Source organism: Streptomyces smaragdinus (genome assembly GCF_009604385.1).
GTDB lineage: Bacteria > Actinomycetota > Actinomycetes > Streptomycetales > Streptomycetaceae > Streptomyces > Streptomyces smaragdinus.
On sequence record NZ_WEGJ01000047.1, the window covers coordinates 1 to 42201 of the forward strand.

A 42201-nucleotide genomic window follows, 5' to 3' on the forward strand; every position below is an offset into this window, starting at 1 on the left:
CCAGGGTGTCCAGGGCGTCGAAGACCGCGTCGGAGGAGAACACCGGCGTGGGCGGGCAGTGCAGCTGCACGAGGTCCAGCCGGTCCACGCCGAGGTTGCGGCGGGAGCGGTCGGTCCACGCGCGGAAGTCCCACGGGGCGCCGGCGGCGGGCTGGAACTGCGGGGGCAGCGGCGGGACCTCGCCCTGCGGGGCCGGCGGCGCCGGGAGGGACGGCGGTGACCAGGGGGCCGCCGACTGGTCGCTGCTGTACGGCGAGCGCTGCGCGGGGGGCGGCGCGTCCTGCGGCTCGGCGAGGGCGGGGGGCGGCGCGTCCTGCGGCTCCGGCTGCGGGGCGGCGGGAGCGGGCGGTACGGCGTCCTGGGGCTCGTCGACCCTGATGCGGGGGATGAGGGTGGTCTGCTCCTCCGCCCGCTCGTCGCGTTCGGCGATCTCACGGCGCAGGGCGCGGGCGGAGAACCGTACGGTGGACGGGCTGTCGAGCACCCCGTCGTCCGCGGGCTCCGGCTCCGCGCGGGCGGCGAGCGGCTGCGGCTCGGGCTCGGGCGCCGGGGCAGGCGCCGGCTCCGGCGCGGCAGGCGCAGCGGGTGCAGCGGGTGCGACAGGCTCCGCCGGTACGACGGGCTCCGGCGCGTTGTACGAGGGCGCCGCCACGGCGAAGTCCCCCTGCGACGCGGGCCCGTCGCTCCGCGGCGCGGACACGTCGACACCCCCGGCCGGCGTCCCCGCACCGGCCGGCTCCTCACCCGTACCGGAGGAACCGCCGGTCACATCCGTACCACCGGCAGGCGTTCCGGTGTCCCGGGGCACCTCACCGGTGCCGCCGGAGGCCTCCCCGGCCGGCCCGTTCGACCCGGGCCCCGTGGCCGCCAGCGGAGTAGGCGGCGCGGCGGTGAAACCGGACGGCAGCGGCGGTACGGCGGGATCCTGCGGCTGACTGCCGGCGGGGCCCTGCGTGTACCAGGCGGAGGGGGCGTAATCGATCGTGAATTCCCCGGTCCGCTCGACGTCCGATTCCTCGTCGGGGCTGGTCCGGCCCACGCCGTTCTGGTCCCGATCGGTGCTCACTTGTGCCTCCCGTAATGCCCGCCGGCGCGTTGTGACGGTGCGCTTGCCGGTCCCAGTTGGTCCCCCGGAGACTGGCTCGGCAGCCGCCGCGCGCTTACCCACCCACCCTAAGGGGAGTGACGGCCCCCGCGGCAGGGCGGGCGGTGTGGCACTGCACTCTCCCGGGCGATCACCGGCGGCCGGGGTGTCCCCGACCGCCCGCGCCCCCCGTGATCACCGGCCCCGTCCGCCGCACGGACGCCGGGAGTTCACCGGGGGCGTACGGGCGCAGGGCCTGGCGCCAAGAGGCCGGGAACGACCTCAGTCCAGCCGCCGCGGGGTCCCCAGCAGCTGCGACTCGGCGTCAGTCGGCTGGGTGAACGTGTACTGCCGGTCCGATCTCGTACACCACAGGGTGACGCCCTCGCCCAGCGTGGACAGCGAGTCGACGTCGGCCTGCGGCAGCTGCATCAGCCGCCCCAGTTGCACCGCTTCCTCCGGGGACACCCGCTGTATCCCGACCAGCGCCGCACCCTCCACCAGCCGCGGCACGGCAGGCCCGAGATACGGGACCAGCGTGAGCACCGACTGCCAGGGCAGCGCCGTCGTCCGCCCGCGCGGCGGCCGCACCCCGCAGTCCCGGATGATCATCACCGGGCTGCCGACCGACGGACCCAGCGGCGGCACCCGCCCCGGCTCGTGCAGCGTGATGACCTCGAGCCCGGCGGTCGCGGACCGGACCAGATTGGTCCACATCTCCGCCCGACCGGTCTCCACCGCGACCCGCGACCCCGTACCGGCCGCGCGCAGCGCGATCGCCTGCGCGGTCCACAGGCCGCCGATCAGCAGCACCTCGTACGGCTGGGGGTGGTGGAAGCACGCGATCTGCGGCCGGTTCTCCGCGTCCTGGCCGATGACGACGCCGTCGTCGCCCATCGGCAGGGCGAGCCCGCCGAGTTGGGCCGAGGACACCAGATGCCCCGCCCGGCGCGGGCCGCGCAGCCCGCGCATCTTCATCCCGATCCCTTGCTGGGCCATCAGATGGCACCCCCCATCGGCAGCGACGCCACGACACCGGGCAGCTGCTCACGGTCCAGCCGCACCAGCGACACCTTCGCCGACCGGGCGAGCCGCTCCGCCTGCCGCCGCACCTGGTTCAGCTCGGACTCCGAGCGCCCCGTCACCCGCAGATGACCGTGCACCCGCGTCGCGTCGCGGCGCGGTCCGCGCTGCACCGTCAGACTGAACGTCGTCGCCAGCGCGGGCCCCGACGTCAGCGCCGACACCAGCCGCGGCAGCGGCGCCGCCCCGCGGCCCATCGCGGGCCACGACGCGATCGAGAACGTGGTGTGCCAGCGGTCGTCGCACTGCCAGCTGCGCAGGTTCTCCTTCGTACGCTTCGTCAGCGGCGCGTCCGGCTGCCCGGCCCGCGCCGTGGCCAGCGGGTTGGCGCACGCGGACGTCGCGAGCGCCCCGATCAGCCCCGCCTCGTCGAGCACCGTGGCACGGAAGCCCGCGCCCGTGATCCGGCTCGCGACATGGTCGGCGGCGCGCACGAGACACTTCTGCGCGCCCTCCAGCCCGCCGCCGCGCGCCTCCACCGCCTCCCGGCACAGCTCCGGGTCCAGCTTCACCGCCACCCACGTCAGCCGCAGCGCCGGCGCCTTCGTCGCCTCCTGCAGCGGCGCGTAACTCCGCCGTGCGATGGCCTGCTCGGGCAGATGCGGCGCGGGCGCGGGCTGTACGTGCTGCACGATCTGCACGGACTCCACCGTGATCCCGTCCACGTCCAGCGCGCCCTCGAGCACCCGCAGCGGCAGCGCCCGGGCACCGAACGCGGGCCGCAGCGCGCTCGCGCCGGCCTCCACCAGCACCAGCGCCGTCAGGAACGTCCCGTCCCCGAGCATCCCCACCGTCCGCCGGTCGCGGTCGAGGAACGCGTACGACTTCAGACCCGGCACGCACTCGACGGCCGGCGTCAGCGCCGGATCGGCACCGGGCTCGGGCAGCGGCGGCACGAAACCCTTGCGCCGCCGGTATGCGGAACCGGTGGCCCACCGGTCCGGGATCGACCGCTGCCGTCTGCGCAGCAGCGCGATCAGCGCCAGCGCGATCGCGACGCCGGCGGCCGGTACGACGAGCGCGTCGTCGATCGCCGCCCCGCCCACCACGATGGCCAGCCCCAGCTCGATGAGCACCAGCTGCGCCAGCGGTATCGGCCCCAGCCGCGAGGCCCTCGGCTCGGTGCGCAGCGCCACCGGCGCCGCCCCGGAACCGCCCCTCCGACCGCCTGACCTGCTTCGCTGGGCGCCCGCTCCCCGACTGTTGCGGGCGGGTCCTCGCGCTCTCGTCGCGGTCCCCATGAACCCCTGCCCTTCCGCTTGAGTCGCCCCCGTGCACGTACGAGGTACGTACGGGCCCATCACCCTACCCAGGGCCCCGGCGAGATCGATACGCGGCATCGTAGGCCCCAGCGACGACACTTCGCCCGCCACAGCTGTCGGTCCGTACTGTTACCGTCATCCGCGAAGAGCGGGCAACAGCGCTCAACGGGGCCGCGTAAGCGGACGAATGCCCACCCGCGTACCCGGGGGAGATCGGTTCGCGGCATAGTAGGGCCCGCCCGGACACCACACGGGCGACACGGCAGGGACGGGGCGGCCTCGGGGGCAGCCAGAGGATTGCGGGGAGAGCTGCATGGCATCGCGGCGGGACGAACTCAACGCGTACACCTTCGCGAAGCGACGTCTGGTCGGGCAGTTTCTGCAGCCCAACCCGACGGGCACGGAGGAGGGCGCGCCGAAACCGCTGCGCGGCGTGCTGCCGGGGATGATCATCGCGGTGGTGATCCTGGCGGTCTTCGGCGCGATCGGGATGTTCAAGCCCAAGGCGCCCAAGGACTGGGACGCCGCGGAAAAGAACATCATCCGCGTCAGCGACTCCAGCACCTTCTACGTGGTGCTGCGCACGAACAAGAAGCCCCAGCTGCACGAGGTGCTCAACCTCGCCTCCGCCCGGCTGCTGCTGCGCCCCGGCGCGGACATCATCGACGTCGACGAGGACATCCTCGACGCCTCCAAGCTCCCGCGCGGCGCGACGCTCGGCATCCAGAACGCCCCGGACCGGCTGCCCAGCGCCGAGGAGGTCGGCAAGAAGAAGCGCTGGGCGGTCTGCCAGCGCTCCACCGACGGCGCCCGCGCCGTCCAGAAGGCGGCGTACGTCCTGTCCGCCGCGGACTCCGGCCGGGTCGGCGGGAAGGACAAGCTGACGGGCGGCGAGGTCCTGTTCGTACAAGGGCCGGACGACAAGCTGTACATCGTCGACCGGCAGGGCACGAAGTACGCCTTCCCCGACGGACCGGACCAGCAGGGTCTGGTCCAGCTGATCATCGGCAACGACACGCGACCCCAGCGGGTCACCACCGAGTGGCTGGCCACCCTCCACACCGGGGACCCGATCGAGTTCCCCCAGGTCGAGGGGCTCGGCGGGCCGACACAGGCGGCCGGTGTCGACAATCTGGAGAACAACGAGCGGCGTGTCGGCATGGTGCTGAGCGCGTCCTCCGGCGCGACGACACGACAGTTCGTCGTACTGACCGACCGGGTCGCCCCCGTCTCGGACTTCACCGCGTACCTCCTGCTCAACAGCCCGCAGGCGGTGGCGCTGGACACCAAGGGCAAGGCGGCCGAGGTCAGCAGCGGCAGCTTCACGGCCGGTGAGCCCTACGGCACCGAGTACAACTGGCCGGAGGACAAGGCGAGCGCCGTCAACGAGGCGGCACTCGAAGAGGGCAACCGCAACGTCATCTGCAACGTCCTCGACGAGGTGACCGGCAGCAACGCGACGAAGCTCTTCACCTGGGCGGGCACGGACCTCCCGGCCCCGCTGGCGATCGGCTCCCCCTCCTACGTCTCGCCCGGATCCGGCCAGCTGTACCGCCAGTCCAGCGGCGCCTCCGCGAGCACCGGAAGCACCTTCCTGGTCACGGACAAGGGGCTGCGCTACGCCGTGCAGTCCAACCAGGACTCGCAGGAGGGCTTCTGCGGCGTCGGCACCGACGACGCGGCGCGGCAGAAGAACAAGGCGGAGGCCGAGGAGAACACCTCCCAGAAGCGCCTGAACTACGACACCGTCCAGCCGAAGCCCATCCCCGGCGAGTGGTCGGACTTCCTGCCCACAGGCCCCCGGCTGTCGACGGCCGACGCCTGCCAGCCGCAGAACCTCTGAGGAAGGCACAGCGCTGATGTCCCGCTACATCCGTGTACCGGCCGCCTTCGCCGTGGCTGCCCTCGCCGTGCTCCCGCAGGCCGGCCCCGCCGCGACACCCGCGGCGGCCCAGGAGCAGTGCCAGTTCCCGTCGGACGACTACAAGGGCACGCCCTGGTCGCTGCAGCGGGTGAACCTGGAAGACATGTGGAAGGCGGCCGGCGGCAAGGGCAAGGGCGTGCGCGTCGCGGTCATCGACAGCGGCGTCGACATAAAGAACCGCCAGCTGACGGCCGCCGTCGACGCCGCGGCCGGCGCCAACTTCCTGCCCAAGAAGCCCAAGCCCGACCAGTACGGCCAGGTCCCCGAGCGCGGGGCGGCCAACGGCACGTCGGACGAGGTCGGCCACGGGACCAGGGTCGCCGGCATCATCGCCGCGAGCGAGGACCCGACGAAGAAGACGGGCTTCGTCGGTATCGCGCCCGAGGCGACGATCATCCCGATCAAGCAGAACGACGCGAACGGTACGGGCACGTCCGACACCATGGCGCAGGCGATCGACCACGCGGTGAAGCAGGGCGCGGACGTCATCAACATCTCGCAGGACACGGCCAAGGCCCTGCCCGCCGCCTCCAACCTGGAGGTGGCGGTGGAGAACGCCCTCGCCAACAACGTCGTGGTCATCGCCTCCGCCGGCAACGACGGCCTGGACCGCAAGACGAAGAAGACCTACCCTGCCTCGTACCCCGGCGTCCTGGCCGTCGCCGCGTCGGACCGCAACAACGAGCGGGCCCCCTTCTCCCAGTCCGGCGACTTCGTCGGTATCGCGGCCCCCGGCGTCGACATGGTCTCGACCGTGCCGGGCGGCGGCCACTGCACCGACAACGGCACGTCCTTCTCCGCCCCGTACGTGGCGGGCGTCGCCGCGCTGCTCGTCGCCAAGCACCCGGACTGGAAGCCGAACGAGATCGTGGCCCAGCTGGAGCAGACGGCGGAACGCTCGATCCGGGGCCACGACGTCCTGGTCGGCTGGGGCGTCGTCGACCCGGTCCGCGCCCTGACGGAGGACGCCGAGCCGATCGAGGCACCGCAGGTCGACAAGGCGGGCAAGCTCGACCCCGCCAACTATCCGACGGCGGCCAGGATCCCGGTGGGCGAGTCGGAACAGCAGCGCAACGAGCGCATCGGCAGCTACGCGGTGGTGGCCGGCGTGGTCCTCGTGGCCCTCACGGCAGGCATCGCACGGGTGTTCCAGGACCGGGCGAAGCGACGGCGGCGAACGGTCTGAGCGACGCTGCGTGTGGCCTCCGTCACGATCGGGGAGTGAGTACGAATACCTATGCCGCGTGTCACTCGGGCCCCGTAGGATCGCACGCGTAACGACCGTGCAGTGCAACAGAGTTGGCCCCGCGTCGTGACAGAACGCTGACAACGGCTCCGTACCTTTACAGTTGGAACTGTCGTGGCCGGTGACTAGAGTTTTGAGTGCGGTAGCGTCCGTGCAGGCTCCAAGATGGAACGGGGAGGAGCAGCCTTGATACCTCTTGAGGCGATGTCGGCAAGTAACCTCAAGGTCAGCTACGAGTCGATGGGTGACTTCCGGAAGCAGGTTCAATCTGCTCTGGACACACTCAGGAACTCGAAGGGGGCTCCGCAGGTAGTCGCCGACCAGACGGTAGAGCAGCACGCGCTGCACTCAGGGTCGAGCTTTGCCGAGGCAGAGGGACTCACAGCGCACTACACGGCCGTGCAACAGACCTTGACTCAGATGGCTGATCTCGTCGACCGGTTGCTGGACGCACTGGAGATCGCGATGCGAGGCGCCGAGAGCGGCTACCAGAACCTGGACGAAGACGAGCGCCGACGCTTTCACACGGTCAACACCGAGGTGTACGACCGCAGGGAGCAGGCTCGTTCGGAGGATCCGGCACAGCCCGCTGCGCGGCCTGCCGACAACAGTGACAAGGGCGCCTTCTGAGGCGGGGGGACTGACAGATGGCAGGGAACAACGACACCACGCAGCCGGGCGACGAGCACGTCCCGCTGCAGGAGAACGCGCCCAGCGACGTCCAGGTCGCGCTCGTCCAGATCATGCAGCGAATCGACGGCATGTTCATGGGCGACGGTTCGCTCGGCAGCACCAACTTCGAGAACTACTCGCTCGAGGAGCTGACCGCGTTCACCCAGGGCGGTGACCCGGCGCGACTCACGACTGCCGGCGAGGACCTCTACAAGGCCGGCAAGGCGTTCGAAACAGCGGCGGACACGCTGAAGGGCAAGCTCGCCAATGTGGAGTGGGAAGGTGCTGCCGGCGCGTCCTTCCAGGCGTGGAGCACGAACTTCGTAGGACGGACCTTCGAGCTCTCCGAGTACGCGGCCACGGCCGGGACGCAGATCCAGGCCGCAGGTATCGGCCTCTCCGAGGTCAAGCGGTCCATGCCGGAGAATTACACCGACAAGGCAGACAGTTGGTCGCGAGCCGACCAGAAGTCCGACCCAGAGCTGTACCAGGACACCATCCGGGCGGACTCGGCGGAGAGGAACCGTCGGCGCCAGGAAGCGATCACCCAGATGAACAAGCTGGCGTCGCACTACTCGGTGGCCTCGTCGACGCTGGGGGGACTGAAGCCGCCGGTGTACGAGCCGATTAATGCGGCTGTGCCGGCGCCGAACTGGGATGGTGTTGACAGTGGTGGCGGTGGAGCGCGATCCAGTGTTACATCGGTAGACCGATCCTCGAGCACGGGCCATCCGCGAGCGGTCGGCCCGACAGTGCCGGATGCGCCTACCGCCGGCACCGTGGACACCAAGCCCGGTCTCATCCCGGGCCACCTGCCGTCACCTGGCACTCCTGACGCGCCCGTCGGTACAGACCTCGACAGCGTTGTGGTCCCGACCGCGCCTACTCCGACGGCTCCCGGTCCGGGTCAGCTCGGCCCGATCACGCCGACCCCGGGTCCTGGTCCGTCGCTGAGCGGGCCGACTCCCGGCTACATGCCACCGCCGAAGATGCCAGTCGGGCCGGGTCCAGGGCTGCCCCCGGGGCCGGGCCGCATGCCCACCACGCAACTGGGTGGTCCCAAGCCGCCCCAGACAGGCACCGGTCCGATCCGGCCCGGTGGGAAGCCCGTTACCCCCACACTGGGTCGGGGACCCGGTCCTATGGGGCCGAACGCAACTGGGCCCAAGGGCACTGGCCCCGCCGGTGGTCGCACACCTACGATCGGTCGCGGTCCAACCGGTACGGGACCGACAGGACAGGGTGCCAATCGTGGCCAGGGCTTGACGCCCCGAACGGGTGGCGGACCGCGTGGACTCCAGGGCGGCCCGCGTTCCAACGTCGTCGGCGGCAAGCCGACCGGCACGGGTCCCAGCAGAGGTATGCCGGGTGGCGGCCGTCCGGGCACCATCGGTCGTCCGTCCCCGGCAGGTGCGGGAAGTTCCCGCCTGCCGCGTGGAACCGTGGTCGGTGGCGAAGGCGTCTCCAGTGAGCGTGGAGTGACGCGCGGTGCGGCTCGAGGCGGAGCTTCCGAGGGGCGTGGCGTGGTCGGCAACGGCCGCGGTGGCGGCCAGCGCGGCTTCACCCGGGGCGGCGCCGGCCTGGGAGGCCGTCGCAATGAGAACGGGAACGACCCGGAGCAGATGGATTCGGAGCGCGCGGACTATCTGGTCGAGGACGAAGAGACATGGGCCGCCGGTGAGAGCGGTCCCCGAGTAGTCGAATAGGCGGAAGAACCGAGCGATGACGGCAGGACTCATGATGACGAGGCACACCGGAGCACACGCCGGAATTCGGCGCGCTGTCACCGCTGCTGTGGCAGCGGCCGTCGCGGGTGCCTCGTTCATAGGGCTGGCTCCCGCCGCCAACGCTCAGGATGCCACCCGGCCGTGGTACCTCGATGTGATGCAGGCCGAGAAGATGTGGGCGGTCAGCAAGGGCGAGGGCGTCACGGTCGCAGTGATCGACTCCGGTGTCGGCGATACGCCGGCGTTGCGTGGGCAGGTCCTTGCGGGCTTGGACTCCACCGATCTTTCTGGAGACGAGCGCTCGGATCTCACCGGCCACGGCACAACCATGGCCGAACTGATTGCCGGTACGGGTGAGGGTGGAGGTCTTCAGGGGCTGGCGCCCAGCGCGAAGATCCTTCCCATCCGTATCCAGATCGGCAACAAAGAAGGCGAGACCTGGGTCGACCCCCGCGTGGGGGCCAAGGCGATTCGTGCGGCGGCTGACTCCAAGGCCCGCATCATCAATATGTCGGTTGCCGGTTCTACGTTTGATGGCTATACAGAGGAAGCCATCAAGTACGCCGCCAGCAAAGGCAAACTGGTTTTTGCGGGTACTGGAAATGACGGATCCACTGACCGGAAGTTCCCGGTGAGTTACCCGGAGGTTGTTGGCGTCGGAGCCGTCGACAAGTCCGGCGTCTACGCCAAGTTTTCCAACTACGGTAAGTCGGTGGACCTGGCGGCTCCCGGTACGGAGGTTCCGACCTACTGTGACGAATCCCTGACTCGCTACTGCACGAGCGAGGGCACCAGTCAGGCGACCGCCCTTGCTTCCGCTTCCGCCGCGCTCATCTGGTCGGAGCACCCCGAGTGGACCGCGAACCAGGTCCTCAAGGTAATGATTGACACGGCCGGCCGCGAGGACGGCAAGCAGACGCTCAGCAAGTACATCGGCTGGGGCGTCGTCCGACCCCGTGTGAACCTCCTCGAAGGCAAGGGCGACCCCGGCGCCCCCGACGTGAACCCCCTGCTCCCGGCCGGCAGCCAGGACAAGGACCCCAGCGCGAAGCCGTCCGCCGAGGACAAGGGCGCCGACGCGAAGCCGGAGGCGACCGAGGCGGCTGGTGCCGAGGCCGCGAAGGACGACGAGGGGAACGGTCAGCTCTGGACCGTCCTCGGGATCGCGGCAGCCGTCGTCGTCGTAGGCGGCGGGGCGTTCGTCCTGATTCGCAGACGTTCGACGAACTGACCGCCGTAACCACACAGACCATCACCAACGGGGGCGGGCTCAACCGGCCGCGTGTGACACGACTGGACCCCCGCGCCAGACAACCGATCGCGTTGAGCCGTAACCCGCGAGCTCGACCACCCAACCAAGAGGGGAACTCATGGCCGACCAGCGGCTAAGCGAAGATCAGATCATCCGCCTCGAGCAGGACCTGAACGAGAAGTCCCAGCGGCTCAACAAGCGGGTTCAGACGCTCCAGTCGACCATCGACTCGCTCGAGGGCGCGTGGAAGGGTATCGGCGCCGGCGCGTTCAACGCCAAGCAGGCTGAGATCAACCTGGCGATGAACACCCTGAACCGCATCCTCATCGGTTACCAGGAAGCGATCACGGAGACCCGGCGTCTCGGCGCGAACAACGAGGACGAGGTCCACTCGACCCTCACGGGCGTGGACGTGGGCATGAGCGGTGGCGCCAGCAACGCCGGCGCCTCGTCCGGTCTGAACGGCCTCTGATCCGCACCCCGACCTCATCCAGCAGGAGGAAAGATGTCCAACGCTCCCGGTGAGCTGCTCGTCACATACGCGAGCCTGTCCCAGGCCGCGAACGAGATCCGTCGTCAGTCGCAGGAGCTGATGAACGACCTCGAGGAGATCAAGTCGGCGGTCCGCACCGTCGCCGCGGGCTGGGAAGGCGAGGCGAAGCAGTCCTACGACACGGTCCAGGCCGTGTGGGACCAGAACGCCGCGAAGGTCCAGGCCGCGCTCGGCCAGATCTCGGCCGCGGTCGAGACCGCCGGCTCGAACTACCAGTCGACGGACAAGAAGGCCGCGGGCCTGTTCGGCGGCTGACCGTCGCGCGCCTCACGGCGCGCGGCACACAACTGCACAGCATCACGGGGGCGGGCACATGCGGGAGGTGCCCGCCCCGCGCTGTTCCCGACCGGCCGTTCCGTGTCAACGTCGCATGTCACCGCGCTGTCACAGCCCCGTGACGACTCCCGCCCGGGGTCGGTCATCCCTCCGGCCCCGGCCTAGTCTTGTATCCCGCACGTACCAGTGGTCACTCTGGGGGACTCATGTCATTCGAAGCGGAATGGGCGCAGCACAAGGCCAACGCCACCGCGCAGATGCAGCTCAACCAGGTCGCGCCGGAGCCGGGCGGCGGCGGCGGAAACCTCCAGACGGACTACGAGGGCAAGAAGCGCGCCGCCGAGTACGTCGACACCACGCTGCTGCCCAACACCCAGGCCGCCGGCCGGATTGCGTCCGGCGGCGGAGGCGCCCAGCCGCCGATCTACGGCCCCCCGTCGTCCTCGAGCCCGGGCAGTCAGGCCACCAAGCTCAGAGCCTGGGCGGTCCACGCCGGTCTCGACGAGGCGCTGGTGAACTGGGGCAAGTCGGTGCAGACCCTCGGCCAGCGGCTCGCCAACGAGAGCGCCGCGCTGAAGGGCACCCGCACCATCTTCCAGAACGGCGACGGACTGACGGGGAACCAGTTCAACGGCCTGACCACGCCGGGACTGCCGGGCCTGCAGCAGCCGAACGGCTTCACCACGCCGGGCCTGCAGGGCGCCGGGAACTGAACGGGGATTAGGACATGGGCCTCACGTACCACGAGATAATGACCGCTGACCTGGGCGAGCTGGAGGACTCGGCGCGTCTGTGGCGGCAGATGGGCAACCGGTTCGGCGAGCTGAAGGCCGACTACAACGGCCATGTCTCCGGCCCGCTCACCAGCGGCCTGTGGACCGGCCTCGCGATGAACTCGTACGCGGGCAGTGCCCCGGTGACCGCCGGCCAGTTCGACGCCGCCAAGACCGAGGCCCTGGCCATCGCGTCGATCCTGACCGAGTCCCACAGCCAGCTCACCGAACTCCAGACCGCCCTCAAGAACCAGGTCAACGGGGCCCACGACGCCGGCTACAAGGTGGACGACCAGGGCCAGGTGACGTACGACTACGCGCGTCTCGACCCGGCCACCCGCAACGCGATCCACCACGACCCGGACTTCCAGCAGCAGGTCTCGCAGCGCCGCGGCGAATGGCAGACGGCCATCGACAAGGCCGTACGGGCCATCGACGACGCCGACCAGGGCTGCAAGCTTGCGCTCAGCAGCGCCTCGCACGGCGATTCCGTCAACGGCGCGTACGGCTTCAACAAGGACGCGAACGGAGACATCGAGGTCGCCGAGGGCCAGCGCGCCGCCGAGCTCGGCAAGAAGCTCGAGGACGGCAAGCAGCTCTCCTCCGCCGAGATGGCCGAACTCCAGCGCCTCTTCCGGGACAACTCCGACGACAAGGCGTTCTCCCGGCAGCTGCTGACGGACATCGGCGGCGCCGACGACCTGATCAAGCTGACCAACAAGCTCAACCACGAGATGGTCTACGGCTACGGCAAGGACCACCCCGAGGACCTGGCCGCGGTCGAGAAGGGCCTCGCCCAATCGCTGGCCACCGCGACCTCCGGTCCGCACGACAAGTTCTACGACGACTGGGTCGACGCGATGAAGGAGAACGGCCGCCACAACTTCGGCAGCAACACCGACCCGATCTACGGCTATCAGACCCTGACCGGTCTGATGCTCGAGGGCGGGAAGTACGACTCCGACCTGCTGCAGACGCTCGGCAACGACATCATCGCGTACGAGAAGGACAAGAACCCGGCCCTGTGGACCGGCTGGAACGCCCTCCCGGGCACGCCCCACGACCCGCTGAACAGCATTCTCGGCGTGATGGGCAACAACCCCGAGGCGGCCACCGAGTTCCTGGACCCGCAGAACAACGACCACCTCAAGTACCTGATCAAGGACCGTGAGTGGCCCGGTCTGGTGATGAACGGCGGCTACGGCCCGCCCATAGAGATGGACGACCCGTCGATGTACGTGGGCCTGGGCGACGCCCTCGAGGCCGCGACCATGGACGTCCCGGGCTCCGACATGGCCGCCCACGACCGCGTGCTGAACGGCGCCCTGGAACGCCTCTCCGACAAGGGCGACGACTTCCCGCCCGCCCTGCGCCAGCCGATGGCCACCGCCCTGACCAACCAGGCGGGCGACGTGTACGACACCATGGGCACGATCGGGCGCGGCGACGACGTCTACAAGGAGGATCAGCTCTTCGAGGTCACGAAGCAGATCATGCGTGACCCGAACGCGATGACGTCGCTCAACACCGGCCTCATCCCGGAGATGGTGGACGACATCCAGCACGACACCTCCGGCCAGGACGCCGAGTCGCTGCTGCGCTCCGGCCGCACCCTGGGCGTACTGGAGCAGGCCCAGAACCAGGCCATCAAGCTCGAGAATCCCGACGCGGAGCTGCCCGCCTGGAAGACGGCGATCGACATGGGAATCGGGCACATCCCGCACGTGGGCGGCGACATCCAGGCCGGTGTGGACCTGGTCGCCGACGAGTGGCTGAAGGGCGAGCAGGAGCGGATCGACAAGATCGAGGCCGGTGACTACCAGGAGGGCTACCAGAACCGGCTGACCCAGAGCGAGGCCCTGGCCGACCTCTGGGCGCAGAACCACACGGATCACCCGACGCACTCGGAGGCCGACCTGAGCCGGCTGAACGAGGCGGCGTCCGCCGGGTACAGCGACTCCCGGATCTACAGCGGTGCGGACGCGGGCTGATACAAACAGATCATGCGCACTACTGAGTACGGAGCGGTGGCCGCCGTCTGCCTGGCGGCCCTGACCCTCACGGCCTGCGGGGCCGACGACAGCTACACCGTGCCGGAGACGATCTGCGGCCTGCCCGTCGACCCCGCACTGGTCGAACCGCTGCTCCCGGAGGGCGGCGACCTGAAGGTGAGCGCGTACGGGGATCCGGCCGCGGACCGCAACGTGCAGTGCGTCCTGAGCGTCGACGACGAGGAGGCCGTGCGCATCGTGTCGTCACGGCACCCGGAGCGGATCGCGGATCCGGTCGGGGCTTCGGCCTCCATGTTCGACCTGCGGATCTGGAAGCCTGTACCGGCCGACCTGGGGGAGCGCGGCGCAGTCGCCTCCAACGGGGCGATCGCCGACGTGCCGTGCGCGACGGACGGCGCCAAGTATCTGACGGTACGGATGGAACTGCGCTGGCTGCACGTTCCGCAGAAGACGCCGGACAAGGACTACAAGCCGGCCGTCACCGAGTTCACCCGCGCGTTCACGGCCGCCGCGGCCGAGAAGGCCGGCTGTCCCACGTAGGCGGTCGGCCTGCGTGTACGGAAAGAGACCTCCCTGATGCGATTCGGTTCCCGCGCCCTGCTGTCGGCCACCGTCGTCACCGCGCTCGCCCTGACCGGCGCGGCCTGCGGCTCCGACAAGGGTGGAGGCGGCGGCGGTGACGCGCTCAGCGTCGACCGGATCCGTGACCTCGCCGCGAAGACCAAGGACGGCGCGGACACGTGCCCCGTCGACTGGGACCTCGTTGCCGCGGCCAAGGCCGCCGGGGTGGAGGGCCGCGTGGGGCCGCAGGCGGGCAAGGACGCCGTGAAGGGTGAGCTGCCGCAGCCCGATGTGCCGAGCCCGGACGACATGCTGGAGAGCGTCGACGGCGCTCTCCTCGAGTGCGCCTACGAGATCAACGGCGAGAAGGCCAGCGTCTTCGCGTCCGGCGCGGGCAAGGGCCGGGCGACCAACATGCTGCTGCCGCTGATCGCGGCCACGGACGAGCTCGGCATGAGCAAGCTCTCGGCGTACGCGGAGGAAGCCGGAAAGGCCGGCGAGGGCAGCGTCCTCCTGACCCCGAACAACACCGCCGCCACCGTCCGGTTGCCGGAGAACGGCGGGGACGTCGTCCTCACCTTCGTGACCGGCAGCACGCGGGCCGACGCCAAGAGCAGCCTGACCCCCGACCAGGTCAGCCGGATCGCCGAGGAGCTCGCGGGCCAGGTCGGCGGCTGACCCGCCGCGGCAGGGCGCGTATTGATGTTCGAGAAACGGCCACGGCGCGGGTCCCCCGACTGACGCCGCCGTTGGTTCTAGGGTGTCCCCACGTCCGCGGCACAAGCCGGACACGTGCGTACGAAAGAGACCCCCTCATGCGAACCGCCCCCCGCGCCCTGCTGTCCGCCGCCACCGCCGCCGTCGTAGCCCTGACCGCCGCGGCGTGCGGCCAACTCGGATCCCGGAGCGGTGGTGACGACGACCGCGCGCCGGCGGCGGTCACCGTCGACAACGTCCGCGCGTTCGCCGCGAAGGCGCAGAAGCACCCCAAGAAGTGCCCCGTCGCGTACGACATCGAGGCCGCCGCGAAGACCGCCGGCCTCGACAAGCCCGTCAAGGCGCGCACCGGCAAGGACGTCGCCGACGGTGAACTCCCCGGCGACGAGGGCATCTCGCCCGACGGTCCGCTGTCGAAGGCGAAGGGGGCCTGGGTCGTGTGCTCGTACAGCGTCGCCGGCAAGGGCGCCTCGCTGCACACGGTGGCGGCGGCCAAGGGCGACGCCGTCAGCCTGATGCTGCCCGCCGTGCAGAGCGCCGGACGGCTGGACACGCAGGAGCTCAAGGCCTTCTACGACACCGCCGGCGCCGCGAAGCCCGGCACCGCGGCCGGCGTGCCCGACGGCAATGTCGCCACCGTCCGGCTGGCCGACGACGGCAAGGTCGCCGTCATGCTCGCCGTCGAGCGCAAGACCCTGACCGCCGGGCAGACCAAGGCCCTCGCCACCGCCCTGGCCGGCCAGCTCTGAGGCAAAGAGAACGGCCGCCCGGGACAGTCCCGGGCGGCCGTACGTACCGGAGGACCTACCGCTCGTCCGGCAGCCACCCCAGCTGCACCAGCGGCGCCCCGCGCTTGCGCGAGACGAAGTAGCCGCGGCCCGGAGGCATCGGACGGGCCCGGACGTTGCCCAGGATCTCGCCCTCCATCGGGTCGCCGGAGAGCACGACGCCCTGCGCGCCCAGCTCCTTCATCCGCGTCATCACCTGCTCGAACATCTGCCGCGACACACCGCTCGCGCTGCGCGCGATGATGAACCGCACACCGACGTCACGGGCGAACGGCAGATGCTCCAGCAGCACGGACAGCGGGTTCCCGGAGGACGTCGCCACCAGCTCGTAGTCGTCGATGATGACGAACACCTTCGGCCCCGACCACCAGCTGCGGTCCCGCAGCTGCTGCGGCGTGATGTCGTTGCCCGGGGTGCGGCGCACCATCATGTCGCGCAGGGCCGTCATATGGCCCTCCATCGCGGTCGACATCGGCGCGTACTCCAGCAGATGCGACTCGGGGATCGCGGAGAGCAGCGAACGCCGGTAGTCACCGACGACGATCTTCGCCTCGTCCGGGTGGTAGCGCTCGGCGATCCGCCTGGCGAGCAGCCGCAGCACGCCCGTCTTGCCGGACTCGCTCTCACCGAAGACGAGGAAGAACGGGTCCGTCTCGAAGTCGACGTACACCGGCTCGAGGTTGTTCTCGTCGATGGCGAACGCCACACCGCGCTCCGGCTGCGCGTTGCCCTTGGGCAGCTCCGCCGCCTCCAGCATGCGCGGCAGCAGCCGCACCGCCGGGGCCCGGCGGCCGGTCCACGCCTCCGAGGAGGCCTGGCACAGGGCAGCCGTGGCGTCCGACAGCGCGTCGTCGGAGCCGACGCCGTCAATGCGCGGGACGGCGGCCATGAAGTGCTGCTTGTCCGGGGTCTGGCCGCGGCCGGGGACCCCCGCCGGGACGTTCGCCGCGACCTTGCGGTCGAACTCCGAGTCCATCGCGTCACCGAGCCGCAGCTCGAGACGGTTCATCAGCTGGTCCTTCAGCGCCGCCCGGACCTCCATGGAGCGGGACGCCGTCAGGACGACGTGGATGCCGTAGCCCAGACCGCGCGAGGCGATGTCCGTGACGATCTGGTCCAGGCCCTCGTACTCGGTACGGAAGCCCTGCCAGCCGTCGACGACGAGGAACACGTCGCCCCACGGCTGGTCGTCGAGGTCGATCTCGCCGCGCGCCCGGCGCCGCCGGAACGTCGCCACCGAGTCGATGCCCGCCGAGCGGAAGTACTCCTCGCGCCGGTTGAGGATCCCGTACACCTCCGCCACCGTGCGCCGCACCCGCTCGGGGTCCAGACGCGAGGCGACGCCGCCGACGTGCGGCAGGCCGGCGACCGACGACATACCGCCACCGCCGAAGTCCAGCCCGTAGAACTGCACCTCCTGCGGCGTGTGCGTGAGCGCGAACGCCGCGATCAGCGTGCGCAGCAGCGTCGACTTGCCGGACTGCGGACCGCCGAGGATCTGCATGTGACCGGCAGCGCCGGAGAAGTCCCGCCACAGCACGTCACGCCGCTGCTCGTACGGCTTGTCGACCAGGCCCAGCGGTACGACGAGGCGCCCGGGGTGCGGGGAGTCGGGGTGCGCCAGCCCGCGGCCCTGGATCGCCGCGAGGCCCGGGAGCAGCTCGTCCAGCGACGGCGGGGCGTCCAGCGGCGGCAGCCACACCTGGTGCGCCGCCGGGCCCTTGCCCTCGAGCCGGCCCACGATCACGTCGAGCACGGTGTCCGCGAGGGCGTCGTCGTCGCCCGAGCTGGGCCGCGGCGGCGGTACGGGGGCGTTGGCGCGCGGGTCCGAGGACCGGGAGACGGCGACCGGGGCGGCCGTGAACCACACCGGGGGACGCAGCACCGCCGGCGGCGCGGACGCGGCGGTCCGCTCGGACTCCTCGTCGGCGGTGCGGTACACGCCGGAGACGTACGCCGCCTTGAACCGGACCATCTCGTCCGTACCGAACTTCAGATAGCCGGAGCCGGGGACGGACGGCAGATGGTACGCGTCCGGCACACCCAGCGCCGCCCGCGACTCCGCGACCGAGAACGTCCGCAGACCGATCCGGTACGACAGATACGTCTCGAGACCGCGCAGCCGCCCCTCCTCCAGGCGCTGCGAGGCCAGCAGCAGATGCACGCCCAGCGACCGGCCGATACGGCCGATCTGGACGAACATCTCCACGAACTCCGGCTTGGCGGTCAGCAGCTCGCTGAACTCGTCGATGACCAGGACGAGCGACGGGATCGGCGTCAGCGGGGCGCCGGCCACCCGGGCCCGCTCGTACGCGTGGATGTTGGCGTAGTTGCCCGCGTCGCGCAGCAGCTCCTGACGCCGGTTGAGCTCACCGCGGATCGAGTCCGCCATGCGGTCGACGAGCGTCAGGTCGTCCGCCAGGTTCGTGATGACCGCCGCCACGTGCGGCATCTCCGACATACCGGCGAACGTCGCACCACCCTTGAAGTCCGCGAGGACGAAGTTCAGCGTCTCCGACGTGTGCGTGACCGCCAGGCCGAGCACCAGCGTGCGCAGCAGCTCCGACTTGCCGGAACCGGTGGCGCCGACGCACAGGCCGTGCGGGCCCATACCGTCCTGCGCCGCCTCCTTCAGGTCCAGCATGACCGGCGAGCCGTCCTCGCCCACACCGATCGGCACCCGCAGCCGCTCCGCCTGCGAACGGGGCCGCCAGGTGCGCGTCGTGTCGATCGTCGACGCGTCGCCCAGGCCCAGCAGATCCGTGAAGTCCAGGTTGGCCAGCAGCGGCTGCTCGCTGTCGTCGCCGCCCGCCGACGCCATCCGCAGCGGCGCCAGCTGGCGCGCCAGGGCCTCCGCCGACGTCGGCGCGAGCAGGTCCGGCTCCGCCTCGTACACCACGCCAGAACCGGAGTCGAGCTCGAGGCGCCCCGGCCGTACGACCATCGCGAGGCCGCCGCGGGCCGCGTCCATCTCGCCGGGCACCACCTCGATGATCGTGACGCCCTGCAGCCCCTCCGGGGACGCCAGCACCGAACCCGGCGGCACCATCGTGCTGTCCAGGATGAGGATCAGATGCGGCTCGTCCAGGAGCGGCTGCCCGCCGGAGTTGAACCGCGGCCGGCCCTCCAGCCGCTCGTTCAGCATCTCCTCGAGCTCGGCCGCGTTCTGCGTGATCAGCCGCCGGCTGCCCGCGCCGTCCCCCTCGCCGGGCAGCTGCACGTGCGGCAGCCACTTGGCCCACTCCCACTCCTCCGCCGAGCCCCGGCCGGCGGCGACGCCGATCACCAGGTCGTCGGGGGAGTGCATGGACGCCAGCTGGCCCACCATCGAGCGGATCATCCCGTACACCGACTGGCGTTCGCCGCTGACCGTCAGGTGGTAGAAGGCGCGCAGCGACACGGCGAGCGGCAGGGCCTCCACCGTCGAGTGCGTGTTGATGAACTGGTGCAGCGCACCGGCCGTCAGCGGCTCCAGCTCGTCCACCGGCCGGGTCTCCGGCGCGATCACCGTCGTCGCCAGCTGCTGCGGGCCGAGCCCCACCCGTACCTCGGCGAAGTCCATGTCACCGGCCCGCCGCTCCCACACGCGGCTGCCCTCGGCGACCAGCGCCCACAGCTGCTCGGGCGACGGATGCAGATAGAACTGCGCGTCCCGCTGCTTGCGTACGGTCTTGCGCACCTGACGGCGGGTCTGCGCGAGGTACTTCAGATAGTCCCGGCGCATGTTCGCCATCTCGCCCTGCGTGCCCCGGCGGAACCGCACGATCATCGAGACCATCATCGCGACCATCGCGGCGATCATCACCATGCCCATGATGCGCATGAACGGCGGCGCACCCGGGTTGAAGAAGAACACCACCATGGTGCCCATCCCCATCATGGGAAGGATCTGCATCAGGACGCCCTCCTGATAGCCGCGAGGCAGCTCAGGGGGCGATTCCAGCCGCAGGTCCTCGCTCGGCACGTCAGGGGGCAGGGCCCGCGGCTGACGTTTGACGACGATGTGGGTCACTGTGCTGCCAATCCCCTCGTGTACGAGGGCGGTATCGGCCCCCGCGAGCCGTGATCCTACTGGGGCGCACCGACAGGGCGCATACCCCCTGTGCACGCCGCTACCGGATCCGCCGTACCGGCGGCCGGGGTTGGGGGAAACCGTATCCGGTGAAGCGCCTTCCGATACCGGGGAGGAGGGGCGGTATGGTGGGCGCCCGGCGAACAGGCGGGCACGGGGAAGGGGAGCGACAGGTGAGTACTGCGATCTCGGGGGTCACGGCGAGGGCCGGTGGGCCGGCCTCGCCGGGAAGAAGCGCGTACAGCAGGGGCGGGAGTCATACGACCGCGTCCGCGACGGGCTTCGTCCGGGTCACGATCGTGGCGCCGGACAGCCGGATCGACGTCGCACTGCCCGAGGACATCCCCGTCGCCGACATCTACCCGGAGATCCTCCGGCTGTCCGGCCAGACCCCGGAGGCCGGCGGCCCCGTCGGCTACCACCTGGTGCGCCGCGACGGCAGCGTGCTGGACAGCTCGCGCACCTTCGGCTCGCAGCGCATCCTCGACGGGGACGTGCTGGCGCTGCGCCCGTTCTCGGAGTCGCTGCCGCCGGCCGTGTTCGACGACGTGTCGGACGCCGTCGCCTCCGCGGTCGCCAAGGACCGCACCATGTGGAGCGACGGCCTGATGCGCACCGCCGGGCTGATCGGCGGCGGTGTGGTGCTGGTGCTGATGGGGTTCGTGCTGTGGTTCGCCGAGCCGACGCACGACATGCACTCCCTGCCGGGCATCCTGGCGGCCGTCGCCGGTGTGCTGCTGGTGGCGATCGCGGGTGTACGGGCCAGGGTGTACGGCGACCGCGCCTCCGCGGTGGCGCTGGGCCTGGGCGCGATGCCGCTCATGATGATCGCGGGCTCGGGGCTCATCGCGCCGACCGCGGGACACGGCATCGGACGGCTGCAGTTCCTCCTCGGCTGTGTGGCGGTGCTCCTCGCCGCGGCGGTGCTCATCGCGCTGTCGCCGACGGGTGACGGGCCGTTCGTGGCGGTGGCGTTCGCGGCCACCACGGGCACGCTGGTCACGTTCATCGGCACCCGCGCCGACCTGGCGCCGACCGAGGCGGCGGCGCTGTGCGCGCCGTTCGCGCTGGGGGCGATCGCCTTCCTCCCCGGGCTCTCGACGCGTTTCGCCCGGTTGCCCATCGGGTACGCGACGCCCCGCTCCGCGGCGAGTTACGACGCCGACCCGGACGCCGTGCCGGAGACCGAGGGCGCGATGGACGCCGAGCGGATCGCCGTCCAGGCACGCCGGGGACACGAGCTGCTCGTCGGGCTGGTCGGGGGCTGCGCCACCGTCAGCGTGGGCGCCGCCGCGGTGCTGGGCTTCTCCAGCGACGGGTGGGCGCAGCTGCTCGCGCTGGCGACGGGGCTGTCGCTGCTGCTGCGGGCACACCTCTTCCGTTACACCTCGCAGGTCACGTGCATGCTGGTGGCCGGTCTGGGGTCGCTGGTCCTGCTCGGTGTGGGCATGGCGCTGCGGGCGCCGATGGACCTGATGATCAAGTACGTGCAGGGGGACACGACGGGACTCGACATCCGTACGGTCTGGCTGACGGCGGTGTTCGCCCTGGCGGCGGCCGTGATCGTGGCGATCGGCCTGATCGTGCCGCGGTCCGGGGTCACCCCGTTCTGGGGCCGCTTCATGGAGATCTTCGAGTCGCTGGCCCTGCTCTCGCTCCTGCCGCTCACCCTGGCGGTGCTCGACGCGTACTCGGCGGTTCGCAGCCTGACCAGCTGACGCTCTCACCCGGGAGTTGACCGATGGGCATCGGGGACTTCATCAGTGACATCACGCCGGACTCGGTCGAGAACGCGGTCGAGTCCGGCACGGAGTGGCTCGGCGACCGCGTCGAGGACGCCGGGAACTGGACGGCGGACCGGCTCGACGACGTCGGCTGGCAGTCGGGGGCGGACTGGGTGCGGGAGAACTCCCGCTCGCTGGCCAACCAGATGGGCGCCCAGGTCGACGAGCTGCAGCTCGGCGAGACCGAGGACAAGACCAAACTGGTCTACGGCAGCCCCGACAAGCTGCGGTCCTTGGCCACGAACCTCCGGTCGCTGGGGGAGTCCTTCACCGGCGTCGGCAACGGGCTGAAGGGGCTGGACTCCGCGCATCTGAAGGGCGCGGCGGCGGACGCGTTCCGCGACACGGTGTCGATCGAGCCGCCGAAGTGGTTCAAGGCCGCCGACGCGTTCGGCCGGGCGGCGGGCGCGCTGGACCAGTTCGCGGGGACCGTCGCCTGGGCGCAGGGACAGGCGCAGGCGGCGATCGACAAGTTCAAGGAGGGCATGCGGGCGTCCGATGCCTTCGAGCAGAAGGTGAACGCGTACAACGACGCGGTGGACCGCTACAACGCGCAGCCCGCCGAGTCCCGCGACCCGTCCTCGCTGCCGCCGAAGCCGGGGTCCACGAACCCCGGCATCGCGCTGCTGAACGAGGCGCAGGAGATCCTGGGCGAGGCCCGCCGCCAGCGCGACTCCGCCGCCGACACCGCCGCCGCCACCGTCCGCGCCGCGCGGGACGCCGCCCCGCCCAAGCCCTCGTACGGGGAGCAGGCCATGGACGGCCTCGCGGAACTCCCCGTCATGAACGCCCACGTCGGCGCCGGAATCATCAAGGGCACCGCGGGCATCGTGTCCTTCGCCCGCGCGCTGAACCCGGCCGACCCGTACAACCTCACCCACCCCGCCGAGTACGTCACCAGCCTCAACAGCACCGTCGCCGGCCTCGTCCAGGTCGCCAACGACCCGTGGGGCGCCGGGCGGCAGATGGTCACGGACTTCATGAAGGACCCCGCCGAGGGCTTCGGCCGCCTCCTCCCCGACCTCGCCCTCACCGCCGCCACCGGCGGGGCGGGCGCCGGGGTCAAGGGCATCCGCCTCGCCGACGACCTCGCGGACGCCGCCACCGCCCGCCGCCTCCTGGACGACGTCCCCGGCGGCCACCACCGCCCCGACAGCCACCGCTGCACCAACGGCACCGACCCGGTCGACCTGGCGACGGGCCGGATGTTCCTCCCGCAGACGGACCTCACCCTGCCGGGCGTGCTGCCCCTGGAATTCACCCGCCGCGTCGAGTCGGGCTGGACCCTGGGCCGCTTCTTCGGCCCCTCCTGGTCGTCCACCGTCGACGAACGCCTCCTCGTCGACGCCCTCGGCGTCGTCCACGTCACCGCCGACGGCCGGCTCCTCACGTATCCGCACCCCGTCCCCGGCATACCCACGGCCGCCGAGGAAGGTGCCTCGGCGGCCGTACTCGAACGCTCCGGCACCGGCGACTACCGGCTGACGGACCCCGACAGCGGGCTGACGAAGTACTTCCTCGCCCCCTCCGACAGCTCTGACAACGATGCCGGGACCGACGGCACCGCCTGGCTGACGGAGACCGCCGACCGCAACGGCAACCGCATCACCGTCGACCGCACCGACGACGGCACCCCCCTCGCCCTCGTCCACTCCGGCGGCCACCACCTGCGCCTGGTCACCGACGGCGGCCGCGTCACCGCCCTCCACCTCGCGGACCACCTCGTCGTCCGCTACGGCTACGACCCCGTCGGCGACCTCGCCACCGTCACCAAGCCCTCCGGCGGCACCACCGTCTTCACGTACGACGACAAACGCCGCGTCACCCGCTGGACGGACTCCAACGGCACCGGCTACTCGTACACCTACGACACCCGCCACCGCGTGACCGCCGAGGGCGGCGACGCCGGCCACTTCCAGCTCACCCTCGACCACGGCGACCCCGACCCGGCCACCGGCCACCGCGTCACCGCGCTGACCACCGCCGCCGGACACACCACCCGCCACCTGATCGACGACCGCTGCAACGTCCTGGCCACCACCGACCCCCTCGGCCACACCACCGCCTACACCCACGACCCCCGCGGCCGCCTCCTCACCTCCACCGACCCCCTGGGCCGCACCACCGCCCTCGAACGCGACCCCGTCGGCCGCATCACCGCCGTCACCCGCCCCGACGGCAGCCGCCAGGTCACCGAGTACGACGCCACGGGCCTCCCCGTCCGCCTCACCGGCGCCGACGGCACGACCTGGCGTCAGGAGTACGACGCCCGCGGCAACCGCACCGCCGTCACCGACCCCGCCGGCCACACCACCGCGTACACCTACGACGACCGCGGCCGCCTCACCGCCGTCACCGACGCCCGCGGCGCCGTCACCGCCGTCCGCTGCGACCCCGCCGGCCTCCCCCTGGAGATCAGCGCTCCCGGCGCCGTCACCCGCTACGCCCGCGACCCCTTCGGCCGCCCCCTGACGATCACCGACCCGCTCGGCGGCGTGACGACGCTGGAGTGGACGCCGGAGGGCCGCCCCGCCCGCCGCAGCGGGCCCGACGGGGCGAGCGAGACCTGGACGTACGACGGCGAGGGCAACTGCACCGCCCACACCGACGCCGCGGGGCACACCACCCGCTTCGAGTACACGCACTTCGACCTCCTCGCCGCCCGCACCGGCCCCGACGGCGCCCGTTACGAGTTCCGCCACGACGCGGAGCTGCGCCTCACCCAGGTCACCGACCCGCAGGGCCTGACCTGGACGTACACCTACGACGCCGCCGGCCGGCTGACGTCCGAGACCGACTTCGACGGCCGCACCCTCGGCTACGAGGTGGACGCCGCCGGACAGCTCACCGCCCGCACCACCGCGCTCGGCGACGTCATCCGCCTCGAGCACGACGCCCTCGGCCGCGTCACCCGCAAGGACGCGGCCGGCGCGATCACCACGTACGACTACGACGCCGCCGGCCGGCTGCTGCACGCCGCCGCCCCCGACAGCGAGCTGCTGTACCAGTACGACCGCCTCGGCCGGGTGAAGACGGAACTCGTCGACGGCCGCGCCCTCACCTACCGCTACGACGAGACCGGCCGCCCCACCCGCCGCACCACCCCCTCCGGCCACACCACGACGTACACCTACGACGCCGCGGGCCACCGCACCGGCCTGACCACCGGCGGCCGCCGCATCGACATCACCCGCGACGCCGCCGGCCGCGAAACCCGCCGCGACATCGGCGACACCCTCACCCTCACCTCCACCCGGGACCCCGCCGGCCGCCTGACCGGCAGCCGGCTCACCGCCGGCGACCGCACGGTGACCTCCCGCACGTACACCTACCGCCCCGACGGCCATCTGACGGCGGTCGACGACGCCCTGCGCGGCCCCCGCCGCTTCGGCCTGGACCCCGTCGGACGGGTCACCGCCGTCACCGCCCGCAACTGGACCGAGACCTACGCCTACGACGCCGCCGGCAACGTCTCGAGCGCCCAGGGCCCGCCCCGCCACGCGGCCTCCGACGGCGACGGCGACCGCTCGTACACGGGCACCCGCGTCGAGCACGCCGGGGCGAACCGCTACACGTACGACGCGGGCGGCCGGCTGATCCGCCGCACCCGCACCCGGCTGTCCCGCAAACCCGATGTCTGGCAGTACACGTACGACGCCGAGAACCAGCTCACCGGCGTCACCACCCCCGACGGCACCCGCTGGCGCTACCGTTACGACCCGCTCGGCCGGCGCACCCTCAAACAGCGCCTGACCGGCGACGACGTCACCGAGGAGACCCGCTTCACCTGGGCGGGCGCGACGCTGTGCGAACAGACCACCGGCGGCCCCGACCCCGTCGCCACGACCTGGGACCACGAGGGCACGATCCCCCTCGCGCAGACCGAGCGCCGCCTCGACGGGGCCACCCAGCGCGAGATCGACGCCCGCTTCTTCGCGATCGTCACCGACCTCATCGGCACCCCCACCGAGCTGATCACCGAGACGGGCGACCCCGCCTGGCGCACCCGCACCACCCTGTGGGGCACCACCACGTGGAACCGCGACGCCACGGCGTACACCCCGCTGCGCTTCCCCGGCCAGTACTACGACCCCGAGACGGGCCTGCACTACAACCACCACCGCTACTACGACCCGGTCACCGCCCGCTTCACCACCCCCGACCCGCTGGGCCTGGCCCCCGCCCCGAACCCCACGGCGTACGTCCACAACCCGCACACCTGGGCCGACCTCCAGGGCCTGGCCCCCACCACCGGCCACTGCGGCACCGGCTCCCCGGCCGCCCTGGAACCGGCGCGGCGCGAACCCCCGAACCTGCCGGGCACCCCGATCACCTCGCGGATCGCGGCGCCGGGGGAGGAGTTCAACATGGTGATCTCACGCGGTCAGCCGCCCAGCCGGCCGGGGGGCTTCGGGACCTTCGATACGATCCCCGACCAGCGGTTCGTACGCGAACAGCTGGCGATCCGTTCGGACTGGAAACCGGACGTGTCGCTCGTGCAGCGGTACCGCGTCCCGGACGACGGGACGGAATTCCGGATCCAGGAGAGCGTCATCGGCCCGCAGACCGACCCGAACCTCGGTCACCTGCCCGGCGGCGGCACCCAGCTGGAGATCCTGAACCCGGCGGACCGCTCACGCCTCATTCCGGTCGGCGACCCCGTGGAGATCCCGAAGTGAACGAGAACGGCATCGTCCTGCACTGGACCGAGGGCGAGCGGACGGTCCGCTGGGACCACGGCCCGGACCAGGTCGTCAAGGAGCACCCGGCGGCCCCGCAGTCCGTCGTGGCCTGGGACGGGAAGGTACTGGTCGTCGAGGCCCTGCCGGAGCCGGCGGCGCCGAAGTCGAACGCCGTCGTGTACGCGGCGGACGGCACCGAGCTCGTACGGCTCGGCGCCCCGGAGCCCGCCGCGGGCCCCTTCCTCCTCGGGTTCTACAGCGCGTACCTCGACGAGGGCGGCCCCGTGGTGGTCGTGACCACCCGGGCGGGGGACTGGTGGGGCCGGGTCGATCTGGCGAACGGGACGCTGCGGGACGTCCGCGAATGGCGCTGAGAGTGGCATGCGCCACGCCCTGAGAACAGCCTCCTAGGCGGGATAGTCGGGACGGCCGTCCGATTCGGGACCTTGGGCCCTTGGAAGCCGGGACCTTCGGAAAGGGCCGGGAGGAATTTCGACCCGGCGCACCCACGTCCCACCTGCGGGATCCATGGGCCTGCGGGCCCGACGACCGGCCCGGAACGGGACTTTGGTCCCGCCCTGCAAGGGGTCGAATTCCCTTTGTGCGGCTACGGCCGGCATTAGTATCGGGGCCGCTTGAAACCTCTCCGGAATGTCCGTTATCAAGGAATTCGCCCGGCACCGTCCGCCGGTCGTTTTCCGTCCCGGAGGTTTTTACGCATGTACGCCGACATCACCGCCCGCATCCGCAAGACCCCCGCCCGCGCCGCCGTCGCGGCCGCAGGCGCCGGCCTGGCGCTCGCCGTCGCCGGTGGTGCGACCGCACACGCCGCCCCCGCGAGCGGCTGGGTCTCCCCGGTCACCGCCCCGTTCCACTTCACCGGCACCTACAACGCCGACGGCGCCCACTGGGCCCACAAGCACTCCGGCCAGGACTTCGCCGCCCCGACCGGCACGGCCGTCAAGGCCGCCGCGACCGGCACCGTCGTCACCAACGGCTGGGGCGGCGCGTACGGCAACCAGATCGTGATCAAGCACGCCAACGGCATGTACACCCAGTACGGCCACCTGTCGAAGTCGAACGTCGTCACCGGCCAGTCCGTGGCCGCGGGCAGCGTCATCGGCAAGATAGGTTCCACCGGCAACTCCACCGGCCCCCACCTGCACTTCGAGGTCCGCACCACGCCGTACTACGGCTCCTCGGTGAACCCGCTGGTCTACCTGCAGAACAAGGGCGTCAAGTTCTGACGGGAGCCCCACCCGTCCCCCCGGGGGCCGCCTCGCTGGTCGGGGCGGCCCCCGACTGCGGTAGCCGGGACAACTGCGCCCGAGGACGACCCGGATCCCCTGTGCGGTGTGGATGAGTAGGAGTACTCAGTACACACCGCTGCATCTCGACTACCCTCGGTGCCCCGGAATGCCGACAGGGGGGCACATGGCCACGTTCAGCGACGAGTGGGCGCAGCTGAAAGCGGGGGCCGCGCCCTCGATGCAATTAGCCGGCGCCAACGACGGGAACGCCGGAAGCCGGCTCGCTTCCGACCGGAAGGCCTGGTCCGCCGCCGCCGGCCAGACCCGCGGTGTACGGGGCCTGCTCCGGACGGCCGCCGACCGCCACCGCGAGAAGACCACCGGCGGCACCGCCGCGGGCACCGAGGGCTTCCTCACCACCTCCGGCCACCAGGGACTGCTCAGCTCCTGGGCGCGCCAGTTCGACCTGATGGAGCGCGAGTGCGCGGAGGTCGCGGGCAAGCTCGAGCAGGCGGGCGGCACGCTGGCGGGCAACGACGCGGCCACCGGCGACCTCTTCCGCGAGCAGGTGACCAAGCCCGAGACGACGATCCCGGGCCAGGGCAACCCCGCCATGGGCGGCCCGCGGGCGAGGATGTGATCGCATGGTGACGTTCCAGCAGTTACGTGACGCCAAGCCCGCCGCCTTCGAGCACTTCGCCGACGGCTGGCAGATCGTGAGCGGCGCGATGAGCGAGGCCAAGGACCGTACCGAGGCCCGGATCGCCGCCGGAATGCGCAACGCCAAGCTCGAGGGGGAAGGAGCTGACGCCGCCCAGGCCAGGCTCAAGCGCCTCGGCGAGAACTTCCACTTCACCCAGGTGCAGTGCGCCTCCGTCCACGCTGCACTGCACGGCTTCGCCGCCGACCTCAAGGCGGCCCAGACCAAACTCCTCCGGGCGGTGGACGACGCCCGTACGGCCGGCTACACGGTGCAGGAGGACGGCTCCCTCCACTGGACCCGTCCAGCCGCCGGGGCCGGGGCCCACCCCGGCACCCCCTGGTCCGACATGACGGGCGCCAAGGAGGCGGAGGCCAAGGTCTACGCGGGCTGGATCAGCGACGCCCTCCAGCAGGCGGCCGACGCCGACTACCAGTGGCGCTGCAAACTCGACGCCCTGCTCGCCGACAACGACCTCGAGGTGACCGACGCCGACTGGAAGGACGCCCGCTCCGACACCGCCGGCGTCCGCGCGGAGGCCGCCGACAGCGTCCCGGCCGACGCGATCCCCAGCGGCAAGACGCCGCAGGAGAACGCCGACTGGTGGGCCTCCCTCTCCGAGGACGAACGCGACCAGTACCTCGCCCTCTACCCCGAACAGATCGGCCGTCTCGACGGCCTCCCGTCAGCCGTACGCGACGAGGCCAACCGCGCGTACATGGCGGAGGAGGGCGCCACGACGCGTATGAAGCTGGACGGACTCAGGGCGAACGAGCCGCTCCGGTACCTCAAAGTCGGAGGGACGTACAGGGAGACCCCCGAGTGGAAGGAATGGAATTCGCAGGTCCAGCACTACGAAAAGGTAAAGAAGGGCATCCAGAAGATCGAGGAGCGCTTCGCGAAGACAGGGGAGGACGGGCTTCCCGAGGCGTACCTCCTGGGCTTCAGTCCCAAGGATGACGGCCGTGCGATCGTGGCAACCGGAAACCCGGACACGGCGCGGCACACCGCGGTTTACGTCCCCGGCACGGGCACCGACCTGTCCAAGATCGGTGGCGACATGAACAGGATGAACGAGCTGTGGTACAAGAGCAGTGAACTTTCGGACGGTCCCGTGTCCACCATCACCTGGCTCGGCTACGACGCGCCCGACAACATGTTCAAGGACGCACCGTTCTCGCACTACGCCGATGACGCCGCGTCGGCGCACAGCAGCTTCCTCCATGGCCTGAACGCGGCGCACGACCCGAGCGTCGACAGTCACACCACGGTCATCGGCCACAGCTACGGCTCCACCGTGGTGGGTTCCACCGCCCGCCAGTACGACCTGCCGGTGGACGACGTGATCTTCGCGGGCAGCCCCGGCGTCCAGGTCGGTTCCGCGAGCGACATCGGTGCTTCCCACGGCGTCTACAACATGGAGCTGCCGGGCGACATCGTGCCGGATGTCGGTCAGTTCGGTCACGGAGATTTCCAGGGGCCTGTCGAGATAAGGCGAGGGAACTGGGGACTCCCGGTCATTGATTTCAGGGCCCCGGGTTTTATCACTCCAAGCGACTCCGAATTCGGCGCCACGCAGCTCGCGACCGATGATGTTCCTGCCGATATGGACAACCACTCTCGGTACTGGAAAAAGGACTCGGGAAGCCTGGCCAACCAGGCCGCTGTGGTCACGGGTAACTACGACAAGGCCAAGACCGAGTAGCCGACCGTCAGAAATGCGACAGATGATGAAGCATAAAAGTGGCCTGCTGGCTGTTGCGATGACTCTGGTGGTCCTGACCATGACAGGATGTTCGAATATGACTGGTCTATCGGAGGACGGGCCTGAGATTCTGGCCCGCGTGCCGGCTCCGGTCGGAGACAAGATGGAGGAACTGTCCTCCGGGATCCTGCGGCATGCGGCCCTTGAGGGCGAGACAAGTCCGTCCGGAGGGCACAAGTCATATTGCGAGTCTCACCCGTATTCTGATGAGCACTACACATACCGAGACGAGTGGTCCGTCAAGGGGCCGCCGGTGCCACAGCTCGAGCAGGCGATCAAGCGGATCGCCGACACCATCCCGAAGGACGGCTGGAAGGTCCTGTTCTTCGGGCGCGACGAGCGGACCAAGGCCCGCGTGCTCACCCTCAAGGCCGAGTACGTCCACGGCGAGGACCGGTTCCTTGCCGACATCACCGTGCACGACCAGAGCCGTATGAACGCCGGCGCCAGCACCTCCCGCCTCCTCGGCAGCCTCACCTCCGCCTGCTACCGCGTCCCCGAAGGGGTGAAGGCCCCCTGACCCCAGCCGGTCGGACCCGCCCCCACCGGCTGGTAGCCTGGAACACTGCGCGCCCGAGTATCCACGACTCCCCTGTGACACAGACCAGGGGGCGCTCGTGCCGCGGAAACCACAAGGAGAAGGTATGTCGCTCGACACTGCGACCAAGAAGCAGATCATGTCCGAGTTCGGCACCAAGGAGGGCGACACCGGCTCCCCCGAGGTCCAGGTCGCCCTGCTGTCGCGTCGGATCTCCGACCTGACGGAGCACCTCAAGACCCACAAGCACGACCACCACTCCCGCCGCGGTCTGCTGCTGCTCGTCGGCCAGCGCCGCCGGCTGCTGCAGTACCTGGCGAAGAAGGACATCCAGCGCTTCCGCGCCCTGGTCGACCGCCTCGGCATCCGCCGCGGTGCGGCCGGCGGCGTCAAGTAAGGCGTCCGGAGGGGAGCGGTTCCCGCGCACGGGAGCCGCTCCTTTCGCGTATCCGCAGGGGCGGGAACACCGGTCGCGCGACCACCGGTACCCGCCAGGCGTCGTGAGGGCGCCGGAAGGTTTGTAGTCTGGTCGCAGCACGATACAGATGAATACGGGGAGCAACCGCCTCCGCCGCGCCACCGCCGGTCCTCGGTAGTGGCCCCCGGGTCCCACCCGGAGGCTTCGATCGAAGACCGGCCCGGCCGGACGTACCGGCCCAAGGCCCGGCCGCGGATGCTCTCCGGCCGTCTCCCGCCACACGGGCGGGAGGCGTACCCCGCCCCCGCCACACGGGCAGGGGCGCAGACGAGGAGATATCCCGAGTGGAGAACGAGACCCACTACGCCGAGGCCGTCATCGACAACGGCGCCTTCGGCACCCGCACCATCCGCTTCGAGACGGGCCGCCTGGCCAAGCAGGCCGCCGGCTCCGCCGTCGCGTATCTGGACGACGACACCATGGTGCTGTCGGCCACCACCGCTTCAAAGAACCCCAAGGACCAGCTCGACTTCTTCCCCCTCACGGTGGACGTCGAGGAGCGCATGTACGCGGCCGGCAAGATCCCCGGCTCCTTCTTCCGCCGCGAGGGCCGTCCCTCCGAGGACGCGATCCTGACCTGCCGGCTGATCGACCGTCCGCTGCGCCCGTCCTTCAAGAAGGGCCTGCGCAACGAGATCCAGATCGTCGAGACGATCATGGCGCTCAACCCCGACCACCTCTACGACGTGGTCGCGATCAACGCCGCCTCCTGCTCCACCCAGCTGGCCGGCCTGCCCTTCTCCGGCCCGATCGGCGGCACCCGCGTCGCCCTGATCAAGGGCCAGTGGGTGGCGTTCCCGACCCACACCGAGCTCGAGGACGCCGTCTTCGACATGGTCGTCGCCGGCCGGGTGCTGGAGGACGGCGACGTCGCGATCATGATGGTCGAGGCCGAGGCCACCGACAAGACGATCGAGCTCGTCAAGGGCGGCGCCACCGCGCCGACCGAGGAGGTCGTGGCCTCCGGCCTCGAGGCCGCGAAGCCCTTCATCAAGGTCCTGTGCAAGGCCCAGGCCGACCTCGCCGCGAAGGCCGCCAAGCCGGTCGGCGAGTTCCCGATCTTCCTGGACTACCAGGACGACGTGCTCGCCGCCCTGACCGCCGCCGTACGCGACGAGCTGGCCCAGGCGCTGACCATCGCCGGCAAGCAGGACCGCGAGGCCGAGCTGGACCGCATCAAGGGTCTGGCCGCCGAGAAGCTCCTCCCGCAGTTCGAGGGCCGTGAGAAGGAGATTTCCGCCGCGTACCGCTCGCTGACCAAGACCCTGGTGCGCGAGCGCGTCATCAAGGACAAGGTCCGCATCGACGGCCGCGGGGTCACGGACATCCGTACCCTGGCCGCCGAGGTCGAGGCCATCCCGCGGGTCCACGGCTCCGCCCTGTTCGAGCGCGGCGAGACCCAGATCCTGGGCGTCACCACGCTGAACATGCTCCGGATGGAGCAGCAGCTGGACACCCTTTCCCCGGTGACCCGCAAGCGGTACATGCACAACTACAACTTCCCGCCCTACTCCACCGGTGAGACCGGCCGCGTCGGCTCCCCCAAGCGCCGCGAGATCGGCCACGGCGCCCTCGCCGAGCGCGCCCTGGTGCCGGTACTGCCGACGCGCGAGGAGTTCCCGTACGCGATCCGCCAGGTGTCCGAGGCCCTCGGCTCCAACGGCTCGACGTCCATGGGCTCCGTCTGCGCCTCCACCATGTCGCTGCTGAACGCCGGTGTGCCGCTGAAGGCCCCCGTCGCCGGTATCGCCATGGGCCTGATCTCCCAGGAGATCTCGGGCGAGACGCACTACGTCACCCTCACCGACATCCTCGGTGCGGAGGACGCCTTCGGCGACATGGACTTCAAGGTCGCCGGTACGAAGGAGTTCGTGACCGCCCTCCAGCTCGACACCAAGCTGGACGGCATCCCCGCCTCCGTGCTGGCCGCGGCCCTCAAGCAGGCCCGCGACGCCCGGCTGCACATCCTCGACGTGATGATGGAGGCCATCGACACGCCGGACGAGATGTCCCCCAACGCCCCGCGGATCATCACCGTGAAGATCCCCGTGGACAAGATCGGTGAGGTCATCGGCCCCAAGGGCAAGATGATCAACCAGATCCAGGAGGACACCGGCGCCGACATCACCATCGAGGACGACGGCACGATCTACATCGGCGCCGTCGACGGCCCGTCCGCCGAGGCCGCCCGTACGACCATCAACGGCATCGCCAACCCGACGATGCCCGAGGTCGGCGAGCGCTACCTGGGCACGGTCGTGAAGACGACCACCTTCGGCGCGTTCGTCTCGCTGCTGCCCGGCAAGGACGGTCTGCTGCACATCTCGCAGATCCGCAAGCTCGCCGGCGGCAAGCGCGTGGAGAACGTCGAGGACGTCCTCCCGGTCGGCACCAAGGTGCAGGTCGAGATCGCCGAGATCGACCAGCGCGGCAAGCTGTCCCTCATCCCCGTCATCGAGGGCGAGGACGACAAGTCCGCCGAGGACAAGGGCTCCGACAAGAGTGACGCGTAACACCCGCGAGACGGCCCGCCCCTTCACCGAGGGGCGGGCCGTCCCCCGTCCCCGCCGCGCCGCGACCCGTACGGTCCTGGAGGGCGTCGACGGCATCGGCACCGTCCGGAAGACCACCCTGCCCGGGGGCCTGCGGATCGTCACCGAGACCCTGCCCACCGTGCGCTCCGCCACCTTCGGCATCTGGGCGCACGTCGGCTCCCGGGACGAGACGCCCGCGCTCAGCGGCGCCACGCACTATCTGGAGCACCTGCTCTTCAAGGGCACCAAACGCCGCTCGGCGCTCGACATCTCCGCCCCGATCGACGCGGTCGGCGGCGAGATGAACGCCTTCACGGCCAAGGAGTACACGTGCTACTACGCGCGTGTCCTCGACACCGACCTGCCGCTCGCCATCGACATCGTCTGCGACATGCTGACGGGCTCCGTCATCCGCGCCGAGGACGTCGAGGCCGAGCGGGGCGTCGTCCTCGAAGAGATCGCGATGACCGAGGACGACCCGGGTGACCTGGTCCACGACCTGTTCGCCCGGACGCTGCTCGGCGACACCCCGCTGGGCCGCCCGGTCCTGGGCACGGAGGAGACGGTCAACGGCCTCACCCGCGACCGCGTCGCCCGCTTCTACCGGAAGCACTACGACCCCACCCGCCTGGTCGTCGCCGCCGCCGGCAACATCGACCACGCCCAGGTGGTCCGCCAGGTCCGCGCCGCGTTCACCGCGGCCGGTGCCCTGACCGGCGAGGACGCCGTCCCGGTCGCTCCCCGTTCCGGCCGCCACAAGATCCGCGCCGGCGGCCGCGTGGAGCTCCTCGAGCGCCGTACGGAGCAGGCCCACCTCGTCCTCGGCATGCCCGGCGTCGACCGGCACGACGAGCGCCGCTGGGCCCTCGGCGTACTCTCCACCGCCCTCGGCGGCGGCATGAGCTCACGCCTGTTCCAGGAGATCCGGGAGAAGCGGGGCCTGGCCTACTCGGTCTACTCCTACACCTCGGGCTTCGCCGACTGCGGCCTCTTCGGCGTGTACGCGGGCTGCCGCCCGGCACACGTCCAGGACGTCCTCAAGCTCTGCCGCGACGAACTCGCCGAGATCGCCGCCCACGGTCTCACCGACGACGAGGTGCGCCGGGCCATGGGCCAGCTCGCCGGCTCCACGGTGCTGGGCCTGGAGGACACCGGTGCGCTGATGCACCGGATCGGCAAGAGCGAGCTGTGCTGGGGCGAGCAGCTGTCCGTCGACGCGATGCTGGCCCGTATCGCCGCCGTGACCCCGGACGACGTCCGTGCCGTGGCCGCCGACATCCTGTCGCAGCGCCCGTCGCTGGCCGTGATCGGCCCCGTCGGAGACCGTCAGGCCGCCCGCCTGGCGGAGGCGATCGGCTGAGCCCGCGCCATCCCTTGCGGGCGCGCCGCCCCTCATGATCTAGTTCCCTCCGCATCCAGGGAGGGAAGACGAACGTGAAGGTCATGAGGGGGGCGCACCGGGCGGTCGCGTCCGTGTGCGGTGTGCTGCTGGCCGCGGCGGCCGCGGGCTGCGGCGGCGGAATCAAGGACACCTCGGTGCCGCCCCCGAAGCCGTACCGGGCCATCACGGACGTCCCGGAGGCCCTGGGCAAGGACGGCACCACCATCGTCGTGGGGGACCCCGGGGCTCCGACGACCGTCCATCTGCTCGAGGACCCGCGCTGCCCCGTCTGCGAGGAGTTCGAGCTCCAGGGAGCGGGCGAGGCCCTGCGCGTCCTGGTCGAGCACCGCGAGGTGCGCGCCGAATACACCATGGCGTCGTTCCTGGACGACCGGCTCGGCGGCAAGGGCTCCCGAAAGGCGGTGAACGCCCTGCGGGCCGCCCTGGACCGGGACAAGTTCACGGAGTACCACGCCGTGCTCTACGAGAACCAGCCGGAGGAAGCGGTCGACGGGTTCACCGACGCGTACCTCCTCGACCTGGCGTCGAAGGTGGACGGCCTGCGCTCCCCGGCCTTCGACCGGGCGGTCAGGGGAATGACGTACGAGGACTTCGTGACGGCCTCCGAGCGCGCCTACGAAGCCGTCGGCGACGACCCCCGCGGCCCCGGCACCCCTACCGCCGTGATCGACGGCACCCCGGTGCCGGCGGAGTACAACGGCATCCTGTTCGACCCGGAGCTCTTCCGGGAGGCCGTCCGGCAGTCGGGTTTCGGCGTGCTTCCCTGGGAGACCGCCACCCCGTGACGGCGGGCGGCGCCGGGCCGATTTCGCTCGGAGCGGGGTGACGGGGGAGAATTCCTCCCGGCACACAGTGCGAGACGCGGAGGACGACGTGGGTGACACCCTGAGGGTGGCGGTGATCGGCGCGAAGGGCCGGATCGGCTCCGAGGCCGTACGGGCCGTCGAGGCCGCCGCGGGCATGGAGCTGGTCGCGGCCCTCGGCCGCGGCGACGACCTCGGCGAGCTGACCCGTACCGGCGCCCAGGTCGCCGTGGAGCTGACGCACCCGGACTCCGTGATGGAGAACCTGGAGTTCTGCGTACGCAACGGCATCCACGGCGTCGTCGGCACCACGGGCTGGACCGACGAACGCCTCGCCCGGCTGACCGGCTGGCTCGCGGAGAGCCCCGGCACCGGCGTCCTCATCGCCCCGAACTTCTCCATCGGCGCCGTGCTGACCATGCGCTTCGCCGCCCAGGCGGCGCGTTTCTTCGAGTCCGCCGAGGTCATCGAGCTGCACCACCCGACCAAGGCCGACGCCCCCAGCGGCACCGCCACCCGCACCGCCCAGCTGATCGCCGAGGCCCGCCGCGCGGCCGACCTGCCGCCGCAGCCGGACGCCACCACCACCGGACTTCCCGGCGCCCGCGGCGCGGACGTCGACGGCGTCCACGTCCACTCGGTGCGCGTGCGCGGCCTGCTGGCCCACCAGGAGGTCCTGCTCGGCGGCCAGGGGGAGACACTGACCATCCGGCACGACTCGCTGCACCACAGCTCCTTCATGCCGGGCATCCTGCTGGCGGCCCGCAAGGTCACCGGCACCCCGGGCCTGACCTTCGGGCTCGAGAACTACCTCGACCTGGACTGATCCACCGTGCGCAGCAAGATCACATACTTCCTCCTGGCGGCCGCCCTCCTCGCCTACGTCTTCCTCGCCGGCACCCGCGGCTGGATCCTCGTCCGCGACGGCCGCCCGGTGACGGTCACCTTCGGCGTCGCGGTCCTGGTGCTGCCGCTGATCGGCATCTGGTTCCTGTGGCGTACGACCCAGTTCGCCCTCAACGCGCAGCGGCTGGCCGGCGAGCTCGAGGCCGAGGGCGGTCTGCCGGTGGACGAGCTGAAGCGCACCCCCAGCGGCCGGATCGACCGGGACTCCGCCGACGAGGTGTTCCGCCGCCGCAAGGCCGAGACGGAGTCCGCCCCGGACGACTGGCGCAGCTGGTTCCGCCTGGCCGTGGCGTACCACGACGCCCGTGACACCCCGCGCGCCCGCAAGGCGATGCAGCGCGCGATCGCGCTCCGGCGGGCGAGCGGCACCACCGTCTGACCGGCGTCAGATGAGCTCGGCGCCCCACGCCTCGACGGTGTCCGCGGCACGCTCGAAGGCCTCGGGCCGGGCGAGGAAGTCGGCGTTCCGGTCCGTCAGCAGCTGCCGGACCTCACCGCCCCGCAGCTGTACGACGACCGCCTGACCCTGCACGGTCCGCGGCAGCCCCAGCCACCGCACCGGCTGCTGGGCCGTACGGACCGCCTCCACCGTGTGCCACGGGGCCGTACGGGTGTAGAGGAAGCCGACCAGACGCAGCCCGTGGGCGCTCACCCACACCCCCATGCGCAGCATCCGCAGCGCGGCCGCCGTCACCAGCACGGCGGCGGAGAAACAGACCACGGCACCGCCGGCGGAGCCGGCCATCATCATGATCACCGTGGCCAGCAGCAGATACGAGACGATCAGCAGCTCGAGCGCCGCCCCACCGACCCGCCACGGCCCCGGCCGGTACGGCCGCCGCCAGTAGTCGTGGTCCGCGTACGGAAGCGGCCCGTCGCCCGCAAGCTCGTCGAAGTCGCGGTCAGCCGTCTGGAAGGACAGGGGCACGGCAGATCCTCACGTCGTCGCTTCGGCCTTGCCCGGTGAGATTATCGGGGCCGCAGCGACGCTTCCACCCCGGCGCGGCGTACGAGCCCGCAGGGACGACCGCCTACGGCCGAGAAGTCCCCGTCTGCGCCGTCCCGGCACCGCCCTGACCGGTCTCCATGGCGGGCATCCCGAAGAAAAGCGCCCCTATGAGCCCCCCGACGACCAACGCCCCCACCAGCACCTGCCCGGGTATCTCCCCGAGACCACCCCGCCGTCGCCTCATCAAAACCCCTCCAAGTGCCCCGTATCCAGACATCAATCCGTATCACCAGACTAACAACCCTCACTGACAACCCCCGCTGACGCAGCCGGCCAGGGTGCCCCACAGCGGGTGGCCGGCGCCCGGGGGACCGGCGCTGTCACCCCCACCCCATAAGCTGACCGAGCACGAAGACCGCCCCCGAAAGGACCCCCGGTGACCGACACAAACCCCACGTTCAAAAGCGACGTCACCGTAGAACTCGTCAAACACAGCGCCTCGGACCGAGACGTCCTCTGGGCGGCGCGCGTGAGCACGGCGGGCGAGCAGTCCCTCGACGAACTCCAGAAGGACCCCGACCGCTCCAAGGGCCTCCTGAACTATCTGATGCGCGACCGCCACGGCAGCCCCTTCGAGCACAACTCGATGACCTTCTTCATCAGCGCCCCGATCTTCGTCTTCCGCGAGTTCCACCGGCACCGCGTCGGCTTCAGCTACAACGAGGAGTCGGGCCGCTACCGCGAGCTCCAGCCGGTCTTCTACGTCCCCGGCCCGGACCGCAAGCTCGTCCAGGAGGGCCGTCCCGGCAAATACGTCTTCGTCGAGGGCACCCCCGAACAGCACAAGATCGTCACGGAGACGATGCAGGAGTCGTACCGCCGCTCCTACGAGGCGTACCGCGAGATGCTCGACGCCGGCGTGGCCCGCGAGGTCGCCCGCGCCACCCTCCCGGTCGGCCTGTTCTCGTCGATGTACGCCACCTGCAACGCCCGCTCGCTGATGCACTTCCTCGGCCTGCGCACCCAGCACGAGACGGCGAAGGTCCCCTCCTTCCCCCAGCGGGAGATCGAGATGGTGGCGGAGAAGATGGAGGCCGAGTGGGCGAAGCTCATGCCCCTCACCCACGAGGCGTTCAACAGGAACGGCCGCGTCTCCCCCTGACACGCGCCGGAACCGGGGCCGGCGGCATTCCGTACCGGCCGATCCGGCCAGCCGCCCCGATTGCCCTATTTTGCGAACTTCGCATAGGCTGAGATCACGGACCCGGCACTGCTTGAACCCCCGAGCAGGCAGTGCCGGGTTCCCTTGCTGCACCGACCTACGAGTAGCGTGGGACCCATGGCTCCGACTTCCACACCGCAGACCCCGTTCGGACGGGTGCTGACCGCCATGGTCACCCCCTTCACCGCGGACGGTGCCCTCGACCTCGACGGCGCGCAGCAGCTCGCCGCCCATCTGGTCGACTCGGGCAACGACGGCCTGATCGTCAACGGCACCACCGGGGAGTCCCCCACCACCAGCGACGCGGAGAAAGCCCAGCTGGTACGGGCCGTGGTCGACGCGGTCGGAGCCCGCGCCCACGTCGTCGCCGGCTGCTCCACCAACGACACCCGGCACAGCGTCGAGCTGGCCCGCGCCGCCGAGCAGGCCGGCGCCCACGGCCTCCTCGCCGTGACGCCGTACTACAGCAAGCCCCCGCAGGAGGGCCTGTACCGCCACTTCAAGGCAATCGCCGACGCGACCGACTCCCCGGTGATGCTCTACGACATCCCCGGCCGCTCCGGCGTCCCCATCAACACGGACACCATGATCCGGCTGGGCGAGCACCCCCGGATCGTCGCCAACAAGGACGCCAAGGGCGACCTCGGCCGAGCCAGCTGGGCCATCGCCCAGACCGGCCTGGCCTGGTATTCGGGCGACGACATGCTGAACCTCCCGCTGCTCTCCGTCGGCGCCGTCGGCTTCGTGTCCGTCGTCGGCCACGTCGTAGCCCCCGAGCTGCGCTCGATGCTCGAGGCCCACCTCAACGGGGACACCCGCAAGGCCACCGAGATCCACCAGAAGCTGCTGCCCGTCTTCACCGGCATGTTCCGTACCCAGGGCGTGATGACCACCAAGGCCGCGCTGACCCTCCGGGGCCGGCCCGCCGGCCCCCTGCGTCTGCCCCTGGTCGGACTTACCGCACCGGAGACCGAGCAGCTCAAGCGCGACCTCGCCGCCGGCGGAGTGCAGCTGTAACCCGCCCGCACCCCGGACGGCGTACGCCGTGGAGTAATCGGGCGGCCACCAGACGTCATAACTGAATAGAGAACAAAGTCAACACATCACGCTCACGCGCGCCCTCGTACCTCCCGGACCGTCACCGACGGCCCGGGGCGTGCGCCGGCGCACGTGGTGAGGAGAGTCCTTTGAGTCATCCCCATCCCGAACTCGGCCCCCCGCCGCCGCTCGCCGAGGGCGCCCTGCGCGTCACGCCGCTCGGCGGCCTCGGAGAGATCGGCCGCAACATGACGGTCTTCGAATACGGCGGCCGCCTGCTCATCGTCGACTGCGGTGTCCTCTTCCCGGAGGAGGAGCAGCCCGGGGTCGACCTGATCCTGCCCGACTTCACCACGCTGCGCGACCGACTCGACGACATCGAGGGAATCGTCCTCACCCACGGGCACGAGGACCACATCGGCGGCGTGCCGTACCTGCTGCGCGAGAAGGCGGACATCCCGCTGATCGGCTCCAAGCTCACCCTCGCCCTGATCGAGGCCAAGCTCCAGGAGCACCGCATCCGCCCATACACCCTCCAGGTCAAGGAGGGCGACCGCGAGCGGGTCGGCCCGTTCGACTGCGAGTTCGTCGCCGTCAACCACTCCATCCCCGACGCCCTGGCCGTCGCCATCCGCACCCCCGCGGGCATGGCGGTGCACACCGGCGATTTCAAGATGGACCAGCTTCCCCTGGACGGCAGGCTCACCGACCTGCCCACCTTCGCCCGGCTCGGCGAGGAGGGCATCGACCTGCTGCTGGCCGACTCCACCAACGCGGAGGTCCCCGGCTTCGTCCCGCTGGAGCGCGACATCTCCGGGGTGCTGCGCACGGTCTTCGCGGGCGCCCAGAAGCGCATCATCGTGGCCAGCTTCGCCAGCCACGTCCACCGCATCCAGCAGATCCTGGACGCCGCCCACGCCTACGGCCGCCGGGTCGCCTTCGTCGGCCGCTCGATGGTCCGCAACATGGGCATCGCCCGCGATCTCGGCTACCTCCGTGTTCCCGCGGGCCTCGTCGTGGACGTGAAGACCCTCGACGACCTGCCGGACCACGAGATCGTCCTGGTCTGTACGGGCTCGCAGGGCGAGCCGATGGCGGCCCTCTCCCGGATGGCCAACCGCGACCACCAGATCCGCATCGTCCACGGCGACACGGTGATCCTGGCCTCGTCCCTGATCCCGGGCAACGAGAACGCGGTGTACCGCGTCATCAACGGCCTCACCCGCTGGGGCGCCAACGTCGTCCACAAGGGCAATGCCAAGGTCCATGTCTCGGGCCACGCCTCGGCCGGCGAGCTGTTGTACTTCTACAACATCTGCAGGCCCAGAAACCTGATGCCGGTGCACGGCGAATGGCGCCACCTACGGGCCAACGCCGAACTGGGCGCCCTGACCGGGGTCGCCCCCGACCACATCGTGATCGCGGAGGACGGCGTGGTGGTCGACCTGGTCGACGGCCGCGCGAAGATCTCCGGCAAGGTGCAGGCCGGCTATGTGTACGTCGACGGCCTCTCGGTCGGAGACGTCACCGAGACCTCGCTCAAGGACCGCCGCATCCTGGGGGAGGAGGGCATCATCTCGGTCTTCGTGGTCGTGGACTCCACGAGCGGGAAGATCGTGGGGGGCCCGCACATCCACTCCCGCGGCTCGGGCATCGAGGACTCGGCCTTCGCCGCGGTCGTCCCGAGGATCGAGGACGCCCTGGCGAAGTCCGCCCAGGACGGAGTCGCCGAGACCCATCAACTCCAGCAGCTCATCCGCCGCGCGGTGGGCAAGTGGGTCTCCGACAGCTACCGCCGCAGGCCCATGATCCTCCCGGTCGTCGTCGAGGTCTGACCTGCGTCAACTCCCGTCCGGACGGCCAGGCTCCCGCCGATTTGCGTTGGGCCTGGCCGTCCAGTACGTTTACGACACCGCCTGAACGAGAGCCAAGGCCCGCGTGCCCGCTGGACTCGGAGTTGAGGTTGGTAAATGAATTCCCGCCGACAGGGAATCGGACACTGAAAAGAGTCTGATAGAGTCGGAAACACCGAAGGGAAGCGCCCGGAGGAACCGGTGAAAGGGTTCCGAAGGAAGCGTCCGTTCCTTGAGAACTCAACAGCGTGCCAAAAGTCAACGCCAGATATGTTGATACCCCGTCGCTCACACG

At 70.8% G+C, this 42201-nt stretch carries 33 protein-coding genes; 28 read left to right on the plus strand and 5 right to left on the minus strand.

The window, feature by feature from the left end; translation table 11 throughout:
- The 3 genes from SRB5_RS31865 to eccE all read right to left on the minus strand — a co-directional run.
- On the minus strand, positions 1-1066 hold a 1066-nt coding region (locus SRB5_RS31865; protein ID WP_323378817.1), incomplete at its 3' end, for an SCO5717 family growth-regulating ATPase.
- A gap of 300 nt (positions 1067-1366) precedes the next feature.
- Positions 1367-2083, minus strand: coding sequence for an acyl-CoA synthetase family protein (locus SRB5_RS31870; protein WP_194293091.1), 717 nt, complete (start codon positions 2081-2083; stop codon positions 1367-1369).
- Entirely contained in the window at positions 2083-3408 is a 1326-nt protein-coding gene (eccE, locus tag SRB5_RS31875; protein ID WP_194293092.1) for a type VII secretion protein EccE, read from the minus strand. The genes SRB5_RS31870 and eccE overlap by 1 nt, the downstream gene beginning before the upstream one ends.
- 334 nt (positions 3409-3742) lie before the next feature.
- Here eccE and eccB point away from each other — a divergent pair, with 334 nt between their 5' ends.
- The 12 genes from eccB (at position 3743) to SRB5_RS31935 (ending at position 15891) form a co-directional block, all read left to right on the plus strand.
- Positions 3743-5272 (plus strand): type VII secretion protein EccB, encoded by a 1530-nt coding sequence (gene eccB, locus SRB5_RS31880; RefSeq protein WP_153456963.1) that lies wholly within the window; start codon positions 3743-3745, stop codon positions 5270-5272.
- A gap of 16 nt (positions 5273-5288) precedes the next feature.
- Positions 5289-6539, plus strand: coding sequence for a type VII secretion-associated serine protease mycosin (gene mycP, locus SRB5_RS31885; protein WP_153456964.1), 1251 nt, complete (start codon positions 5289-5291; stop codon positions 6537-6539).
- 246 nt (positions 6540-6785) lie between these two features.
- Positions 6786-7229, plus strand: a complete 444-nt coding sequence (locus SRB5_RS31890) for a hypothetical protein (protein ID WP_153456965.1) — start codon at positions 6786-6788, stop codon at positions 7227-7229.
- Positions 7230-7246: 17 nt separating this feature from the next.
- A complete protein-coding gene (locus SRB5_RS31895) occupies positions 7247-8977 on the plus strand; it encodes a hypothetical protein (RefSeq protein WP_153456966.1) in 1731 nt (576 codons plus the stop codon).
- Between the two features lie 16 nt (positions 8978-8993).
- A complete protein-coding gene (locus tag SRB5_RS31900; RefSeq protein ID WP_228390607.1) occupies positions 8994-10229 on the plus strand; it encodes a S8 family serine peptidase in 1236 nt (411 codons plus the stop codon).
- 139 nt (positions 10230-10368) lie between these two features.
- Complete coding sequence (locus SRB5_RS31905; protein ID WP_153456967.1) at positions 10369-10722, plus strand: WXG100 family type VII secretion target; 354 nt, start codon at positions 10369-10371, stop codon at positions 10720-10722.
- A gap of 33 nt (positions 10723-10755) precedes the next feature.
- The gene (locus SRB5_RS31910) at positions 10756-11058 is read left to right on the plus strand and encodes a WXG100 family type VII secretion target (RefSeq protein WP_153456968.1); all 303 of its coding nucleotides are present in this window, start codon (positions 10756-10758) and stop codon (positions 11056-11058) included.
- A gap of 227 nt (positions 11059-11285) precedes the next feature.
- On the plus strand, positions 11286-11792 hold the full coding sequence (locus SRB5_RS31915; RefSeq protein ID WP_153456969.1) for a hypothetical protein: 507 nt from the start codon (positions 11286-11288) through the stop codon (positions 11790-11792).
- Positions 11793-11830: 38 nt separating this feature from the next.
- Positions 11831-13843 carry a DUF6571 family protein gene (locus tag SRB5_RS31920; protein WP_153456970.1) on the plus strand — a complete coding sequence of 671 codons (2013 nt, stop codon included), beginning with the start codon at positions 11831-11833 and terminating at the stop codon, positions 13841-13843.
- A gap of 12 nt (positions 13844-13855) precedes the next feature.
- Positions 13856-14404 (plus strand): hypothetical protein, encoded by a 549-nt coding sequence (locus SRB5_RS31925; protein ID WP_153456971.1) that lies wholly within the window; start codon positions 13856-13858, stop codon positions 14402-14404.
- Between the two features lie 36 nt (positions 14405-14440).
- Positions 14441-15103, plus strand: a complete 663-nt coding sequence (locus SRB5_RS31930) for a hypothetical protein (protein ID WP_153456972.1) — start codon at positions 14441-14443, stop codon at positions 15101-15103.
- Between the two features lie 137 nt (positions 15104-15240).
- The gene (locus SRB5_RS31935; protein ID WP_153456973.1) at positions 15241-15891 is read left to right on the plus strand and encodes a hypothetical protein; all 651 of its coding nucleotides are present in this window, start codon (positions 15241-15243) and stop codon (positions 15889-15891) included.
- Positions 15892-15946: 55 nt separating this feature from the next.
- Here SRB5_RS31935 and eccCa read toward each other — a convergent pair whose 3' ends face one another.
- Complete coding sequence (gene eccCa, locus SRB5_RS31940) at positions 15947-19942, minus strand: type VII secretion protein EccCa (protein ID WP_323378819.1); 3996 nt, start codon at positions 19940-19942, stop codon at positions 15947-15949.
- 185 nt (positions 19943-20127) lie between these two features.
- Between eccCa and eccD the strand changes: the two genes are divergently transcribed.
- The 13 genes from eccD to SRB5_RS32005 all read left to right on the plus strand — a co-directional run bounded on the left by eccD (position 20128) and on the right by SRB5_RS32005 (position 37223).
- Positions 20128-21720, plus strand: coding sequence for a type VII secretion integral membrane protein EccD (eccD, locus tag SRB5_RS31945; RefSeq protein WP_153456974.1), 1593 nt, complete (start codon positions 20128-20130; stop codon positions 21718-21720).
- A gap of 23 nt (positions 21721-21743) precedes the next feature.
- Entirely contained in the window at positions 21744-26465 is a 4722-nt protein-coding gene (locus SRB5_RS31950) for a putative T7SS-secreted protein (RefSeq protein ID WP_153456975.1), read from the plus strand.
- Positions 26462-26842 carry a hypothetical protein gene (locus SRB5_RS31955; protein ID WP_153456976.1) on the plus strand — a complete coding sequence of 127 codons (381 nt, stop codon included), beginning with the start codon at positions 26462-26464 and terminating at the stop codon, positions 26840-26842. Before SRB5_RS31950 ends, SRB5_RS31955 begins: the two co-directional genes overlap by 4 nt.
- A gap of 345 nt (positions 26843-27187) precedes the next feature.
- On the plus strand, positions 27188-27715 hold the full coding sequence (locus tag SRB5_RS31960; protein ID WP_153456977.1) for a M23 family metallopeptidase: 528 nt from the start codon (positions 27188-27190) through the stop codon (positions 27713-27715).
- A 187-nt stretch (positions 27716-27902) separates the two neighbouring features.
- A complete protein-coding gene (locus SRB5_RS31965; protein WP_153456978.1) occupies positions 27903-28358 on the plus strand; it encodes a hypothetical protein in 456 nt (151 codons plus the stop codon).
- Between the two features lie 4 nt (positions 28359-28362).
- Positions 28363-30123 (plus strand): alpha/beta hydrolase, encoded by a 1761-nt coding sequence (locus SRB5_RS31970; RefSeq protein WP_153456979.1) that lies wholly within the window; start codon positions 28363-28365, stop codon positions 30121-30123.
- A 313-nt stretch (positions 30124-30436) separates the two neighbouring features.
- Complete coding sequence (locus tag SRB5_RS31975; protein WP_153456980.1) at positions 30437-30703, plus strand: hypothetical protein; 267 nt, start codon at positions 30437-30439, stop codon at positions 30701-30703.
- Positions 30704-30827: 124 nt separating this feature from the next.
- Positions 30828-31118 (plus strand): 30S ribosomal protein S15, encoded by a 291-nt coding sequence (gene rpsO / locus SRB5_RS31980; RefSeq protein WP_153456981.1) that lies wholly within the window; start codon positions 30828-30830, stop codon positions 31116-31118.
- 365 nt (positions 31119-31483) lie between these two features.
- Positions 31484-33712 carry a polyribonucleotide nucleotidyltransferase gene (locus SRB5_RS31985; protein WP_323378820.1) on the plus strand — a complete coding sequence of 743 codons (2229 nt, stop codon included), beginning with the start codon at positions 31484-31486 and terminating at the stop codon, positions 33710-33712.
- Complete coding sequence (locus SRB5_RS31990) at positions 33702-35093, plus strand: M16 family metallopeptidase (protein WP_323378821.1); 1392 nt, start codon at positions 33702-33704, stop codon at positions 35091-35093. The genes SRB5_RS31985 and SRB5_RS31990 overlap by 11 nt, the downstream gene beginning before the upstream one ends.
- Before the next feature lie 83 nt (positions 35094-35176).
- Positions 35177-35920 carry a DsbA family protein gene (locus tag SRB5_RS31995; protein ID WP_153456988.1) on the plus strand — a complete coding sequence of 248 codons (744 nt, stop codon included), beginning with the start codon at positions 35177-35179 and terminating at the stop codon, positions 35918-35920.
- Between the two features lie 88 nt (positions 35921-36008).
- Entirely contained in the window at positions 36009-36764 is a 756-nt protein-coding gene (dapB, locus tag SRB5_RS32000; protein ID WP_323378822.1) for a 4-hydroxy-tetrahydrodipicolinate reductase, read from the plus strand.
- A gap of 6 nt (positions 36765-36770) precedes the next feature.
- On the plus strand, positions 36771-37223 hold the full coding sequence (locus SRB5_RS32005) for a tetratricopeptide repeat protein (protein WP_323378823.1): 453 nt from the start codon (positions 36771-36773) through the stop codon (positions 37221-37223).
- Positions 37224-37229: 6 nt separating this feature from the next.
- Here SRB5_RS32005 and SRB5_RS32010 read toward each other — a convergent pair whose 3' ends face one another.
- Positions 37230-37772 carry a hypothetical protein gene (locus SRB5_RS32010; protein ID WP_323378824.1) on the minus strand — a complete coding sequence of 181 codons (543 nt, stop codon included), beginning with the start codon at positions 37770-37772 and terminating at the stop codon, positions 37230-37232.
- A gap of 457 nt (positions 37773-38229) precedes the next feature.
- Here SRB5_RS32010 and thyX point away from each other — a divergent pair, with 457 nt between their 5' ends.
- The 3 genes from thyX (at position 38230) to SRB5_RS32025 (ending at position 41888) form a co-directional block, all read left to right on the plus strand.
- A complete protein-coding gene (thyX, locus tag SRB5_RS32015; protein WP_323378826.1) occupies positions 38230-38955 on the plus strand; it encodes an FAD-dependent thymidylate synthase in 726 nt (241 codons plus the stop codon).
- A gap of 177 nt (positions 38956-39132) precedes the next feature.
- Positions 39133-40032: a 4-hydroxy-tetrahydrodipicolinate synthase gene (dapA, locus tag SRB5_RS32020; RefSeq protein ID WP_153456982.1), complete on the plus strand. Its 900-nt coding sequence runs from the start codon at positions 39133-39135 to the stop codon at positions 40030-40032.
- A 170-nt stretch (positions 40033-40202) separates the two neighbouring features.
- Complete coding sequence (locus SRB5_RS32025; RefSeq protein ID WP_153456983.1) at positions 40203-41888, plus strand: ribonuclease J; 1686 nt, start codon at positions 40203-40205, stop codon at positions 41886-41888.
- Positions 41889-42201 lie beyond the last annotated feature (313 nt).

Coding starts and splice junctions, on each gene's coding strand:
- SRB5_RS31870 (WP_194293091.1), bottom strand. CDS start 2,083: ATGGCCCAGCAAGGGATCGGGATGAAGATGCGCGGGCTGCGCGGCCCG.
- eccE (WP_194293092.1), bottom strand. CDS start 3,408: ATGGGGACCGCGACGAGAGCGCGAGGACCCGCCCGCAACAGTCGGGGA.
- eccB (WP_153456963.1), top strand. CDS start 3,743: ATGGCATCGCGGCGGGACGAACTCAACGCGTACACCTTCGCGAAGCGA.
- mycP (WP_153456964.1), top strand. CDS start 5,289: ATGTCCCGCTACATCCGTGTACCGGCCGCCTTCGCCGTGGCTGCCCTC.
- SRB5_RS31895 (WP_153456966.1), top strand. CDS start 7,247: ATGGCAGGGAACAACGACACCACGCAGCCGGGCGACGAGCACGTCCCG.
- SRB5_RS31900 (WP_228390607.1), top strand. CDS start 8,994: ATGACGGCAGGACTCATGATGACGAGGCACACCGGAGCACACGCCGGA.
- SRB5_RS31905 (WP_153456967.1), top strand. CDS start 10,369: ATGGCCGACCAGCGGCTAAGCGAAGATCAGATCATCCGCCTCGAGCAG.
- SRB5_RS31910 (WP_153456968.1), top strand. CDS start 10,756: ATGTCCAACGCTCCCGGTGAGCTGCTCGTCACATACGCGAGCCTGTCC.
- SRB5_RS31915 (WP_153456969.1), top strand. CDS start 11,286: ATGTCATTCGAAGCGGAATGGGCGCAGCACAAGGCCAACGCCACCGCG.
- SRB5_RS31920 (WP_153456970.1), top strand. CDS start 11,831: ATGACCGCTGACCTGGGCGAGCTGGAGGACTCGGCGCGTCTGTGGCGG.
- SRB5_RS31925 (WP_153456971.1), top strand. CDS start 13,856: ATGCGCACTACTGAGTACGGAGCGGTGGCCGCCGTCTGCCTGGCGGCC.
- SRB5_RS31930 (WP_153456972.1), top strand. CDS start 14,441: ATGCGATTCGGTTCCCGCGCCCTGCTGTCGGCCACCGTCGTCACCGCG.
- SRB5_RS31935 (WP_153456973.1), top strand. CDS start 15,241: ATGCGAACCGCCCCCCGCGCCCTGCTGTCCGCCGCCACCGCCGCCGTC.
- eccD (WP_153456974.1), top strand. CDS start 20,128: ATGGTGGGCGCCCGGCGAACAGGCGGGCACGGGGAAGGGGAGCGACAG.
- SRB5_RS31950 (WP_153456975.1), top strand. CDS start 21,744: ATGGGCATCGGGGACTTCATCAGTGACATCACGCCGGACTCGGTCGAG.
- SRB5_RS31960 (WP_153456977.1), top strand. CDS start 27,188: ATGTACGCCGACATCACCGCCCGCATCCGCAAGACCCCCGCCCGCGCC.
- SRB5_RS31965 (WP_153456978.1), top strand. CDS start 27,903: ATGGCCACGTTCAGCGACGAGTGGGCGCAGCTGAAAGCGGGGGCCGCG.
- SRB5_RS31970 (WP_153456979.1), top strand. CDS start 28,363: ATGGTGACGTTCCAGCAGTTACGTGACGCCAAGCCCGCCGCCTTCGAG.
- rpsO (WP_153456981.1), top strand. CDS start 30,828: ATGTCGCTCGACACTGCGACCAAGAAGCAGATCATGTCCGAGTTCGGC.
- SRB5_RS31995 (WP_153456988.1), top strand. CDS start 35,177: ATGAGGGGGGCGCACCGGGCGGTCGCGTCCGTGTGCGGTGTGCTGCTG.
- dapA (WP_153456982.1), top strand. CDS start 39,133: ATGGCTCCGACTTCCACACCGCAGACCCCGTTCGGACGGGTGCTGACC.